Genomic DNA, 57,010 nt, shown 5'->3' with positions numbered 1-57,010 from the left:
GTTGTGCCTGTTCAAATATGCCTTTAAGCCAGTAAGAATTTTCAATGAACTTGTAGGGCATCTCCAGAATATCCAGCCATTCGTCAATCTCGGTATAAGGACTCTGCTCGGGAAAGTTCAGAAAGCTCGGCTGAATATTCCCTACATGATCAATCGTCTCCTGAATAAAGGGACGCTCATCAGCTACCCTTTTGCCCAGATTAAAACCGGTAAAGCTGTCTACAGGATAATAACTGAAGGTATGCAATGGTTTCCCGCGGCGACGGAGCTCTTCAGCAGCGAAGCTGACTACCGAGCCGGAATCAAGCCCCCCGCTCAGGTTGGCACCGGCGGCAAGATGGGTCCGAAGCCTGTCTTTGACCGCTTGTCCGAATACTTCGCGGAAGGCTTCCTCGTATTCCCCGTTGGAGCCAAGACGCAGTTTAGGCGGTGCCTGCAATATAAAGTAACGGGAGAATGTAATTTTCTCCCCGGTTATGGTCATGGAATGCGAAGGCGGCAGCTGTTCAATAGCTTGATAAACCGTTGAAAAGCAGTCCGTAGCATCGACTCTATTCTGAATAGCCAGAAACTCTGAGACCCATTCTTCATTCAGCTTGTGGCTTACACCCGGCATAGACAGCAGCGGATGAATAACTGTGCAAAAAGCGAAACTTTCAGTGGATCTATGAAAATAGAGCGTCCGGTTGCCGGAGAAATCTCTGGCTCCGAAAAGAGATCGCTTGCGCTCGTCCCAAATCATGAAGGCAAAGTCTCCTATCAGGTGAACAGGTGTCTGATCTCCCCACTTCTCGTAGGCGAGCAGGATGAGCAAGCTGTCGGGTATGGTGTCCCGGTCTTCATAGGGCACCTGAAGCTGCCCAAACAGCTCGCTGCGGTTGTCGATAATGGCATCCGCTGTAATTGCCAGCCTCCGCTCGGGATCATAAAACGGCAGCTTTTCGTTCAAGGATTGTGGAGTAATCCACTGCGCACGGCAACCGAGGAAAATCCCCTGACCCTGCCAGCCCCTCGCATCATCCGCAGGATAACGGCTCAGCTGCTGCATAAGACCCGGTCCCTGATCAGGATTAAGATTATGGTGCTGCAATTGGCAGATACCGGCGATTGCGCTCATTTTGTGGCCTCCACCTGTATAAAAAATCTCCACTCGGCTCTTAAAACCCGGCAGGAGTTTTCCAGCGTTTATATTTTAATAGTTCTTAATAAAGAACACTTCTTAATATATAAGATAACGGTATTGCCATTCATTGTGAATAGCACCTGAGACTACTTTTAGGTATCCTTTAGCGTATTGACCTCAGTAGACTTTTGTGGTATGACAAAATAACTCTTTTGACCGTAACGGGTTCTAGATTGCATGTAAGAGGTACAACAGGATATTATTTCCACATAGAAAAAACCGTCCAGGAGAGATCCTGGGACGGTGAGAGTACATGTCTCCGTTGGTAGTAAGTTCGATATTACTGCTTCCGGGAATAGTTAGTGCCGTCGGTTGATTGTTGTTCGGCCATTGCTTACTATAATTAATAGTATCGGCAACCTGATCAGTCAGCCACCAGACAAGCAACATCCTAAATATAAGGATTAAGGAGTGGCTATTGTGTCAATTGAATCTCCACCATTTAGCTGACGCTTGAAGGGGTGGATTCTTGCGAACAGAGGAGCAACCTCCTCTTATGGGCAAGCGATCCCTGCGTTCCCGCAGTTCTACGTTTTATTTTTATAGGTAATGCTATACCGCTACCTGTTTGATATTATGAGCCGCATTTTCATCCCGATCATGGTGTGTTCCACAAGCTACACATATCCATTCTCGAATCGAGAGGTTCTTCACTTCGGGATGGATCGTTCCGCATACGTGGCACTGCTGACTGGTCGGCTCAAAGGTGCCGGCAACCCGGAGGGTTCGTCCATACCAGGATGCTTTATACGTCAGTTGACGCACCCATTCGCCACAGGACGCATCAGCGATGGACTTGGAGAGTTTGGGATTTTGAATCATATTCCCCACACGCAGATGTTCGATGCTGATCGTTTGGCACTCACGGATCAGCTTCGTTGTCAGCTTGTGGAGAAAATCGTTCCGGGAATTTGCAATGTGTTCGTGAATACGGGCAATGTGTTGCTTGGCTTTCTTCCAGTTGGAGCCCTGGTGTACGTCTTGCCAAACGCCGCTGCCACAGCGCAAGCTTTTTCTCGTATTGACGGTAAAGCCTGGGGTTGGCAAAATGCTCGCCGCTTGAGCTCACAGCGTATTCCTTAAGCCCCAAGTCAATGCCGATATGTACATCTGCTTGTGGAAGCGGGGTCTTTTCGACCTCGCAAACCAGGAGACAAAATACTTATCGCTGGCGTTTTGCCGTACCGTAGCGGACAGTATACGACCCTCCAGCTTCCGAGAGTTGGCGAAACGCATCCAGCCGAGCTTGGGAAGCTTCAATCGGTTGCCTTCAATGGCGATATTTCCGTTCGTGAATTTCGTGGTGTAGCTTTGTACTGGATACTTCCGGCTTTTGAAGCGAGGCGCTTGATTTTGCTTTTTGAAAAAGCGGTCAAAGCTATCTGCCACATGCCGAACGGCGGACTGTAAAGCAATACTATCGACTTCTTTGAGCCAGTCATATTGGGTTTTTAGGACGGGAAGCTGTGTCGCACAGGTCTGATAGGACAAACCCTTTCCTGTCTCGGCATAAGTTTGGTTCCACTCTTCCAGGAAATGATTGAACACAAAGCGGCAGCAGCCAAACATTCGACGAATGAGTTGCTGTTGCCCGGTATTCGGGTAGATGCGGTATTTATAGGCTTGATGAACGATCATGTGCGACACCCCCTTTTGTAGTATTTTTTTACAGTATAGCACATATGTTCGCTGAATAGTTTAAAAACCGCTGATTCATCTCCGCCTATAGAGGTCAGAGTCTTTTCGGCTTTTGAAGATAAACTGATCGGCGCGGCAGCAGTCATCCTGAATCTGGAAAGGCATGTCCTTCTGGTTAAACACAGCTATGGTAAATACAATTGGGAACTGCCCGTAGGGTTGTCCGAGGCACAAGAGTCGGCAGAGGAAAGCGCGCGGCGCGAAGTGCTGGAGGAGACAGGTCTTACTATCACTCAAGAGTCTTTAACCGGGGTCTACTACGACCCTGGTAATGACATGCACCATTTTGTATTCACTTGCAAAGAAGACTCCGATCAAGCACCTAAGCCCTGCTCGCCGGAGATTGTGGAGTGCAAATATTGTGCTGTAGACGACCTGCCCCGGCCCATTAGCGATTTCACAGTGCAAAGAATCCTGCACGCGCTGAATCCCGCCAGCCAGCAACTTTTCCATGTGATCGGACCCAGACAATGGAACGAGTAAAGCCAAACAGGATTCATATTATTGGTCCTGTCGGCAGCGGTAAATCCACCTTAGCTAGAAATCTGTCCTCCTCATTAAATATCCCTTATTACGAGCTCGACAACATCGTATGGAGGCGGACGGAAGGCGGTGATGTCAGGAACAGTGTGGAAGACAGAGACCGGATACTGAATAATATCCTTGCCTCTGACAAGTGGATCATTGAAGGCGTGCATCATAAATGGGTAATGCAATCCTTCGAGCAGGCAGAGATGATTATGTATCTGGACACGCATATCTGGAAAAGGAATTACCGCATATTCAAACGCTTCGCCGTACAAAAACTGGGGTTTCAAAAAGGAAATTATAAACAATCCTTTGAAATGCTGAAAAAAATGTACATATGGAATTACGGACATCAGCAGAAAGAGCGGCCTGAAATTTTCGCAGCCTTGAAGCCGTATCAGGATAAGCTGCTTGTGTTACGGGACAACAGCAAGCTTCACAAGCACATCTAGCTATAAGTCCGCCTGAATTATTGCGGAAATTGTCCCGTAACTCTATAGTTCAGCATATCAAGCGATACATTAATGTTGAACGCAAAGTCGATTTTGTTGTCATGGAAGGCTATTGTATAGGTGACCACGTATGGCGTTTCGATATAGAACAGGATGAGTTGAAGCTTTCTGGCATTTTCCCAGAGCGCATACGTGACCACCTCTTGCCGCTCTTGGGATAAGTCTTTAGGGAACACATCTGCCCCATGAAGCGGCTTGGAAAAATGAAACAGAATGACGTTATCCCGCTCATCCCCATAGAACATATGAAGCTCCAGTTGTTCGTCTTTCCACTCGAAAATGATTTTTTGGAGACCGTGGGGATTTTCATTGATTAAATAACATCTGTTAACCAGATTCGGTATATTTTCCGGTATAGGCTTGAAGGCAGGAACAGGATAAGCCATAGCAGCCAACCGGCGCTGCAGCATGAGCGTATCCTCAGAGTGAATAGAAATCCGTTTGACCCCACCTTGATCTAATCGATCGATAATGTAATCATAAATCAAGTCTAAAAGACGCTGCAGCTTCGTCATATTCTCAAAGGCCGAGGTGGCGGCAATGACTATTTGCTGTTCAGGAGCCACAAAACAGAGCTGGCCAAAAGAGCCGTCCCCCCGATACGCCCTACGCCGGCACAGATGAAATTGGTATCCGTAGCCTTGTGCCGAGTCGACCCGGTCTGCTCTGGCGAGGCGGCGGTTGTCACTTTGTTCCATAGTGGCTAATTCGATATAGCGCTGAGACACAATTCTTTTTCCCGCATACAGTCCTTTATTCAGGAGCAACTGACCAAATTTCGCGATACTTTCAATCGATAAGCTTAATCCCATCCCGCCTGCTGTAATGCCCAGCGGACAAGTCTCCCATGATGGGCGGGGTATACCCAAAGGCTCAAACAATCTTGGCATCAAAAAATCAACCATGCCCTGTCCAGCAACCTGCTCCATAATGGCAGACAACATATAGGTGGAATGCGTGCTGTACACATAATAACTTCCCGGCTCATGCGGAACGTCCTGGGCCAGAAATGCCCGCACAAAGTCCTGCTCCCTGGCCACAGCAGCATAGATATTATCATGGTGGCCTGCGTTCATGGATAAAAGATGGTGCACCGTCATTTTCGCCAAGTTGGCAGAGATCCGCTGCGGCAGCTTGTCCGGAAAGAAGGAGATCACCGGGGCCTCCAGTTCCATGAGCCCCTCGTCACAGGCGATGCCTATAGCTGTGGAGGTGACGCTTTTGCTCAGCGAATACAGCAATTGCGGGCAATCCGGGCGATACGGTGTCCGTGAAAACTCAGCCGTTACTACACCGTTCCGCAGCAGCATAAACTGGTTCACCTCAAGCTCCCGTTGTTCGATCTCAGTGAAGAAATCTAAGAGGTTTCTGGAAGATATCCCGTGATGATCGGGGATACCTCTGGATAACTTCATGGTTTATACCTCCTAATCTAAAATTTTATATAGAATGAACTTAAAAACTTGAGATAAGGAAAAGGAGCAACGGAGGGGGATTTTGGAACTGGAGGAGCGGTAGTGTCCGCCTTTGTCTTCGGATTTCTACCGCTAATAGCGGTTAAAATCAAGAAATTCTTACGACAACAGCGGCCGGAAGTCCAAATATTCACCGTAGTTGCGACTGATCCTGTACTCTAAAACCTTAAGTTCAATCTATATAGTTATTTTATCGTTACTATTTGTTTTCCGAGTGCATTAATTCATAGTATAGAACAATTACGATAGAATATAGTCTAGTGAAATCTAATCAAGGAGTTGGACCTATGGGCACCGCAGATAGCAGCCTTATTATGTTATCCATACCTGAAGGCTTTGAAAGTGAACGCCTGCTGATCCGCGCCCCACATTGGGGAGATGGTCTTGCTGTAAACGAGGCCGTCAAAGAAAGCATTGAGGAATTGCGTCCGTGGATGCCTTGGGCAAACAAGGTGCCTACCGTTGAGGAATCGGAAGCAAGCATCCGCCGCTCGCGGCTGGAATTCCTGGAGCGTGCAGATCTGAGGCTGCTCTTATTTCTGAAGGAAACGGGGGAATTTATCGGCAGCAGCGGCCTGCACCGGATCGATTGGCAATCACGCAAGTTCGAGATTGGATACTGGGTTCATTCCGCTTTCGCTAGACAGGGGTACATCACAGAAGCCGTAGATGCCATTACGAAATACGCGATTCAGGAGCTGCAGGCGAACCGGATTGAAATCCGTTGTGATTCCCGCAATGTGCAGAGTGCAAGAATCGCTGAGCGCTCAGGCTTTACCTTGGAAGGAACGCTGCGCAACAACAAATGTGATGTAACGGGTACTTTAAGACATACTATGATATTTGCCAAGGTTCGGGGTGTAGAGTACGGAGGGGCGTGAATCCCCCATTATTCATAGCTATAATAACGAAAAAAGCAGACGCCGATTACATAACGGCGTCTGCTTTTTGGACTATCCTACTTACGGCGTCGGCATCCCGCCATTGGCATTCAGCGTTTCACCACTGATGTAGCTGGATTCCTGGCTGGCCAGGAAGACATAGGCCGGAGCCATTTCGGCGGGCTGGCCCGGACGGTTCAGCGGCGTCTTCGCCCCGAAGTCCTTCAGCACCTCTTCCGGCTGGCCGCCGCTGACCTGAAGCGGGGTCCACACCGGGCCGGGAGCCACAACGTTCACCCGGATGCCCTTGCCCGCCACCTGCTGGGCGAGCGATTTGCTGAATGTATTAATCGCAGCCTTGGTGGTTGCGTAGTCCAGCAGAATCGGCGCAGGCTGATACGCCTGAATCGAAGAAGTATTGATGATCGTGCTGCCCGGCTTCATGTGCTTGATCGCCGCCTTGCAGAGCCAGAACAGGGAATAAACATTCGTCTTAAAAGTCGCGTCGAACTGCTCCGTGGTGAGATCGGCGATATCGGTGACGAATTGCTGCTTGCCCGCAATATTGGCCAGAATATCGACTCCGCCCAGTTGTTCGACAGCGGCGGCAATGACCTGCTCGCAGTAGCCCTCATCCTTGAGATCGCCCGGCAGGGCGACTGCCTTGCGGCCGGCCTCCTCTACAAGCTTGACCACTTCCTTCGCATCAGCCTCCTCCTCCGGCATGTAGGACAAGACTATATCAGCACCTTCGCGGGCAAAAGCAATCGCTACCGCGCGGCCAATTCCGCTGTCCGCTCCGGTAACAATCGCCTTGCGGCCGGTAAGCCGTCCGGTGCCGCGGTAAGTTTCCGCACCGTCATCCGGCTTCGGATGCATCGCCTTCTCCAGTCCCGGAGCGGGCTGCTGCTGCTGGAACTCCGGCGTAGCTTTCTGATATTGTTTGACAGGGTCTTGAATCGTATATTGATCACTCATCGTAAATTCCTCCTCAGTCCAAAATGATTCGACTCTTTTCTCTTTATGTAACCAGAACTGGGCTCTCTAAACGGAAGATTATTTCCATTCCGCAGCAAAAAGGCCGCCCTTACGAATAAGGAAGCGGCCTGATGCTGTTAGGGTCGGGAGACAGTCCCGCTATAATTTGCTGCCTAGTTCACCGGAATTGTATAGAACAGCCGAGAGCCGTTGCTGTTGGTGTACCAGACAATATTGCCCCCGCTGACGACCGGATTGCATTCGGATAATACAAAATGCTTAATCGTCTGGATCGCACCTGCGGCTTGCCCCGAACCATCGATGAATACATATTTCAAATCACCCGGATGATTGTCCTTATCAAATTCCTGCCACAGCACCATGAATTTGTCATCCGCTATCTTCACCAGTTTCGGTATGGAGGCAATACGATCGGTGCCTACATACTTAGCCAGGGTGATATGGTTAACGGAAGCACTGGCAAGGCTGTTCTTGGGCAATACATTCAGCATAATATCCCGCTGATCCTTCTCCAGCCCAACCATCTCATAAGAGGTGTAGTCTTTAACCAAGGAATGGTCGATGCTGTTCATAGCGACAATATAATTGCCTGCGGACATTTCGAATCCGCCAACCGAAACCCCGGTGGCATTCGCCCCGGTTCTCCCCGGAATCTGGAACAGGTCCACCTCGCTGTAACTCTTGCCGTCGCCTTTATTCAGGACAATTGAACGGGGATAGGCATCGCCATGATCCACAAGCACATGGCTGCTTCCATCGAACAGCACATATTGATCGAAGGAGTGGCTGACATGATTTTTCTGAAATCTTCCCATATCATTGGTCACGGTCATGGTGCCGGTGTTCACGATAATTGTGAGCTGGGACTGATGATTTAATCCGTCTTCTGTCGTGTATCTTTCACGGCTGGTGTGGAAGACAAGCGTATCTCCCTGCTCGGCCATCCTTCCGGAGGCTGCATCAAAAGGTACTACCGTGTAGCTCTCCCCGCCTTTAACGGATACACTGTCGATACGGTTGAAGCTTTTATCATAACGGACAATGCGAATGACCTCTTTGCTGTTATCCTCTTCACGGTTCTCTTGTCCGAACGCAATATAGTTGTACTTCACACCACTGTAGAAGCCGCCGAACAGCGGAAGCTCATATGCTACTTTTTGAGTTGCTGTCAATTCATATTTGGCATTGTACGTTTCAATTGCAACCTCCTTGTCCGCCTCAATAACGCTTACTGTCCCGTCGCTATTGTTGACAAGGTAGGACTCTACTGTACTTTTCCATCTGGGGAAATTAGACGATTCGGCATTGCTCTCCACCGCAGCCCCCGTCTTCACTCGGTACGCATGGTCCGGAACCTTAGAGAACATCGCCAGCTGGTTCAGCTTATTGTCGTATTCGAGCTCAAAGGGGATCTTGGCGGCCAAATCTCTCAACTGAAAATAATTCCTGCCGTCAATCGTGTAGGCCTTAATAGACTGCAACTGCCCGTCAAGCACCACCTTGGAATTTGACAGCGTAGCGCTATAGCTGCTGCTCTGGCTGTAATATTTACTGCCTCTGCTCTCCTCAGGCGTATAGGCCTGTCCGGTTATGATCTCAATCGCGTTGTTTTTCTTATTCCAGGTAATATCAAACTGGCTGGAGGTTCCCGAGAAATGTTCGGCGATATCCCTCAGGCTGTAATAATTATTGCCGAGTATCGCGAATCCGTTAGAATGCTTCTCTTCTCCATTAAAAAACGTGCTGCTCTCTGCAACCTTAGCCTTCACCGTATTGTCCGCAAAGGTTGTGCTGCCAAAGGCTGGTGTAACCAATAACAATATAAGCAGCAGACTAAATAACTTTTTCATTCGTTGTTTCCCCCATCGACTATAATTTTGCTAAGAATACTCCTGCCTGCTCCAACATTGAACCTTACCGAACGCCCCCGTTTCTGCTTGGTCTAAGAACCGCTATACTATGTATGTTTTTGTTGCTTTGGTGCCTTATGGAATAGAATATTCACTTACTTACACAGTTTCTTCCTTTTTTCTTGGCCCGGTATAAGGCGGTGTCCGCAGACTTCATGACCGCATCCGGCGATTTGTATTTTTCATTTTTTTGGGCGACGCCGATGCTTATCGTTATGTATATGGGCCTGGCTGATCTTGAGCTTGCTGATTTCGATTTGCGCTTTGTTTTGCCTTTTCCTCTGCTCTTCCCCCGCAGTGTAAAAGCACGCTTAGCCACTTTCTCGCGCAGCTCTTCCAGATGCGGCAAAGCATCCTGAATGCTTTTACCCGGGAACAGGATCGTAAATTCCTCACCGCCATAGCGGAAGGGCCTTCCGCCTCCGGCAACCTCTCTTAAAGTAGAAGCGACCAGCCTTAGCACTTCATCCCCCGTATCATGGCCATAAGTATCATTGAATTTCTTAAAGTGATCGATGTCCAGCATGGCAATCGCATAATTCATTCCCAGCTTCATCATATCCTGCTTCAAGGCCCGCCTGGAAGGAAGTCCGGTCAGCTCATCGGAGAACGCCATCGAATACGAATCCTGAATGATCGAGGTGATCAGAATGATCCCCGACACGCCCCATAATATGGCATACCAGATAGGATCATACTCGCTGTGCAGCACATATAACATTCCCGCCAGTACCGCAATGAAAGAAATATCCTGCGATGACTTCTGGGAAACTTGCCTGATGATAAGTCTTATCCCCGCCAAGACAAAAGCAATCAGCGAGGCTTGCGACAGCGGGGTGAAATCACGCAGCGTTAAAGGCAGCAGATCCTTGCCGATCCGGTGCAGAATGGCGCTTTGGTCCGGGTTCAACAACCACACAGCGGCGGCTGCCTGAGCCAATATAAATCCAATGCGCAGAAGCCCCCACACACTGAATATCCCGCGCTCCTTAAAGAAAGAGAAGATTAGGACATTGACAGGAATCACCAGGCAGAGAACGGAGTGCAGCTCGGACACCGATACCTTGCCACCCGAGCCGGGCAGCTCCCGCAAATATTGCAGTGAGGCCAGGCTGAGCGTAAAAATAAGGAGCAGGAAAAACTCCCGGCTGCGGTTGAACTTCCAGGAGAGGACGCCTCCGATCAGAAAGATGGGATAGGGGGCAAGCCTCACAAGCTCCAGCTGCGGCTGGGACAAGGTATGTGCGTTATTGGCAAAGAAGTATGCCAGCACAAGCAGTGCAAACGGCAGTATGATCGTGGATGCGACTTTGAGTATATTTTTCAACGTTCAATAAATCCTCCGTGTCCTTTCAACTATATTTATTTATCGGTTAAATGCCCGCGCCCGCTTAATTATGAATCGAACCCTTTTGCCCGCCTGCACATAAAAAAAACCTATCCATTACTGCGGATAGGGTTGTCCGATCTATAGCATTGTGAATGCACATGCGTTAAGTACGTTTAGAATTCCTCATAGGTCGCCGGATCTTGATCCGCGATACGCCCGGATGCTGAGCTTAGTCCCGAAACCGTCTCCATTTCCGCTTCAGTCAGAGCGAAATCAAACACGTTCAGGTTATCCCGCTGATGCTCTACAGATCCTGCTTTGGGAATCGGAACCGCTCCAAGCTGGACATGCCAGCGCAGGATGACCTGGGAGATTGACTTGTTATATCTTCCGGCAATTTCAGCAAGCTTGTCATTCTCCAGAATACTGCTGCCGCGTCCGAGCGGACTCCAAGATTCGGTCACGATTCCGTGCTCTTTATGCCATCGGCGCTGCTTTTCCTGGTTAAACAGGGGATGCAGCTCGATTTGGTTCATGCTTGGCGCTACTCCGGTTTCCTTGATCAAACGCTCTATATGCTCCGGCAAAAAGTTGCAGACCCCTATGGAGCGGATCAGCCCTTGCTTCTTGGCCTCGATCATCGCCTGCCAGGCCTCAACGTACAAATTCACATTGGGGTTCGGCCAATGGATGAGATAGAAATCATAATAGTCCAATCCGGCCCGATATAAGGATTCCTGGATCGTTTCCACCGCTTTGTCATAAGCGTGATGGCGCCCCGGCAGCTTGGACGTAATAAACAGCTGCTCCCTCGGCACAGAGCTTTGGCGAACCGCTTCGCCAATCGTTCCTTCATTCTCATAATTAAAGGCGCTATCCAGCAAGCGATAGCCGGCATCAATCGCTGTTGTAAGACTCTTCACACCGCCCTCACCCTTCAAGCGATAAGTCCCAAATCCAATCGCAGGCACCTTTAGTCCATCGTTCAATTCAATTTCCGGGATTCTTTCAGTCATCGTTACTCTTCTCCTTTGTGTCGTGCAATCCCCAAGCGGGCTGCACTCTATTATGTTGAAGACGCAAACGCGCTTGCACCCAGTTCTATTTTACCTTATTTAGTCTGGAAGTGTCGCCTCTGTAACTCTCTGCGCTTTGAGCGGATCGGGATCTTTCAGCATTTAAATGGACACTCGATTCAGCCTGCTCATACATTCAGGTCTTCCTTAATTTTATAACGGACTACAATGAACGTGAATACTGCAATAGCTGCAACCGCAACAAAAGTCGTATGCATAACTTCGCCGGTATTATTGAAGTCCTTTATGCGGACCAGCGTATTGATAAGCAGGTATTTCGACAGGTGAATTCCCTCAACAAGCGATTCCAGTGCAGCCAGCGACATTCCCACAACATTTAGGGCCAGGATAAATCCAGCGGTCAAACTTACCAGCAGGTTTTTGGCGATCATTGCAATACAGAGAATCAGGATCGAAAATGCCCAATGCAGCAAAAACTGGCCGACCAGCAGTTTAACGAAAAAACCAAGATCACCAAGGCTGGCATTACCAAAGAATAGGCTTCTTCCAATCCAGTCAGACATCAGCAGCGTGATGAACAGAAGGATTATAAACACGGCCAGGATCAACATTTTCGACAAGACAGAATAGATTCTTGCGTTTCTCATCGAGATATAATTTTTGTGGAATCCGGAGTTATATTCACTCATATAGAAATAAATACTGAAGACCGCAATGTAAATCAGCATCCAGGAGGAGGGCTGTGAAATATTATATTGGATAAACTCGCTCTCATTCATTCTGCTGACCACAACGCCTCCCTCTTCAATCGACTGTGAGTATTGCTGCATCATAAAGATGCCGAAGATTTGAAAAGCACAGAACAGCAGCAGCAGCAAATACATGATTTTATTATTTCTGAAGCGGTGAAAATCCATCTTAAGGATATTAATCATAGTGATCACCCGCACTTTCCGTCCGTTCCAGGAAGTATTGCTCCAGGCTCTGCTTATGCTTATAAATTGAATCTACCGCTACCCCATGATCCACCAGCACCTTCGTTATTTGCCGGATTTCAATGTTCCGGTCATAGACATACAGCGTTTGACCGTAGGCAACCTTGTACTTTGAGATTTGCAGTTCCCGCTCCAAAACCGGAATGGCCGTTTTGGCTTCATCCACCCCGATCTCAATCCGTTCCTCACATTTCTGCAGCAGTTCTTCTCTGGAGATCACCTCAACAATCTCACCCTGATGAATAATTGCATACTTAGTCGCGATTTTGGATAACTCCTCAAGAAAATGACTCGAAATGATAATGGTTAAGCCGGCTTTGTTCAGCTCCAGGATCAACTGTCTAATCTCAACAATACCTTCCGGGTCAAGCCCGTTGATCGGCTCATCGAGTATCAGGACATCCGGACTTCCGAGTAAAGCAATCGCTATGCCGAGCCGTTGTTTCATCCCCATGGAATAGCTTTTGACTTTAGCTGTATTCTTATGATCTAGTCCAACCAGCTGCAGCAATTTCTCTATCTGCTTGTTCCTATCCTTGAGGCCATAAGCCATGGCCAATAGATTCAAGTTCTCATAGGCCGAATAATGGGGATAGAGTCCGGCATTTTCAATCAGCACGCCCATCCGCTCGAAGAAAGACTGATTCTCACCCGAAGCCCGGTTAAAAAAATGAAGTTCTCCCGACGTCGGATAAATTAATCCGCCGATCATTTTCAGCAGCGTCGATTTCCCCGCCCCGTTTTTCCCGATTAATCCTACAATCTCACCTTTGAATATTTTGAGATCGGCATTCAGCACAGCGGTTTTTGATTTGTACCTTTTCGTAAGTCCGCTCATTTCAATAATACAATCTGACATGGTAGCACCCTCCTTCACCATAAGTTAACAGGATGAAGGCTAAGACATCGCTAATAAAAGGTTAAGAAATGTCAAAGCGTTTCACTTACTCAGCCTGAAGCCGATTCCCCAGATCGTATCAATATAAGGGTCACTATCATAGCGCTTAATTTTATTGCGGATATTGCTGATATGCACCGTTATCGTTTTGTCTTCTCCCATATAGATTTCATCCCATGCCAGCTCGTACAAATCCTGCTTCGTGAATACCCGCGTTGGGTTCCTCACCAGCAGTTCAACAATTTTATACTCCTGTCTCGTCAGACTAAGTGTCTTATCCTTTACTTTGACACTGTATGCCGTGCTGTCCAGCAGCAGGTTTTTATGCTTGTACTCCTTGGAGGATTCATCTGCCGCGTTTCTTTTGATATGGACATGGATGCGGGCAATCAGCTCTTCTATTTCAAAAGGCTTGGTGATATAATCGTCTGCTCCCAAAGCGAACAGGTTCAACTTATGATCCAACTGGTCCTTAGCCGACAGAATGATCACCGGGACCCCAGACTTTAAATCCTTCCGCAAATAATGCATGAATTCTTCCCCCGATAAACCGGGCAGCATCAGATCCAGCACAATGAGTTGGTACTCGCGGTGAGCCAGATTCATCTTCCCTTCACTGCCGGAATATGCTTGTGTGCAATGAAACTTGTCTGCTGTAAGACCGTCATAAATAATCCCGTTAATATGTTCATCATCCTCAATAATCAGGACCCGCTGATTGTTCCCGTTCCCGCACATCTGCATTCTCCTTCGCTGTTTTCATAAATTCTGTTTTTAGGCAAAAGGTATCGCCGATGCATTCGGCCTCCGTATCTCCGTTCATCTTTTCCATAAGTGATTTCACAATTGATAGACCCAAACCGGAGGAATGAACGGTACGTGAAGGATCTTCTTTATAGAAACGGGTGAAAATCCGCTCCATATTGACCTGGGTCCCTGCCTTCAGCAGATTGGTGAAATGGATACACACGGTATCCTGCTTATCCTCATAACCAATAGATAACGAACCTCCCCCATGTATAAAATAGTTGCCGACGATATTCGCAAATACCCGCTCCACGGCATTTACATTCCCTACGATAGAAACGGGCAACTCCGGAAGATTGAGCATGGGTTCATCACCGGCCCGGGAAAAATCATCAATGAAATGAAATAAGTTCCGCTTCAGCACATCCATAACGTCAACGGATTCAAGTTCAAGGCTATATTCCGGATTCTGCAGCTTGGTGTATAAAAACAACTCGTCAACCAACTTGATGATCTGCTGAATTCTGGATTGGGCTAGTGTTACATATTGTGTCTTGTCTTGAAGTTGTTCTGAGCGCAGAGCTAATTGGAGATAACCATCTAATGAAGTAAGCGGGGTTCTGATATCATGCGACAGGCTGATGATCGTAGAATTCATCTCTTCATTTTTCCGGCTGAATTGCTGATCCAGGGCTCTTTGACGGCTTAACAAAGCATTGCAGCGGTGGATTAAGCTATCGATTTCCTTAGGCTTTAATTGTGTTCCTATAAACTTAAAAGAATTATGTTCCATAATAAAAGACAGCTGATTCCCGATATCCCTAATCTGGCTTTTATAATACAGCAGGTAAATAGTTTGGGCCATTAACAAAATAATAGCTATAACCAGGACAATAATCATGGTGTCACTTCCTTCCATATGAACTTCATTATATACGAATATAGATTTTGCTATGATCTTATTTTGGTTAAATATGACATACTGCCGTCACTGCTCTATGGTATAACTAGAATAAAAACGAGGTGCGCTGCTATGGCAAGCTATGAATATTCGTCCAAAGAGAAATTAATCGAGACCATTCATTCCAAATATGTGCTGCTGGATGCAGAATTTGACGGGATCGACGACAGCCAGAGGGATGCAAGAATACCTGAGGTGGATAAGACACCCGCCGAAATTATCGCCTACCAGCTTGGCTGGCTTCCGCTCATCATGGGCTGGGACAAGGATGAACGGGAAGGCCGTGAAGTCCATATGCCGTCACCCGGCTATAAATGGAACCAGCTTGGCGGACTTTACCAGTCCTTCTACGAGCAATATGCCGCATTATCCCTCGCCGAGCTGCGAGACCTATTCCGTCAGAGGGAGCAGGAGTGGCTGGAATGGATCGGTACTTTAACCGAAGAAGAGCTGTTCACCCAAGGCACTCGCAAATGGACCGGCAGCAAGGACAACTGGCCGATGGCCCGCTGGATTCACATCAATTCAGTCGCCCCGTTCACCAACTTCCGCGCCAAAATCAGAAAGTGGAAGAAATACAGACCATAGAGTCCCGTTTACTCCCCCCAATCGGGTAAGTGGCTAAATGGCATTTGCACCTGACAAGCCGCCCATTATCAGCGGACACTATCAAATAGCGGAGGATCGGATAACGGTGTGCAAATTTTTACAGTTGCACACAATCGACATTTTTCGTGATAAACTTACATACGCTGCCGTAATAAAGCAGGCGTCAGGGCTTAGTTATATTTCCATATTGAAACCGGGGGGAAGTAATGAAGACAGCATTGCTCAAGTGGAACCAAGTGAGCCTAGTACAACGAATACTTGTGGGGATTGTAATTGGTATAATTTTAGCTGTATTGATTCCTGATGCAACTGGAGTCAGCATTTTCGGCTCCTTGTTTGTACTGGCATTAAAGGCAGTCGCACCTGTATTGGTCTTGCTCTTAGTCATGTCGGCCATATCCAAACATAAAAAAGGCCAACAAACGAATATGAAAGCGATTCTTGTTCTGTATGGTTTAAGTACATTTTTGGCAGGACTGATTGCAGTTATCGTAAGTTTTATGTTTCCGGTACGCCTATCACTTGTAAAGGGTGTGAGCGACCTGACTCCACCTGATGGAATTGTAGAAGTACTCAAGGCTTTGCTGTTTAATGTGGTCGATAACCCGGTAAACGCCCTAATGAATGCCAACTATATCGGTATCCTAACATGGGCTATATTACTTGGCTTTGCTCTTAGAAATGCCAATGATAACACCAAAGACACGCTTACTAATTTTTCAGATGCTGTCTCGCAAATCGTCAAGTGGGTAATCAGCTTGGCACCATTAGGCATCATGGGTCTTGTCTTTGATTCTATTACAGCAAAGGGACTTTCATCCCTGCTTGATTATGGTAAACTCCTTCTTGTTCTCATTGGATGTATGTTATTCATGGCGCTTGTGATTAATCCGTTAATTGTATATCTGAATATTCGTAGAAATCCTTACCCTCTTGTGTTCCATTGCCTGAAGGAAAGCGGGATTACCGCATTCTTTACTCGCAGCTCAGCCGCAAACATTCCCATCAACATGAGATTATGTGAAAAGCTCGATCTGGATGCAGATACGTATTCTGTGTCCATTCCCTTAGGTGCTACGATTAATATGGCGGGTGCAGCTGTTACGATCTCTGTCTTGACCCTCGCTGCTGTTCACACGGTCGGCATTGAAGTGGATTTTGGTATGGCGCTTGTTCTTAGCGTGCTGTCTGCTATATCTGCTGCGGGTGCCTCAGGTGTTGCCGGAGGATCGCTCTTATTGATTCCTCTAGCATGCAGCGTCTTCGGCATTCCGAATGATATTGCGATTCAAGTCGTTGGTGTAGGTTTCATCATCGGTGTTCTGCAGGACTCTTTCGAGACTGCGCTTAACTCATCTTCCGACTTACTATTCACAGCAACCGCTGAATATGCAAAAAATCGCAAAGAAGGCGTGGAATTTGTGATTAATACCCAATAAATAGTGTCAAGTGGAAACGGCTTCGCCGTCCTCAAAAGGACGGTATCCGTTTCAGCGAGAAATAGAAGGATAATTTATAGCGTGAAACATATAAATTCTTATCTTTAGATAAAAACAAGCAGGAGACCTTGGGCTCCTGCTTGTTTATTGTTCCCGGTTGGATTGGGTTTCTGCTGCGCTTCGTCAACCCTGATGTCACTCTTTATAAAGTTATTTGCAGCAAGTGAAGGCTGCTATCTTGAGATGGCTATCGGGTGGTGAACAATTGGAGCCTTCCTATCTAATCTCCACTACAATTTGTTTGATTGCAGCTGCGCTTATAGTCAGGCTGGCAAGGGTGTCCAGCCAATGATCGCCTGCACTGACAAATTCAATTTCCAAATCCGCCGCTGGCTGGTTAAGCGCAAGAACAGCTCCGGCGCTGTTGCCACTGTCGAAAATGAGCATACTGCGCTGGATAGCGGATATGCTGTAATGATTTTGCCTCAGCATATAGATGATACGTAGCCTTGCAATTTCTTCATCTCCATAGACGCGGGATTGATCAGGCTGCCGCGGAACACAGATCAGCCCGTTGCGCTCCCAATTGCGCAGCACTTCCGGTGTGACTCCTAACAAAGAGGCGGCTTCCTTATGGCTATACACATTCCCTGTGCCGGGCAGCTGACCTTTCTCGGTCCAATTCTTAAGCAGCGACGCTGTTTCCAGTGCAGAGGCGTATTCCTTCTCCAATAGATGCTGATAGGCTTCAGCATTGGTTAACGCCAGCTCCACATCCCATGATTTAAGGGCAGCTGCAACCGAAAAGGCGGTGTTTCTTAGAGTGCGGTTGGTATAGGGGGTACCAAAGATCAAACGGCAAACCCGAAGCTGTGTAAGATGTCTGTATGTAAACTGCCGATAGCGGTTTTCCGTACGTTCTACCGGTGAGATCAGCCCTATTTTTTCATAAAACCTTATCGTATTGGGATGTACGCCCAGCTCCTGAGCGATTTGTCCTGTCCTATAAAATGCTTCACCGGATGTATTAAGAATCGGCTTGGGTTTCGCGGCTGATTCATCGGGGATAAACTTCATAATCTCTCCAATGTCACAAGCAAGCGCTGTGCAAATCCGGGCCAGAACGCCAAGATCGGGACGCTTGATTTCATTGGTGATATACAGATTCAGCTGGCTTCTCTGAACGTGCGCAAGCTGAGCCAGCTTCCCGCTGTCAATGCCTTTGCTGCTCATGACTGACCCAAGGATAATATCGAAGTGTCCCCACTGTTCCGGCATGCAACAACCCCCTCTGGAAAAAAGATACATCTGTTATACCACAGAGAACAACAGCTATCAAATAGAACCCTCCAGTTTTGCACCACCCCTCCCCCGGCATGATAAACTCCTGTCATCAAAGGAGGATGAATCTATGGCGTATCATATCGAAGCAAACGGATTATCAAAAATATACCGCATTCCGGTTAGGGAGGCCGGCCTTCGTTCGGCGTTTGGCAGCTTGTTCCGTCCGCATTTTAATGAAGTTAAAGCTGTAGACGAGGTGAGCTTTGCCATAGAACGCGGTGAAATGGTCGGGTTCATCGGGCCGAATGGCGCAGGCAAGACCACGACACTCAAAATGCTCTCCGGGCTGCTCTACCCGACTTCAGGCAGTGCAACGGCTGCGGGGTTTACCCCGTGGCAGCGCAAACCCCAATATCTCAAGAAGATCAGCATGCTCATGGGCAATCGCAGCCAAATGCAGTGGAATAACACCGTGTATGATACGATGCACATTTTCAAAGAGATCTACGGAGTGCCCACAGCGGATTTCAAAAGACATCTTGTAGAGCTTGGGGACATGTTCGATGTAGGTAAGCTTATGCAGAAACGCGCCCGCAACCTCTCGCTCGGTGAACGGTCCAAATGCGAATTTATAGTCACCCTTCTGCATAAGCCGGAAATCCTGTATCTGGATGAGCCGACGCTTGGGATGGACGTGACAATGCAATTAAGGCTGCGGCAATATATGAAGGAATATAACCAGAAATTTGGTACAACGGTTATGCTGACAAGCCATTATATGTCCGATATCACTTCGCTTTGCTCCAGGGTGATGCTGATCAACGGCGGACATTTGGTCTATGACGGTAAGCTGTCCAGCCTGACGGACAAGATCACACCGTACCGGATCATCAAGCTGACCCTTGAAGAAGAGAATCCTCCGCTGAGCCCGGAGAGCCTTCAAATAGATGGAATTCCGGCAGAATGGATTGAGAATAGCGGAAATGAGTACACCCTCCGGGTAAAGAAAGAGGATGTCGTGAGGGCCAGCGGAATGCTGATGAGCAGGTATATCCTCATTGATTTCGGAATCGCTGATCCCCCCATTGAATCAGTGATTGACACTATATACGCAGAGGGGATCACTGTATGAATATCCGCGGCGGAATAGCGATGATTCGGGGCCAGCTCTTCAATTTCATGTCGGAAAAAGGATTCTTCTGGACGCTTGCACTCGGCTGGATGATCGGACCTGTGATCTATATGATCGTCTGGTCGACGGCTGCGTCATCCGGCACGATCGGGGGATATGACAGGAATGCCTTTGTTCTATACTATCTGTCCCTCATTCTCATCAATCAAATGACGTATCCGACGACACACTGGTCAACGGCTCAAGCGATACATAATGGCTCGATATCCTCAGCGCTGCTGCGCCCGTTGCCGCTTATTTATGGAGCGGTCGGACAAGAAGCGGCTGTCAAAATGGTGTGCATCCCGTTTGTTGCGGTTGTAGTTATGCTACTCGGGTTATTGCTGGGCGTGCAGGCCAGTTTTACATTAGTGTCCGTAGCTGCCGGCCTTGCGGCCCTTATGCTCGCACTCATGATTCGCTTTCTGCTCGCCTACATCCTGTCCCTTCTCGCTTTTTGGACACAGCATTCCTCGGCACTGCTCAGTGTCAACGATACCTTCATCTTTCTGTTCGGCGGACAGGTGGCTCCGCTTGCCTTGTTCCCCGGCCAGCTTAACCAGCTTACGCATTTTCTGCCCTACCGGTACATGATCTCTTTCCCGGTGGAGGCGCTTATGGGCACATTACACCGTGAGAGCATGATCCGGGGCTTCACCATGCAGCTGCTTTGGACTGCTGTATTGATGCTTATGTGTTATGGTGTAAACCGGTACGGCCAGCGTAAATATTCGGCAGTGGGAGGATAATTCATGAGTTATTTCAGACTAATCTTTACCTTCATGAAGGCGGCGTTTCAGAATGAGTCAGCATATCGGCTGAACTTTGTTATGAATTTTTTAAGTGCGGTGTTAGGTCTGGCAGGCGGTATTGGGGGGATTTATATTCTGTACGTCAACAATGAGGTCCTTAACGGCTGGACGATGCCGGAGACTCTGGCTGTACTCGGCGTTTACATGCTGGTGCAAGCCGTGAAAAATGTTGTGATCGGCCCCAGCATGAATAAGCTTGGCGGCATGGACGGCGAGATTGAAAGCGGGACGTTTGATTATACCCTATTGAAACCCATATCGACTCAATATTATATCAGTGTGCGGGAATGGTCTCTCTGGTCGGTTTTGCATATCGCCGTTGCCGCAGGTGTAGTCCTTTTCGCGATAGACGGCATGAACAGCGAAATAACCCTCCTAGCTGCTGCTCAGTTTCTGCTTGCACTAGTTATTTCTCTCGGAATTCTGTATTCCGTGATGCTGATTCTGAGCTCTGTCGCTTTTTGGTATAGAGGGACATACATGTTGTGGATCATGGAAGATATCCTGCAAGCGGGGCGGTATCCGATCGGCATCTATCCGCGCCCGCTCCGGTTGGTCTTGACATGGGTGCTGCCTGTCGGGTTCATTGTATCGGTTCCGGCTGAAGCACTTGTCCAGAAAGCTGAGCCCCTTATGCTTGCGGCAGGAGCCGTGCTTATGGTCATCCTTTTTACAGTTGCGACACTCTTCTTCAACCGCAGCCTCCACAAGTATTCCAGCGCATCCAGCTGAACAACCAATTGTGATGATCCCGACGAAAAACTTGGCTCGAAGCACAACGCTGCCTGGTTAATTCCACTTTTACGATGGCAGCATCCTAGTTGTATAATTCGCTTTGAAGCGTATTTTAATCAATTGCATAGCCGATCGTCAGGATGAACCCGTACAGCTCATAGCCAATCTGAGTATATAGGCGAATGGCCTTCTGATTGTTTCCATGTGTGCCCAAGGTGGCGATTGATTTGCCCTGCTGCTTCAGATGCTCCAGAGCTGTGCATATCATGCTCCGGGCGACGCCTTGTTTCTGCCATTCCGGTATGACAAAAACACTTTCCGTTGCGCTCCGCTCATCCGTGATACGCCATGTGGACGTGTTGCCGATCAATTGATTGCCAGCAAACGCACAAAAATTGACCATTTCCGGCGATCCCTGCATCCAGCTTAAATGGTTCATACTCCAGGCGACACCGTCAAAGGAGGCGAGCTCAGCTTGATGATACTGTTCCAAAGCCTGAGTGTTATCTAGTGCAAATGGAAGCACCTGAACTCCCTCCGGTAAAGGATAGCGGGGAATGTCCTGACTGAGGTCGAATTTAAATACAACAATCGTGTCCCGGATGGTAAATCCGCGGGCCAGGTAGTAGCTCAAATCCTTGAGATTATCCGCATCTAAATATTCAGCCAGTACAATGCGCTTGTCCGGATGCCCGGCTTTAATTTCTCTGGACCGTCTAATTAACGCATCCGTCAGGGCATCTTTGATCTGTTCATCCTCAACATCGTCCGCAAATAGGATTTGAAACTTTAGATATCGGATGAAATCCTTATCTTCATCATGTCCGGCCGCATGAAAGGTCTCATGCTCCATCAGGTGGGCAACCGCTATAATTTTATCTTCCCCATTCACTGCGCAGAACATATTTCTCTTATCCAGATCGCCATGATACAGATAGGTCATATTAAGAACAAAATCCAGGCTCCCGATCTGCTCTGCGTCTTCTTCTTTCGGATTTCGGATTACAAACTCCTTCATTACTGGCATCGCCCTCCAATTTTCTCGGGTACCGCTTACTTTCCTAATTCAATATTGACGGAGTGCACTGCACCCTGCAAGGTAGACTTTAAATATAGTCATCTATAGCTTTTGTTTTTCTTCATTTTTGCATGGTATAGTAAAATATCTAATAGAGATAAAACACAGTTTAGTGAGAGGTGGTTGCTAATGAAGGAGCCGTATACAGCAAGGCTTGTGCTGTTCGCACAAAACGCACAGATAATCAAAAAGGAGTTCCCTTGGCAAAATGCGCTGGTCAGCCGGTTAGCGGCATTACTGTACACAACAGAGGATAAGGTTGCAGATGAAGGGGCGATCCGTGCCAGCTATGAGCTGATCAAGGAAAACACCGGCCTCTTCTCTTCATTCAGGGGGTCTTCTGCAATCAGCATTTCCGCCCTGCTCTCCCTTTCTGCCGACAGGGAAGGACAGCTTAGAAACACGCTGTCCGTATATGACATGTTGAAGGATATCAAATTCTATGGCTCCGATTATCTGGTCGTGGCGGCTTATCAAATCGCCGCACATCAAACGCCGGATCAATATCATCGCACAGTAGAGCGGGCAAAGCGGTTTTATGACAGCATGAAGGCGACGCACCGTTTCCTTACGGGGCAGGATGATTACATCTTCGCCGCCATGCTCGGCCTGTCCGATATCGATATCGAAAGCGGCGTGGAACGGATGGAGCAGCTCTTTACCACGCTTAAGCCCGAATTCCGGTCCGGCAACAGCGTGCAAGGTTTGACACAAGTGCTGGTTCTTGGCGATCAAGCCAAGGAGGCGGCGGACCGTGTACTGGCCTTACGCGATGCCTTCCTTGCACAGAATATCCGCATGGACAAACAATTCACCCTATCTTCGCTTGGCGTGCTGTCCCTGCTTCCCCTAAGCAGGGAAGACATTGTGAACGATGTCTCCGGAACCTTCGAATTTCTCCGCACGCAAAAGGGGTTCGGCAAATGGTCGATTACCGAGCAGGAGCTGCTGCTGCTGTCTGCTGCGCTGGCAGCGCTCAAGGCGGTGGATGAAGTGCAAAACGGTATCCTGAACACGGTGCTCTCCACCAGCATTACCAACATTATCATTGCCCAGCAGACTGCAATCACCGCAGCTGCGGCTGCTTCGGCTGCCGCGGCCTCGTCAAGCTGATGACATGGGAAGATCGGGAACGCATACGCCGGATCACAACCAGAACGGAAGCTCTGCTATCCGGTCTATTGGGCATTTGGGAAGCATCGGTACGCCTTACCCATCTTTTTCTCTCCGAACAGGCTATCGCTGCTCTTCGGCCTGTGGTTCTTGAAGGACTCCGGGAAATCGGCCATTTGCTTGTGTTCACTGATGAACAGGAGCAGCTGCTGGGCTTCATAGGGGTGCAGGATCATAAGATTGAGATGCTGTTCGTAGCCCCAGAGGCGATAGGGCAAGGCATCGGCAGAAAGCTGGTTGCCCGGGTTATTGAAGCACTGGATGTACACGAGGTGGACGTGAATGAGCAGAATCCCCAAGCTGCAGGGTTCTACGAGCATATGGGATTTCAAGTGGTTGACCGGTCTGCATTGGATGAGCAGGGAAATCCTTTCCCTATCCTGCATATGAAATTATCGTCCCTTACTTGACAAAAAGCCAGCCGATATCGGCTGGCTTTGCTCATATTGTTTCAAGCGCTATTCCACTGACTTGAGCGCCTCAATCATATGAATCCGTTTGAGCTTGATATGCATGAAAACCATAACAATCCCCGAGAACAACAAGGTTAACAGCGCGGCATACACATAGCTGGGCCACTTGATGACTGGAGCGAACATCGTCGCATCCAGCTCAGCCGTCCTCAGAACGAAGCTATGCAGCAATATGCCGAGGCCGGAACCGGCCGCAATGCCGAGTACACTCAGCAGAATATTCTCGCGGTAAATATACAACGTTACTTCCTTATCATAAAAGCCCAGAACCTTGATCGTCGACAGCTCGCGGATCCGCTCGGACACATTGATATTGGTTAAGTTGTAAAGCACGACAAAAGCCAGTGCCGCCGCTGACACAATGAGCACCAAGGTCACAACGTCCATGCTCTTCATGGTATCGTCGAAGGCGGAGCCTACACTGCTGGAGAAGCTTACCGCAGCAACACGCTCACTAGCCGTCAGCTTTTCACTGAGTCCGTCTTCCCAGGCTGCATCCTGCACGCCATAGTTCAGCAGTTCTGTGTTGAATACCGGCTCTTTCCCGAATACAGAAGAATAATACGCCGGTGTCATGTACACATAGTGCATCACATAGTTCTCCGTAATCCCCGCGACCTGAATCTTGAAGGTTTCGTTCTTGTTGTCCACGACGGTCAACTTGCCGCCCGGCTCCAGCCCGTACAGCTTAGCCAGCTTCTCCGAGACAATAGCCCCCTCGTCCGTAAGCTTTCGCCCTTCTCCACTTATCCGGTCCCGCAGCTCTACATATTCGGATAAAGAATCAACAGCTGCTGGTATGAACAGATTCACATCCTGGTCATTTACACCGCTGGCGCGTGCGGTCATCGTTTCCTGCGCCACATTCAGCGTCCCGGTAATGGCGGACTCCCCAGTGATCAACTGCTCATAGGCATCCCGTGAACCGGCAGGCACATCATTATGCAGCGCTACAAGCGCATCATATTTCATAATCGTGCCGAATTGCTCTCCGGCGATGCTGCCGATCGAGTCCTTGAGGCCAAACCCGGTCAGGATCAGCGCCGTACAGCCGGCTACACCGAACACAGTCATGAACATCCGCTGCTTGTAGCGGAACAGATTCCGTGCGGTAACCTTCTGGACAAAATTCAGCCGTTTCCAGACAAAGGATATCCGCTCCAATATAATCCGCTGCCCGCTCTTCGGCGCCTTCGGACGCATCAATACGGAAGCGTTGCTGCGCAGCTCTACCCGGGAAGCGATCCAAGCCGTAAGCGTAGTGCAAATCAGCGCCACAATAACGGAGAGGATGGAATACGAAGGATAGAAGCTCTTGACGATATCCGGCAGGTTATAGAGTGAACTGTACGCATTATAGATAATGGTAGGCAACAGGGTGAAGCCCACGGCAAGCCCAACTACCGAAGCCGCCAGACTGGCAAGCGTGCCATAGACCATGAATTTGGCCATAATGTCACGGTTGCCATAACCAAGTGCTTTAAGTGTTCCGATCTGCAGGCGGTGCTCCTCAACCATCCGTGTCATGGTCGTCAAGCTGACCAGCGCAGCAATCAGGAAAAAGAACACCGGAAACACGCTCGCAATCGCCGACAACCGGTCAGCGTTGTCTTTATATTCGGTATACCCCGGACTTACATTCCGGTCTGTGACATAGATCTTGGGCAGCTCCAGCTCTGCGAGCTGCTGCTTGGCAGCAGCCACCTCCAGGGGGCCGCCGGATAACGCCTTCCCGCCTTCCGCCCGCAGCTCCGCAAGCCGCGCTTCCGGCACGCCGGATAACGCCTGCTCTACCGCTTGGGTATGCTGTTCGATCAGCGCCTCATACTTCGGCGAATAAGCCTTCAGCCCGGCAGTATCTGTAAAGGACAGATAGGCTTCCGTATAAACCGGCAGCTTAAAGTCTGCCTCCGGGATGGCGGCGAACGCATCCGCCGTGCCTTTGCCAATCGTACTGGTCCCCCGGTTGTTCTTCTCAATAAACTGGGGACTCCGCACAAAGCCCACTACGGTATAATCCAGTGTCCCGAAGTCGTCTGACAGCTCCGTATCCTTACCGTTTCCGCTAAACGTTACCTTGTCGCCCAGCGCATATTCTCCGGCCAGCACGTCATCCAGCACGATTTCTCCGGAATGCTCCGGTAGATGTCCTTCGATCATGCGGTATTGGTTAAGCGTTGTATCTGTATTGTAGGAAAAGACCTTAAGGATCAAAGCATTGTCGCCGGCGAACACATCTGCGCTGTACCCCGGCTGAATCTCACCGATCCCCGGCACATCCTTCAGCAGCTTAAGGTTGTCTTCGGTCAAACCGTAGGTGCTCTGCACTTTCAGATCCATCAGCCCCGTCTCCCGGTAAAAGGTTCCGGCGGTATCCAGCATATCCGGCCCGGCTGCCTTGATTCCGGAGAAAAAGCTGACGCCCAGCATAATAATTGCAAATATTGAAATAAAGCGGGCCTTGGTGTGCCCGATTTCACGAAAAATATCTTTCCATAGCGCTCGTTTTTTCATGGATGCCTTCTCCTTACCATTCGATATCATCAACGGATACCGGCGAAGGATTGGTTACCATCTTCCGTACCTTAGCGTTGTTGATCTCAATGACCCGGTCTGCCATCGGGGCAATCGCCAGATTATGCGTGATTACGATGACCGTAGTTCCGGTATTGCGGCAGGTATCCTGCAGCAGCTTCAGCACCTGCTTGCCGGTGTTGTAGTCAAGCGCGCCTGTCGGCTCGTCGCAGAGCAGCAGCTTCGGCTGCTTAGCCAGCGCTCTGGCAATCGCAACGCGTTGCTGCTCGCCGCCGGACAGCTGAGCCGGAAAATTATCCAGCCGAGCCCCCAGTCCTACATCCTCCAGCACCTTACGAGCATCCAAAGCACGCGGGGAAATCTGCGAAGCAAGCTCGACATTCTCCAGCGTTGTCAGATTGGGCACCAGGTTGTAGAACTGAAACACAAAACCCACGTCATTGCGGCGGTAGCCTGTTAACTCCCTGGCACTGAACTTGGCAATGTCCGTACCGTCCACAATGACCTGGCCTTCGTCAGCGGAATCCATTCCGCCAAGAATATTAAGCACGGTCGATTTACCCGCCCCGCTGGGACCGACAATAACGGCAAATTCACCTTTATTAATCTCAAAATCAATCCCGTCGTTGGCGACAATCACATTCTCGCCCATCTTATAACGCTTGTACTCACCCTTTACGGCAACAAAGCTCATGCCCATCCTCCTGTCTCTATCCGGACCAAGCCCAGTCTTCACTCTATGTACATTCCAATACACTGTCCGGTGCGGCTGTATATGGTTTCAGTTTATCACAAATACAAAGTCGAGGCCCGCCGGGGCTCGGCAGGTTCCCCGATCCGGCATCGTGTGATTTGTTATAGGAGAGACCGTATGCTAAGTTAGCAATATCTGTTTATATCATTTTATTTTGCTAGGAGGCCATGAAATGGATTACGCCAAGTCAAAAGCTGCCCTTGCGGACGAAGCAGCTTCATACGTCGAGAACTATAAAAAGTACGCATGGTTTCATCAGCCCCGTTCCATTTATGAGCTGGACACACTGAAACTTCTCCAGGTCAAACAGATCACAACCTACGAGCCTTTAAAAGAATTCGCAAATCTCAAGAAGCTTGAATTCGGCACCACAAATTCCAGGCTGACCCTGCCTGATCTTGCCGGCCTGGACTCCGCCACGAGTCTGGAACATCTAAGCTTCATAAGTAAAACAACGATTAAAAAGAATATAGAGACCCTTTCCCGGCTTGAACATCTGGAATCTCTGCAAATGTTCTATGTCCAGCACACGCTGCCCGATCAATTACTGTCCCCTCTTAAATCCTTAAAGTCGGTCAGTTTCTCCAAGCATAATTATGACAGTCAAACCGTTCTCCCGGACAGCCTGGAGACTATCAGTATGAGCTTTGATGAGATTGAGGCTGTGCCAGGCTTTGCACCCGCCGCGGGTGTGAAGAAGGTTTCTTTGGGAGGGCAAACCTGCCAGCTGGAAAGCCTAGATTCTTTCAGGGTTTTTCCAAATGTAGAGGAAATCAGATTGCTCGCACCTAAAAAGCTTGTGGATCTTTCATATGTTTCACAGCTAAGGAAACTGAAGATTCTGGACGCTAATTTTGCTGCTGCCAGTGATCTAAGTCCCTTCTACCAGCATGACAGCATTGAGGAAATACGGCTTAGAGGCTCATCTGTGGAGAGTCTTCAAGAAATGGGGATTTGTCCAAACCTAAAAACATTGTATCTGGAAAAAACAAAACTGAATTCCATCGAAGGCATAGGGGAGCAATTCCCCCATTTGGAGCTACTCTGGATATGGGAAACCAAAGTAAAGAATCTGGAAGCACTGACCGGGATGTCGTCGTTAATCAATCTGGATCTGACTATGCTTAAGCCAAAATCATGGGAATTCATCTCCACCCTGACCGGGCTTGAAACACTGGATTTATGCAAAACCTCATTTTCGGATCCCGGCCTACTCCTGAACCTCCCTCATTTGAAGAAGCTCAGACTGTCAGGAAGCAATGTGGACCCCCAGTCTAGTGAATATAAGGAATTAGAAGAGGCAATAACCGGGCGAAACGGTAAGTTGAGTTAGCATTGAACCTGACCGCCAGTAGACTATGAAGAGTGCTCCCCCGGCTATTCGTCGGGGCACTCTCCCGCTCTCGCCGCGATAATAACGGACAGATAATCTTCTATCATGCTTCGGCTAATATTCATTTCGTTAAGATATAAATCGGCCAGTGTTTTTTTGAACCGCAACAGCATCTCCCGGTCTTCAGCAGCTTCGGGGACCGGAGTATACTGTACCAAAAACACTGTTCTCGCCACATCATATAGTAAATCTCCATGACACACGTTCATGAAGTCAATAACAACGGGCTGCCCGCTTACGAGCAATATATTACCGGGATGAAGATCGCCATGGCAAAGGGTGTCTCCATCCTTAAGTTTATCCAGAATCCCGCATATTTGTCCGTGATCCATTCTTTTAGACAACGGAACATTTAATAGATGATATTTTAGAAATTCTTTGTAATTCAATACATCACTGACTTTGTTCTGAAGGATTGTCTTATGCAGTCTTGCCATATATTCAGCGCAGCTCTGAAGGTCGCCTGTCCTCAAAACCCAATCCAACAGGGATTCGCCATCCACCTTCTCATATATAATGCCCATGCGCTCTTCGCAGCTAATCATTTCATAGGCCTTTGCTTTGGCAAAGCCCATATCATTGATCATTCTGGTGTTTTGAAACTCTGTTTCCACATCACTTTGGGGGTAACCCGCAGCGAAAAGCTTAAGCACTTTCCCTTCTTCCCATTCATATACGGTCGCCGTATTCCCCTCACCAATGATCTTCCCATATGTCATTTAGACCACACCGCCTTTTCATATTAATTTTTGCGGGGAATGAGCCGGCTGTATTGTCTGGAGAGAAACTTCATATAGATCAGCAAGTATTTGCGGCTGATGAAGGCAATCCCACCAACAAACAGGCTGAACAGAAGGGCAACAGGGATGCTCCACGCGTAGGGAACATCGTATCCGTTGCCCAGGTTCATATTGATCCAGGAAACGCCAAAGCTGCGGATCACCCCTGCCAGTAAGATCAATACTGCGCTAAGGCCAAAGCCATAAGCGACAGTAGCCAGGATCGGAATAATCATGATACTCAGCAATCCGGTAGTGCAATAAAAAGTCACCATCTGCCACAGGGTTTTCAGCGACAGCCCCCCGCCCCGGCCCATCATATATTCACTTTGGTAAGCCTTGGCCAGCTTGCGCGGATTGCCGAGTCGAGCCAATATGACCGCCTCCGGCTGGCCGCTCGCCATGCCGTCGGCTATGCTGCTTTCAATTTCCCGGACAGCATCTACCCGTTCCTCCTCAGGCAAAAAATCCAATGCCTCATAAAACCTGCGAAGATAATCATTCGAGTTTGTCTCCATTTGTGTTTCCCTCCAACTGAACATGTATTTACCGAACCTGATTACCTAATTAATACCGCTGAATTTGCCCGATAGCACCTACAACCTTGCTCCATTCCTCTGTCATGGAAGCAAGCAGCTCTCGTCCAGGCGGGGTGAGCGAATAATATTTGCGGCGCGGACCGGTCTCCGACTCCTTCCAAAAGGCTTCTAAATAATTCTCCTTAAGCAGCCGCCGCAAAAGAGGATAAAGCGTCCCTTCATTAACGGCCAGCACCTCCCATTGACCCAGCGCCATTACCAGCTCATAACCGTAACGGGGCTGGCTGCTGATCAGCTGCAGGATGCAATATTCCAGCAGCCCCCGGCGCACCTGAGAAATCCATTCCGACATATCCAAAGCCATCCCCCCTTACACTACTATAATACCACACAGTACTGTGCGGCGTACACTAGTCAACAAACTTTATTTTCCTGTTTTTTCTATGACTGTCCAAAGAGTTCAATCGATTGTAACAAGAAAATATTCCAGTAGCCGATACTTGGCCGTTTGATAATGTTATAATCACCTTGATTTATTCATTCTTTTTCCAGCAAGAGTGAAAGAACATTCAGAAACAGGTGATTAGATGTTCGAACTAAAATGGCTGTGGCAGAACCTGGAGGGAAACCGTACGCGGTACATTCTGGCGCTCTGCCTCTCGGTGGTAGGCTCAAGTCTTACGATCGTGAATCCGTACATCAGTCAGCGCATTGTCGACACGTTCATAGCCGGCGACAATGCGCAGCAGAATCTCACACAAGAGCGGGGGCTCTTGATCGCGCTCTGCCTGGGCATGATCGGCTTTTCCCTGCTCCGCACCGGTCTTGCTTATTTGACAACCATGCAGTACGAAAAGTCCTCGCAGAACATGATGTACAACATCCGTATTTATTTGTACAACAAGATCCAGGGACAAGACAGGGAATATTACGACCATAACCGCACCGGCGACCTCATGACCAAGATGACCGGCGATCTGGACATGGTCCGGCACTCTATGGCATGGATTTTTAAGACGATCATTGAATCGTTAACGATTTTCCTTGCTGCCGTTATCTATTTTTTCACAATAGATGCGGAGTTAACGCTGTGGATGCTTATCCTGTCGCCACCGATTTTTATCGTGGCCTTCATTTTCGCCAAACGCGTCCGTCCGATGTATATTGACCTGCGCGAGCGGCTGTCCCAGCTTAACACCACTACACAGGAGAATATTTCAGGCAACCGTGTAGTCAAGGCTTTTGCCCGCGAGGAGTTCGAGATCGAAAAATTCACAGAGAAGAATGTCAACTATTCAACAGCTAACAAAAAGGCTGCCCTGGTATGGCTTGATTACTTTCCTTATCTGGAATCCTTCGCACAGGGCTTCAACGTCATCCTGATGCTGGCCGGCGGGCTGTTCCTTATGGAAGGCCGGATCACTTTTGGTGAATTCGCTGCCTTCTCTTCGCTCATCTGGGCCATATCCAACCCGATGCGCAACATTGGGATTATTATCAACGACATTCAGCGCTTTTTTGCCAGCTTGACTAAAATCATCGACATCTATTATGCCCGGCCTAATATTGTAAACGAACATAAGTCCATACAGAAACGCCGTTACGAAGGCCGCATTGAGTTCGATCAGGTGCGTTTCAAATATGATAGCGCTACCGTGCTGGACGATGTCAGCTTTACAGTTGAACCCGGTGAAACGATAGCGATCATGGGCTCGACGGGATCGGGAAAAACGACAATCATCAACCTGATCCCCCGCTTCTACGACGTATCCGCAGGACGTGTGCTGGTAGACGGCGTGGATGTCCGCCAGCTTGAGCTCGATGAGCTCCGCGACAATATCGGCATGGCAACCCAGGATGTACTCTTGTTCTCCGATACCATCGACGGGAACATCGCCTATGGCGACCCCGATCTTCCGGAGGAAGAGGCCATGTCCTATGCCGGGCTCGCAGCTGCCCACGATTTCATCTCCAAAATGCCCGAAGGGTATGACACCGTTGTCGGGGAACGTGGGGTTGGACTGTCCGGAGGGCAAAAGCAGCGTATTGCGCTGGCGCGGGCCTTGGCGGTCCACCGTCCTATTCTGATTCTGGACGATACGACTTCTGCCGTTGACCTTGAGACGGAGGAACACATTCAGAAAAGTCTGCGCGAGCTGGATTATCCCTGCACGAAGATCATTATCGCGCAGCGGGTGTCTACTACCTCGCAGGCTGACCGCATTCTCATTCTGGATGGCGGACGCCTGATTGAAGAGGGTACCCACGCCGAACTGCTGGCGAAACGGGGCTACTACTACGATGTGTTTATGCTGCAGAACGAGGGTATTGGAAGGCTGGTGACCGCTAATGGCAAGGAATAAATTCGACGTCGATGAGAATCTGGAATCGCCGTTTAATATCAAACACTTCCGTCGTGCAATGGTGTATATCAAACGGAAGAAAAAGCCCATGATCTTTGCGTTTGTGCTCAGCGCGATTTCAGCGGCCATTTCACTGTCCGCTCCACTGATCATGCAGCATGTCGTCGACGTGACCATTCCCGCCAAAGCCAAACTTCCGCTGCTGGGCTGGTCCGCGCTGATGCTTGTGACTATCGTGGTCAGTGTTATTCTGGCTACCTATCGCTCACGCATCATGACAAGCGTCGGACAGGACATTATTTTTGACATCCGCACGGATTTGTTTAAGCATCTGCAGGATTTGCCTTTCAAATATTATGATGACCGGCCGCAGGGCAAAATCCTGATCCGGGTCGTGAATTACGTCAATTCGGTTTCGGATGTGCTGTCCAACGGTATTATCAACTTTGTTCTGGAAATCGTGAATCTGGTCTTTATCGCCGCATTCATGTTCGCCGTCGATGTACGGCTCTCGTTCGTTATTCTGGCAGGACTGCCCGTATTCTTCGGCATCATGCTGCTGATCAAAACCCGGCAGCGCCGGGCATGGCAGGCGGTGTCCAACAAAAGCTCCAATCTGAACGCCTACCTGCAGGAAAGCATCAGCGGCATCGGCGTCACACAAATGTTCAACCGGGAACAGCGCAATGAGGGGATTTTCACGCGTCTGGCCAGCAATTTCCGTAAGGAATGGATAACAGCGGTGCGTTTCAACATGCTGATCCCGTTTAGCGTTGACAACCTGAGCACCATCGTTACAACGATGATCTTCCTGGTGGGTCTCCTGACACTGGACCCTGTAAATGTCACCTTTGGTGTGATTCTTGCCATGAGTAGCTATGCAGCCCGCTTCTGGCAGCCGATTCTGAATCTTTCGAACCTGTACAATAACTTTATCAATGCCGTCGCCTACCTGGAGCGTATCTTCGAAACGCTGGATGAGCCGGTTACCGTCAGCGATATTCCGGATGCGAAGGCACTGCCGCCTGTACAGGGCCATGTCACCTTCGACAACGTAACCTTTGCCTATGATCCGGGGCTTAACATTCTGGAGAATATCTCCTTCGATGTACTGGCAGGACAAAGCATCGCCCTGGTGGGACCGACAGGCGCAGGCAAAACAACGGTCGTCAATCTGATCTCCCGCTTCTACAATCTTACTGGCGGCAGGATTCTTATGGACGGACAGGATATCTCGCAGGTTACGCTGAAATCCCTTCGCGGCCAGATGGGGATCATGCTGCAGGACAGCTTCATTTTCTCCGGGACCATCCTGGATAATATCCGTTACGGCAAACTCGATGCTACCGAGGAAGAAGTGATCGCTGCGGCCAAGACCGTTTGTGCCGACGAATTCATCCGTGAGTTTGATCAGGGTTACCTGACAGAGGTTAATGAACGTGGCTCCAAGCTCTCGCAAGGACAGCGGCAGCTCATTTCGTTCGCCAGAACGCTGCTGGCTGATCCGCGCATTCTGATCCTGGATGAAGCGACTTCTTCCATCGACGCGAAAACTGAACGTCTGCTCCAGAAGGGCCTCAATGAGCTGCTCAAGGGACGCACCTCGTTCATTATCGCGCATCGCCTGTCCACCGTAAAAAACTGCGACCGCATTATGTATGTCGCAAACAAAGGTATCGCGGAAAGCGGGTCGCATGACGAGCTTATAGCACGCAAGGGCCACTATTACCGGCTTTATACGGCACAGAAGATGGAAGCATAGCCACTAAATCAAACTTAGACATTATTCTATAGCTGTCAAATCCCTTTCAGGAATCTGGAAGGGATTTTTTTATGGATATAGAATGTTCCTCTCACCTAAACGCGGAGTTTGACACAGCTGAATTCTAAAACTGATTTCGCATCTTAACACTGTAAAGATTATATGCTACAATCTTTACAGCGCTAAGATTAAAGGAAGGATGCATCCAGCACATGAAAGACAAACCCTATCACCACGGCAATCTGCGAAATCAGCTTATAGAAGCCGGCATCACACTTATTAATGAAGATGGTTTGAAGAGCTTTTCCTTGCGCAAGGTCGCAGCGAAATGCAGTGTCAGCCATACCGCACCGTACAGCCATTTTAAGAATATTGACGAATTGATCTACGCTATGGGCGAGCATGTCACTGCGCAATTCACGGACACACTGCGTACATCCATTCACGGAAAGGAGGGCACTCAGGAGGCGATTTCCTTGCTGGGGCAGGCCTACATTGACTTTTTCGTTGACCATCCGCAGTATTTTCAATTTCTTTTCTACCATTCGGACATCACCATTGACCTGGACCATTATAATTCGGATAATTATCCGCCGTTTGCTCTATTCCGCACAACAGCCTATCAGTTGTTTGAGAGCTTTGGCCTGCCGGAAGAAGAATATGCGAAGCAGCTGGTTGCCCTATGGTCAATGGTGCACGGAATGGCCTCACTGCTCACCAATAACGGGGTCCGGTATTCCGGAGATTGGCGGGATATCTTTACGCTCAAACCTGTATTTTAGGAGGATAACCCATGAAAATGATTATTCACGACTTGAATCCGCAACAATTTGCGGCATTGGTTGAAGACAACACCCCCGACGTAACTGTAATCTCCGACAATGGTACTATCCGTCATTGTATCGGCTGCTTCGGGTGCTGGGTCCGGACGCCTGGAGTCTGTGTTCTGAAGGACGGCTATAACAACATGGGGGAGCTTCTCTCGAAATGCGATGAACTGATGATTATCAGTAAATGTGAATATGGAAGCTACAGCCCTTTCATCCTCAATGTGTTGAACCGGAGCATTTCCTACGTGCTTCCTTATTTTGTAACCAAGAATGGTGAAACCCATCACCGCAACCGTTATGACCATGAATTTGCCCTGACCGTACATTTTTACGGTGAAGACATCACGGAAGCCGAGAAAGGAACAGCACAAAAGCTGGTCGCAGCAAATAGCTTAAATTTGTATTCCTCAGGGAATTTAGTCTATTTTCATAACGGCCTGCAAGCCGTCAAGGAGGTACTGGCATGAACATTGCAATGATCAACGGAAGCCCCAAGCTGCGAAAAAGCAATTCAGACCTCCTGCTGAAGACACTGGAACCGCTCATAAGCACCGGGCATGAAATCACCCATTATAACATTAACAAAAAACCGCTGACCCCCGGGCAATACAGCGAACTATGCGGCATGGATATATTGATTATTGCCTTCCCGCTTTATGTGGATGGAGTCCCGTCCCATCTATTCAGAATGCTTGTTACCCTTGAGGAATACATGAAAACGCGGCGTGAGAAGGATATTTACGTTTATACCCTGATGAACAATGGTTTTTTTGAAGGGAAGCAGAATCACATTGCCCTTGAGATCATTCAGAACTGGTGCATCCGTTCCGGTCTAATTTTCGGGCAGGGTCTCGGTCAAGGCGCCGGTGAAATGATGGACTTTATCGAGAAGGTTCCCCTTGGAACGGGCCCGCTTAAGAATCTGGGCAAAGCAATGGAAAGCCTGGCTCATAATGTACAATCGCAAAGTATAGATGAATCTATGCTCTTCAGTCCAAATTTCCCGCGCTTCGCCTGGAAATTTGCCGCGACCCACTCTTTCTGGAACGCCACCGCCAAGAAGAACGGCCTGAAGAAGAAGGACATCCGAAGAACCCTATAGCTTGCCTTGGGATTACGCATGAGACTTCAGCGGCCTCCCGCAGCGGACAGTACAAGGCAGGGAGTGCTCACCGTCTCCCGCCTTGCCCGCCGTCCGTCCCTTGACTGCCGCTTCTTCCCGGACCCCCACCATTTATCCCCTGGCCGCCCCCACCCCGGTCCGTGCCGCCGTTCACTCCCGGGAACCCGTTCATTCTTGAGCCGGAGTCCGTTTTTGTGATTTTTTGAGCGGTTATGGCCTCGCATGAGGTGAGCACCAGTGAACAACCCAGCTAGCTCTCTGAGGCCAGTCTGGGTGAACTCGCCGAAATGTATTATAGAAAGCTGGTGTGGACCTGGACAGAAGGGACGTACCAGATGGAGAGATACGGCATTGGAAATGACGGATCGTCCAGAAGCGGAGGGAGAGCGGGATTTGTGATGGACCGCTATAGTTATACTACCTTTGCCACGGATTTGTTTAAAGGAGATTCGAAGTATAGAAGCGGTCTGCTCTGGGTGCTGTATGTCCAGAATTTCCTGATGTATGGCTTTATTCTCATTCGATTGTTTGGCGGCATAAGGGCTAAAAGGTTTGAGGAAACCTCTTTAATTCTGGTGGTTCTGGGTTTTATCGCATTCTATCTGCTGTGGGAAATAAAGTCCCGTTATATCTATCCGGTGTATCCGCTATTGATCGTGCTGTCGTACATGGGATTCAAAGACGTATATGATTATATGTTGAACAGAAAGAGGTGATTGAAGTTGCGAACCAAGAGATACTCAATCTTCTTACTTGCAGCAGGAAATAAGAACAGTAATGTTTTCAGGTACAGGACCATGGAGAAATTAAACGGAAACATATACAGATATCCCCCCGTTTGAAAAGAGGAATAATCCTGCTCATACAGCATATCCATCGCCAGCGACAGCACCGTTTGCGAATCATCCGTCGGCATCCGGGGGAACAGGAAAATGATCACGAGCTGGATCGCAAACGAAAACAGCAGCACAGCCGGAATTACGATTTTCCTGCTGTACCGGTTAAGCTTTAAGCACATTCTGTACAGCACAAAGCTTACAGCCAGAACGGCCGCAGCCGCCAGGATAAACAGAACCCATTGTTGTTTCTCCAGAACCGTGGTATCACCGTACACAGAGTAGGTATACTTTGCCCGGATAAAAAAGGAGGATGCGATAAAAAGTCCTATACAGAAAGCAAGCAGGATATACAGTATTCTTTGAGTTCCCCTTACCATGGAAAACCTCCTATGCGTAATAGTTCAACGCTTTATATTCTCTTGCCCCGATTCATAGACGTATTATAAACACCCAACCTGAATATTCAATGAAAATCGGAAGGGTCGAAGTCCCCCGCCTAACAGAGCCCTATTGTGCCTTGTATCCAAAAAAAAGACGCTGCGGGGAGCAATTCCCCGAGCGCCTTCCAGCGTTCATGTAGTTCAGCTGTTGCACGGCGAACGCTCCAGTTCAATAATCATCCCTAGGCGTTCACCCTCGATCCGCGCGTCCAGCTTGCCCCCATGCAGCCTTATGATCTCGGCAGCAATGGACAGGCCCAACCCCGCACCTTCGCCGGCCCGCGACGAATCCCGCTTGTAGAATCGTTCAAACAACCGCTGCAGCTCCCCGCTGTCCATCGCTTGAGCCGGTGTGCTCCACAATTCCAGCCGTAACGGAATTGGACGGCGGCTCTCTGCCACCGGTTCCCGGAGGCGGATGACAAGCTCCGTATCTGCGCGGCTGTATTTGAAGGCGTTGGACAACAGATTTTCCAGCACCCGGACGAAAAGGTCAGCATCCACCTCCACATAAACCGACTGATCCGGCAGCAGCAGAACCGTCTCAATATGCGTGTCCCTGCTTTGGGGATGGTACCCCTCCACAACCTGGCGCAGCAGCTCCTGCATATTCACCCTGCTCTTATTTATTACCGGCAGTTTCCATTTCAGCTTCGAAATTTCAAAAAACTCATCAATCAGCTTCTTTAAGTACCCGGTCCGCTCCTCCAGAACCTCGACATACCGCTCCCTTTCCTGCTCACTGCCATACGATTTCTCTTTAAGCAAACTGAGAAACCCCATGATGGAAGTTAACGGCGTGCGCAGGTCATGGGAAATATTGAGCAAAAAATCCTTCTCCTTGCTCCGGCTTGCGACGATTTGCTCGGCCATATCATTCAGTGCTGCAGCCATCGTGGTAAGCTCATTGTTGTATTTTAACGGGATACGAGCCTGAAAATCAGTCGCATACAGCGTATGCGTGCCCCGTTCGAGAGTGCGCATATACCGGATTCTCCCCCGGACACCCAGATAAAAAAGCAGCAAAAACACAATAACACCCAGCAAAGATACAGGACTCTCGGTATAAGTAATCGTGCTTGCAGCCACCAGATAGAGCCCGTTTCCGAGCTTCCGCGTTTCCTGTAATTTCGTGCCGGAGCCGTTGTTATAGCTGATGCTGATGCCTTCCTTTGGTGAAAAGAAAACGATATTGTAGACCTGCTCCTCCTCGGGATTGCCGATCACGAAACCTCCAGCCTCCGGCGCAGGGGAATAATCTGCGGTAGACAGCAACGCCTTTCCCCCCGGCAATGTCTCCCCGGAGCGGACAATGACAACATGCGAATTGGCTTGAAGCAGCTCCCCCTGCCCGTTCACCACAGACACGACTACTTCCTCTGCAGCCCTAAAGCTTTTATTGTAGTCCAAGGGAAACTTGACCCGCAGCTCCTGCTCCAGCCGATGGGGAATAGCCGCCTCGCCTGCCCGGGCCTCCAGCCAAGCCGCCAGCGGATTGCCAACCTTCTCCCTGTAGCTCATCATCCGCTCCGCATCGGTCTGAGCCGGATAAAATAATGCCGAGCCTTTCAGAAAATGGGCTGTCAACGAAACTGCGACCAGCGTGGCTGCCAGTGACAGAATAAAAATCAGGACCAGTTCTCCGACTAGCCCTGTTTTAAGCTTCTTTGTCCACTTTATAACCAACACCCCAGACCGTTCTGATGTACTTGGAATTTTTGACGGTATCCCCCAGCTTGTCCCGCAGATTGCGGATATGGGTAAGCACGGTGTTGTCGCTCTCCAGATAGGTATCCTCCCAGACCAGCTCATAAATATCGCGTGAGGTAAACACCCGGCCCTTGTTCCTGGCCAGCAGCAGCAATATCCCATATTCTTTTGGCGTCATGTTGATTTCCACGCCATTTTTGGACACCGCATGCTCCTCCGGCAACAGAGTGAGATCCTTAATCTGCAGTTCCCCCGGGGCTACAGCCGTCTCTTCCGCAGCCGCCGGCCTGCGCTTTAAAATCGCCGAGATTCGCAAGGAAAGCTCCGTCAAATCAAAAGGTTTCGTCACATAATCATCGCAGCCGGCAATGAATCCCCTGATCTTATCCTCCTGCTGATCCTTGGCGGTCAGGAAAATTACCGGAACCTCCGAGATTTCCCTAATCCGGCCAATCAGGTCAAAACCATTCATGACCGGCATCATAATATCTAGTAAAATGAGCTGAAAGACCTCGTTCCGAATGTATTCCAGCGCCTTTTCCCCATCATAACAGGACAAAATGCAGTACCCTTCCCGTTCCAAAAATATTGATAAAAATTCCACAATCGTCCGGTCATCATCCACAATTAAAATCCGGGCGCCCATTTCGGCCAGCCGCCTTTCGTTCCCTGTCTCCTCTAAGCAATAAGCAGCAGCTTCATCAGATACATGTAAAAGATTCCGCTCGTTCCGGCCAGTCCCATTCCCAGTATGACCGTTGCGTCAAGGAGATGCAGTTTTTTGCTTCGCCCATATTTTACCGCAAATCCAGCCGAACACGCTATGCCTGCTGCGATCCCCGCTGCAAGGAGGTTGGCTGCCAGCAGCCAGTGGCCCTGTACCGCACGGCTTTCAGAGAAAACGCCCAGCATCGTAACTACCGCCGCACCAAGAATAAGCGGAGCTATAAGATAGGCAGGAAGCCTGTGCCGCAGGCACATCCGCTGGGGTCCCGATTTTTCGCGTCTGCAAATGGCAATCATTCCCGCTATAAGACCCAGCAATGCGCCAGCCAGCGCTACTTTCCAAGCCAATCCTCCCGCCCCTGCTTCCCAGGGATTCAGCTTAACAAACGCCTGGAAGGGCACTGTCGTATCCAGCACGACATATTTGCTCCCGCCTTCCCCTTCTTTAAGCACAAGATATTTATTGGCCTTTTTATTGTAAAAAATCTGCTTGCCAATCTGCGTGTATTGCCCGTTCAGCTCCTCACCCGCCGATTTCAGGGTAACCTCCCCTTGCTCACTGACGGCCACTTTTGGTGTAACCATCTGGTAACGCAGCTTGGAAACCCCCGGGCCCAGTCCCTCACTAATCACCATGGCGTATGTGCCCGCGTAGGCTTGAATACTTGCAGCGGGCTCTGTCGCCTCCCCGGTCGATTCGGCCAGCGGCTGATCCAGACTTACTCCGAAGAAGGAGTAGAACTGTTCCTCAAAGGCATCCCGGAAGGTCCCGTCGTCTCCTTCGTATTGGGAGTTACAGCCAACGAAAAACCCGAGTCCCTTGGACGGCATGATCGATATCAGACTGGAAAAAGCCTCAGTATCTCCGGGGTGAACCAGAATGGCAGGATTTTTGTAGTTTTGAAAAAAGCCATAGGCATAACCGGGCATTAGGGGATGCGTGGAATATTGCTGCGAGTACATCTGCTTGGCGGTATCTTGTTGTAAAATCGAGCTTTCCCCTTGGCCCCGACCCTGCAGATGGGCCAATACAAACTTGCTCATGTCGTCAGCGGTTGACCAGATGGAGCCGGCGGGGTAGGTCAAAACCTCCCCCTGCTTCATTTTGACAAACCCCTTATCGTAAGAATATCCCTGGGCCAATTGCTGGTTCAAACGCTCCGGCGTAAGATAGGTCAAGCTGTTGTCCATATGCAGAGGAGCAAAAATATGCTGGCGGATATAATCATCGTAGGACAGGCCGCTTGCTCTTTCCACAATATATCCGGCGAGGGTGAAGCCTTCATTGCTATACTGCACCGCATCTCCCGGTGCCCTCACCAGCGGCGGCAGCAGCTTTTGCAGAGTCTGCTCCAGCGGAACCCGCTGCTCCGGCACCGTGTTCGACCAAGCCCCTTCGCGCTGTTCGGCATTGGCGAATCCCCCGGTATTGGTCAGCAAATGTTTCATGGTTAGCGGAGTTTTGTACGAGTTGGCCACTTGCAGGGAATCCGGCAAATACTGGTTCACATCCGCCGCCAAGTCCAGCTTCCCCTGCTCCGCCAGCTGCATGGCTGCTGTAGCCGTAAAAACCTTGGAGACCGAAGCGATACTGAAGCGGGTCTTGAGCGGATCTACCGGCACCTTGGCCTCCACATCCGCATAGCCGTAGCCCTTCTCCAGCCAGACTGCGCCATCCTTGACCACCGCCAAAGTTACGCCCGGCACATGGTACTTGTCCATTGCTGTCTTCATAAATTCATCGGTCTGCTGTTCATACCGCTCCCGTTCCCCGGAAGCGGCTGCTTCCTCATGCTGCTCCGGCGCGGTGGCCGCTGCAGACGATAGCGACTGCGCCTCCTTCGGCTGCACCTTCACCGCTTGTGCCTGCGCAGACTCCGGCTGCATCGCCACTGGTTGCGCCAAAATCGCCGCCACCAGCCCTATTTTCATCCATAACCCTGTTCTCATGCTCCCACTCCTGTCTCTATTAACACCCTATAGGACCATGATACAGCGGCAACACGGAGAAAAAAGCGGTATAAATCTAAAGAAAAAATAAAGCCGCGCACAATGCGCAATCCGGCGGATAACTACGATATCCAAATAGGCCATGAACTCTACTGACGTAGAAATTCATGGCCTTATCCGTTTACTAATATCAGAATTAATCAATTGCTGTCCAAATGTCTAACGCAAGGGAGCGAATCGCAAGGTTCGTGTGATTTCTATATAATCTTAAAAGCCGGGCACACTCCGGACTCCATAATAAAACATTTCCTGCAACCTCAAGCAAAGAAAGTCCAATAAACTGAGATTCATAACTATCTTCCGACCCTATAACATCTACAATTTCTAATAGGGTTTCTGGATTCCAGTAGCCTTTGCTGTCTTTTAAATTTTGCGCAACCTGCTTATAGGCATCGCCTAAACGATGTGGCTGATTTGAAATGCAATGAACTATTTTAGTTAGGTAAGCAACGGATTCCTGAACATTATTCCAGTCTATTGAGGCTACATACAATTTCATTACAACCTGCTTTAAGGTCTCATCCGCTGCCAGACAGTCAATAATACCCATATACAGAGGCACAAGGTTTACGCGAGTGTTCTTTGGCAAAGAGGTCAGTTGGTCAGCAAATTTCAACAGACGTTGCCTGTGAGGCAAATCTCTTTTGGCATTAGCATTCCAATCATCTCTTATTTCTACACTGGCCAAATCCTTAAACACACCAATTACCCTCTCATTGACCTTGCCATCACGGCTTGTTTCTGTCAGCGTGTTCATTGCAATATTCCATCTGGCGTTATCTTCTAAATCCAGAATAACCTTTGCAGCGGCAGCCGCAATGATTTCTTCATGTCCATTTGTCCAACGGACCATACTATTCAAGGCATATCTTCCAACATCCGGATCTGCATGACCGGCTATTCTAATGATTAATTCTAAATACCGGGATCTATAATTTACCGGAAGTTCATTGGGCTGTTGCAATAGTACACTTTTCGCAATATCACTTTGTGATGAAATGGCCATTTTGCTTAAAATCTTCCATCCGCATTCATCATCTAAAAGCTGTCTCGCAGCATGCCCTATGGCAATGATTACGTCCTTATGCGCATTAGGCTTTTCAAACTCGTTCATCAATAGCGGAATGCTGTCACTGCTTCTATAAGCACCCAGTAACCGGATGGCCTCTTTTCTGACAGTGATTTTAAGCTTGTCCCGGTTTAACAGTTCTTTAAGTATTGAAGTCAATACAGCCGGATTCACTCTACGAATGCATCTGGGTATCGAGTACATGGCTACACGGGCTCTGTCTCCATCTAAATTCTCGAGCAGAACGGGAAGTGCCTTTTCGGGTTCTTCCAACAATGAAAGTGCATAAACTGCAGCTTCTACTACAGCTACTTCCTTATCTTTTAAATACCCTACCAGCTTATCCGGACTGACATCAGGCATTCTTGCCATTAGCTTTATAGCTGTTGAACGTTCATAAAAACTGCGTTTGGCATCTGACGCAATGCTTTCTATTGAGGTTCTAAAAGATTGTTGCTGACGCGGCAACCACCTATGGAACCCATCCGCAGCCGGCACAACATAAATGGTTTTCCCCGTTAAGAACCTGCCTTTAATAACCTCACCCGATATAAATGGATCCAGCCATTCTTGACGTTTCCGATGCAGATGCAGGAACACTTCGTTTACGGTAATAAACGATTTATCCAACGTTAATAATTCTCTGACTCTCTCATCCCGTGTTTTAGGAGGGGCAAGCCAATGTCTTGCCGCCCGTACTGCGATAGAAGCTGTTTTCTCCTGTACCGCATCGCTTAGTAAATTTTGAAGCTTAGAGATGCCAAAGCCTCTTTTGCCAAAGGAGTCCGCCAGGCTGATCACCAAATTGTAGTCTTCTCTTCGATTTGCCGCCACAGCTAACGGATAAACCACTTCAAATATTCGCTCTTCTATACCCCGAGGTATATTTTCCTGGAAGGATGGAAGTGTAAGCTGTCCGCTCTGCTTGGCTAACTTTACGATCGTGCTTAAAGCGAACTTAAAGATCTCACTTCCGGGATTTACTGCATTAAACCGCATAATCACAAATGCTAATTCCTGAGTGGCAAACCTTGTAGCATAGGAAGTATCTCTAGCCTCAATAACACTATCAACGAGTAAAGTAAGCTCCTTTACATTCTCATCCGTAAACATAGATGCCGGACTGTTTGCAAGCTCTCTAATCACTGCAGATCGTACAGGATCCTGATCATTTTTGATGCGGCCTAAATACACCAAAGTCTCATTCATACCTTGTCTTGATAGCGCAGTACTTTTAATCAGCTGCACAAGTGCCATTGCGCGTTCATCTGCATTAGAGGCATATGCCGCTTTTTCAAGCAGCTCTCTTGAATGATGAATAGAACGGCAAGCTGAAATCCTAATCGTTTTGTCCCGGCTATCATAGATTTCACGCAGACCAAGCATTCGGGTTGCTTCCTTGTCGCGTAATGTATGCGGTAACTGATACAGTAATGTCTCTGGAAAAATGCGCTCTTTACGTTTGTCCTCTTCATAGACCGACTCAAAAATCGCTTTACGCTTTGAAGGAGCCATACACTCAAGCAATTTCGCTATATGTATGGGGGTATCTGCAAGCAGCTTGGCTAATTCAATCCATTGATCTATGGAAAAATATTTCCCCCTTCTTAAAACGCCATCCGGCACACCATGAGAGAGCAGGTCACTTCGCGACTCCTTCCGGGTTAGCAGCTTATACACTGCTTCAGGATAGATTCGGACTAATGTACCCAGATGTTTTTTAAGTACAGGATGGATGATACCCAGGGGTCCATGATTCATGGCACATTCGAGAATGAAATCCGGCTTTACCTTGCATAAAGCTTCGATAGCTGATGAAAATCTCCACCACACATATCCCTTTTCCCTAAGGGGGGTGCCTTCTAACGTTGTTTTAAAATACTCCGCAACGGCATCAAGATGACGGCTAGCGAATTTCTTCCAGTTGATAATGATATATCCAAGCTCTTCAAGCCATTTACTGACCGTTTCCTTAGAACATGCTGGCAGCAGAATAGAGGCCTCCTCCGCCCCCCATCGGGCATACACAACAGGCAGTAACCTCTCCGCTAATTCTTGACGATGGATAAATGAAATACTGCGCAGTACTTTGCGGCGGCAATCATGGGACAGCTCCGGGAGTTCACGTTCAATATCAATATCTGAAGCCACTTTGGCCAAAAGACCGGCTGCCTGATTTCTAATAGTAGCCATAGGATGCTTTAACGCAGACACAATAATCTTTGCATCCTGTGTGGCAATAGCCCCCATTAAAGCTAGCTGTGTCTCATAGACACCGCCTTTCAGTAATGAAGCGAGCAATTTTGAATATTGGGTGGATCCATGATTTTCACGGCCTAGTGTGACAATTTTATGGATCCTGTCTGAATAACCTAGTGAGTCTAATTCTTTAAGCAAACCTTTTTTATCCATTGGATCTTTTCTGAAAATCATAAGTCCCCTCCTTCACCTGTTCTTGTTCCATCCAAACTTTATTCTATATATATCAATCCATACCCTTTAAAAAAATCTCATACCATGCTTTCTTTTACATCGGCAAAAATCCATTAGATTATTATCTATAACGTATCCTTTTATTGACAATATGTAACTAGGTGGTTACAATGACGATGTAACTGGTTGATTACATATAGGAAGGAGTCCATTACATTGGTTACTAATCGTATTAAAGTTTTGAGAGCTGAACGAGACTGGACACAGGCTGATTTGGCAGAACATGTCGGGATTTCACGACAAGCAGTTATATCCATTGAAAAATATAAATATACACCTTCGTTGGAGTTGGCTTTCAAAATTGCCAAAGCATTTAATGTATCTATCAATGAAGTATTTGTACTTGAGGAGGATGAAAAATTATGATTTATCAATTCGTAATGTTAGTGGTGTTGGTCGTATTAGGTATATGCACTATTGCCCTTCCATGCTTCCAAGCTGTAAAAATGAAAGAATATAGAAATGATGAACGTTGGCAATTGGTTCAGAATAAGGCGAACCACGTGGCAATGCACTACTATAGTGCACTTGGCTTTGCAATTTGCATTGGAGTTTTTATAACAACAATCTTCGATATTCAATTTAGTATTGGTCTTGATAGAGTGTTGCTATATTCGTTAATTGCAATTTTTATGCGAAATGCAATTGAATTATTTTCCTTACGCCACTTTGATAAAGTTTTATAAGCTTTACAAAGACAGTTAATACGAAACCTTATTCGCAGACAAACTCCTTTGTTCCTAATGGAACTCAGGAGTTTGTCTTGTTCAAAAAGCTAGGCCCTGCGCATAAGCGAACGGCGTCCCGCCCAGATGTAAACAGCAGAGGTTACAGCCACAACGAGAATGAAGGGGATCACATCCAGCCGGGGCGACAAAGCCGTCCCCCTTGGATACATCGCGTAGTAGGCCGTTGTAGAAGGAAACCAGGCACCGATCGAGGCATGAAGCCCGGTAAGCACAATGTTGGCTATCACGATCGAAGCCGATAAAATCAATGAGGAAACAAACGACTTCAAGCGCATGGACACCCATAACTGCAGCGCCGCAAACGGCAGTATGGCCAGCCATCCCCCAACCGTACCGATGATCAATTCGGTAAAATCCAAATCGTCCCCCAATTGAAGCAGTACTCCCGCGAGCAGATATGATCCGGCAAAAAGCAGTTGAATCAACCCCATCAGCAGCATCAGCGTTCCCAATTTGGCATAATAGACACGGTAACGGGGAATGGGCAGACAAAACAGTTGTTTCCAGCCCCCGTTTGTATGCTCATAACGGCAAATAAAAGAAGCTAATACCCCGGCATAAAGCGGATAAAAAAACAAACCGTGAAAGCTGGCCATATGCAGATAAAAGGTTTTCCATCCGCGCTCAAAAAAACCTACAAAATTCTCCGAATTTAAACTGTTCATTCCGAGCATCACAGTTCCCAGCGCACCGAGGAGGAACAGGATGAAGATGACGGGATACTGCAGCTTCATTCGTTCGGCTTTCATCAAATTTTCCATAATCACACCCCTGTTAATTAAAATTGTTTGTTTTTAAAATGCAAGGTCCCGGCGGCTAGCAGCACCGCTCCCAGGCCTGCACTGATGCCAATCCACCTCTCGGGATGTGCCATGAACGGACTGGACATCGTCGGATAGGCCCATGGCCACAGCCAGGTCCACAATGCTGCTCCGCTGTCCCGCGCTATGAATAGGCCAGAAACAGCGCCCAGGAAGCCGATGGACATCGGAATGGCCGGGTTCGAGAATTGGATAGACAGCCACATCTGCAGCCCCAGCACCGCAGTTGATGCGAGAAAGCTGTACATAATTTGCTTGATTAGAAGCTGGAACGGCAGCGGTTCGGAAGTGTAGCAAATCCAGAGCAGGATCAGGCCGGCAATAATCAGCAAGGCCGTACACAACAGCAGAAAAAGAACCCACAGCGCCTTGGCCCAATAAAGAACAGAGCGGGAAACAGGCAGGGTCAGCAGCTGCTTCCAACTATTGGATTCGTGTTCCAAACCGGCAATCATACCCGTGAGTAACGCGGTGTTTAGCAGCAATACGAAACCTAGAAACAAATACATCACATTAAATACGCTGTATACCCCTGCCGGGCCTTTGAAATAGAGATACCATTCCAGCGACATAAATGCGATGAACAGCCCGGCGCTGATAACCGGCAGCCAGCGGGCCGCAGGTTTGAGCCTCATGCCTTCGGCCCGCAAGGCTCGCCACATCATAAGCTTACTCCTTTTCCGGTCAACTCCATGAATAGCTCTTCCAGCGATTTGCTGCTTTCCCGTACATTCATAATCCCGTAAGGGCCCAGCAGTTTGAACAATTCTGCCTGCGACATACTGACATTCTCTGCCGAAACTGACAGCATATTGCCTTCCCGCTCCACGGCGAATCCTTGCAGCATTAGCGTGCGAAGCGCTTCCTCCGGCCGCTCCACTGCAAATCCCATGACTTTGCCCCTGCGCCGCTCCAGCATTTCTAGTGCTCCCTGATAGACGAGTTTGCCGCTGCTGATTATTCCGATCTCATCTGCAATCGTATCCACCTCGCTCAGCAGATGGCTGGACAGCATGATCGTCATTCCCTGATCATGGGCCAGTGACAGCATCAGATGCCGTATTTCTTGGATACCGGCCGGGTCCAGGCCGTTGGTCGGCTCATCCAGGATCAGCAGCTGCGGATCCCGCAGCAAGGCTGCTGCTATGCCGAGCCGCTGCTTCATACCAAGGGAATATCCGCTCACTTTACGGTTTGCACTGGACGTCAGCCGCACAATTTCCAGCACCTCACCGATGCGCCGGTCGGGCAGCTTCAGCAGTGTGCTTAGTATTTTCAAATTTTTGTACCCGGTCAAATGCCCGTAATAGGATGGGTTCTCTACTAATGAGCCTACCTTGCGCAAAATGTCCTGACTGTTGCCCGGCATCTCTTGTCCAAAAATACGGATCGTCCCGCTATCGGCCCGGAGCAAACCCAGCAGCATTTTGATCGTTGTAGTTTTCCCTGCACCGTTTGGCCCTAGAAAACCGTATATTTTCCCCTCGGGAACCTCCAGGTTTACCTCATTCACCGACACCTGCTCGCCGAAGCGGCGGGTCAGCCCTTTTGTCTCCACTATAAGTTGTGGCATCTCCTGTCACCTCATATCTTTGATATAGGGACAATAATAGGCGCTGGAAGTAGCAGCGGGGTAAAGAAAAGTAAAAATTAAGTAAAAAAACAGGCCAACACCACAAAAAGCGGATGTCCGGCCTGCATTCAATAAAGAAAAAAAAGTGTGATTTGCGTTCCTTGCTGCGGTTTGCTATGTACAGCCATTTTGCCGCCATGCCTTGTTACAAAAACCTTTGCCAGCGCCATGCCCAGGCCGGAGCCCGCCAATCTGGCCCGCGCCGACAACATATTGTCCTCTGTTGCGTTCAGCCGCTCTAGCACCGCCGCATCGATTCCCGTCCCATTGTCGCGAATTTCGACCGTCAGTCCGTACTGATCCCAGCGTAGCCCGGTTTCAATATGGCACCCTGCGGGATTGTGAACCACGGCATTCCACAGCAAATTGTGCAGCGCCCGCCGAATCATGCGTTGATCGATATCAAGGTATTTCTCCCCGTCCGTATTGAAGGCAAAGGTATGCTGTGCAGCAAGCGGATGATCAGCAACATCGGTAACGATCTGCCTGATAAATTCTGCCATCTCCGTAGATTCCCGCGAGAGCGGAACCTCGCTGCCGTCCAGTTGATAGAAAGCATTCATATCTTCAATAAGCTGCTCTACCTGGATCGTCTTTTGTTCCATTAAGGAGCCGAACTGGATTATTTCCGCAGTAGACCACGCATATTGATCAGCGGCTGCAATCATGGAGCTGTAACCGCGAATATAGGCCAAAGGGGTTTTCAGATCATGCCGCACGCCCGCAATCCAGCTTTTTCGTTTCTCATCCAATTCGTGTCTTTCTTTCTCTGTTTGCTGCAGTGCAAGGGTCAACGTGGACAACTGCCCGATGATTTCTTTAAAGAGAGCATAAGGCAGCTTGAGCTGATTTCCGGGAATGGGGCGGCCGCGCCAATTACTCCGCGAAGGTTCGTCATATTGACCTTGTGCCAGCCGCTTCAGCCAGGTCAGCATATAAAAAATCGATTTCGTCAGGCTCCACAGATAGAAGACAAGCGCAGCCAGGCACACGATCAGGAAACTCCAGATTTGAAACTGTATGTACTCAAGGCCCTTCAGCCATGGAACCATTTGCCGCATAAAAATAAAAAGGATAAACAGAACAAGCCATGCGGCGATAACACCTATAACCAGGGCAAGCAAAAAAAGCAGCAGCCGGAGGCCAACACGAACGACCCCTTTCATATTTGACCAGCCGGTACAGGGTTCGGTATAAATTTGTAGCCTAATCCACGGAAGTTGACAATGTAACGGGGCTGCTTCGGGTCCTGCTCTATTTTGTTTCTGATTTTGGAAATATAAATAACAACCGTTTTCTCATCGCCCAGCTGCATTTCACCCCAGACCTGTTCATAGAGCTGGGCCGTTGTAAACAGGCGGCTCGGATGCTCGGCAAAAAACAGCAGCAGCGCAAACTCCTTAGCCGTACAGTGAAGCTGCTGGCCGCGCACCGTCAACCCTCCGGTATCCTTGCTGATTTCAAAATCAGCAAAAGTATAACAGGCAGATGGAGCCTCCTGCTGATACAGTCTTCTTCTGGCAAGCTGGGCTTTGATCCGCGCCACCACCTCCAGGGAGTTGAACGGCTTTGTAATATAATCGTCCCCGCCCATCGCAAATCCGGTCAGCTTGTCATAATCGGCAGCCCGCGAAGTCAGGAATAAGATCGGGGCGTTTGTTTTTTTGCGCAGCTCCAGACACAGCTCGAAGCCGTTACAGTCCGGGAGCATCACATCCAGTAAAATTATATCCGGTTCCCGGCTGTCCAGCAGGCTCATCGCCTCCGCCCCGGTAGAAGCGGTAAGGACGGAAGAATACCCTTCCCTGGACAGCAGCAGTTCCAGCATGCAGGCAATTCCTGCCTCATCTTCTATAATCAAAATCGCATCGTTCATCGCCATTCCCTCCATTTTCCATCCTATTATACTGCAAAATGGTAAGGGTATCTTCCGAGTGTGTCAAACCCGCCTGGGATTGGGCTCAGGCCTTCAAGTTCGGCAGGCCCTTGAAGCAAACGGAGGATTTCCGGACAATAAGCTTGGGCGGGATAATGATCTTGACTGGGGCGCTCTGCAAACCTCCGATCCTGTCCAGCATTTGCCGGGCCGCCTCAACACCCCATTGGTCATGAAAGACCGATACTGTGGTCAGCTTAGGCTCCACCGTTTCCGTCTCCAGAATATTGTCAAAGCCCACAATGGCCATATGCTCGCCTGGGATAAAACCTTGCAGCCGCAAGCCGATGGTGACGCCAAGGGCAATAATATCATTATGGCAGAAGCAGGCCGTCGGCGGGTTCTCCAGCTGTAGCACCTCCTGAATGGCGCGGATTCCTCCCTCACGGTTCAGCGGGGTAGGTATAATGAGCTTGGGGTCCACTTCCAGGCCGTATTCCTGCAGGGCGCTGCAGTAGCCGTCTATCCGTTCCTGGTAGGCTGTATTGCCGGGAAGCATACCACCGATATAGGCGATCCGCCGGTGCCCCTGTTCTACCAGATGCCGGACAGCCAATTGGGAGCCTAATCTGTAATCCGTGCCCACGTAATCCGCGCCAGAGCCCGCTACCTCCCGCCCCATGAGAAGCGCCGGTATTTGCAGGGCACGCAGCTTGTTGAACAGAGTCGGCTGGGTGTCGACCACCGGAGTCAGAATAATGCCGCATACCCGGTGCTCCAGCATCGTTTCCAGCACCCGTTCCTGCTTCTCCCGGGATTCGGAGGACATGCCCAGCAGGAAAGTAAACTGCTGTTTATAGAGCATGTCCTCGACTTTCGTTAGCATCTGATGATAGAAGGGGTTTTCAAAATCGGTAATCACGATTCCCACCGTGGAAGAGCTTTGGGAGCGGAAGCTCGCCGCCACCCTGTCATACACATAGCCGAGCTTTTCGATGGATTCTATAACTTTCTTGTGGGTGCTGGGCTTAATAGACTTGCTTCCTCTGACGACCAGCGATGCTGTCGCCCGGGAAACCCCGGCATCATCGGCCACATCCTGAAGGGTAACCCGCTTGTCCCGCGAAGCCAAACCGCATTCCTCCTTTTTCCGTACGATTCATTTCCTTTATCCGGATAAATTTACAATAGTATAGCATACATTCCGAACAGATAATATTTAGTATTGACAGGCTTACAGGCACCTGCTACGATTATCCCCAGTAAACTTATATGCATTTAAGATTATTATTTCCGGACGGAACAAAAATTTTTTTCTCACAAAATTAGATCGATATAATTTTACGGGAAAAGGACGGTTTCGGCAAGATTTATTCCCCGGAAAGCTGCCGAAGGTTCCGTGTTGTCTGGTTATCCGGTTGTTACGGTGAAAGGGGTTTTGCCATGATCGAAATCAAAAAGTTATACAAATCCTTCGGGGACAAGCCTGTACTCTCGGGCATTAATGTAACCATCGGGGACGGAGATATTTATGGTCTTGTAGGTATAAGCGGCGCCGGGAAGTCCACCCTGCTGCGCTGCATCAACGGGCTGGAAACCTTCGAACAGGGGACCCTGCGGGTAAACGGTACAGACATCAGCAGGCTGCGTGGTGCCGAACTCCGCAAGTTCCGCAGCGGCATCGGCATGATCTTCCAGCAGTTTTCCCTGTTGGAGCGGAAGACTGTTTATGAAAATATCATGTTTCCGATGAAGTGTTACAACTACAAGAAAGCGGAGGCTGATGCGCGTATTCACGAGCTTCTGCGGCTGGTGGAGCTGTCGGACAAAATCCACTCCCGGCCCAGCCAGCTTTCAGGGGGCCAGAAGCAACGGGTGGCCATTGCCAGAGCCCTGGCCATGAATCCGAAGATTCTGCTGTGTGACGAAGCCACCAGCGCCCTGGATCCCAATATTACAAAATCCATCCTGGCGCTTTTGAAGAAAATCAATCAGGAGTTGGGCATTACCATCGTGATTGTGACCCACCAGATGGAGGTAGTGAAGGAGGTCTGCACCGATATGGCTCTCTTGAGCAAAGGGGAGCTAAAGATATCGGGTTCCGTGCAGGATATTTTCCTGGGCCGCTCTGAGGTGCTGGACGAGCTTCTCGGTTTGCCCGGTACGTGGCAGCCGGAAGACAAGGTGGTGTTCGAGATCGTACAGCGGCCAGGTCAGAATGATCTGCTGTCACGGTTCGCCACAGCTACGGGAATCCGTTTCGAGGTTGTATGGGGCGGGCTTGACCGGTATGCGGAGAGCATCGCGGGAGCCTTTACCCTTGCGGTGGACAAGGACGACTTCCCCAAGGCACAGACTTTTCTTGAGGATACGAGTACAGAATGGAGGAGAGTGTAATTTACCAGTACGATTTCCAGACCATTTTGGACCGCATCATTTTACCCGGCTTGCGCGAATCGCTTATCATGCTGGGCGGCACAGTCGTCACCTGCACCTTCTTCGGCTTTGTACTAGCGCTTATTCTTATTACCACCGATGTGAACGGGCTCAGACCCAACCGGTTAGTGTACGAAACCATAAGCGCCATTATCAACGTGCTTCGCTCCGTGCCCTTTATCATTCTTATTATTACCATCATTCCGCTGACACGGCTTGTGGTGGGCACGACCATCGGAACCACGGCGGCTATTTTTTCCATAACTATTGTGGGATCTCCGCTTATCGCCAGACTTCTGGAGGGCTGCTTCAAGGAAGTCAATCCCAGCCTCATTGAGGCAGCCAAATCCTTTGGTGCCTCTGATTGGCAAATTACATTCCATGTCATTGTGAGTGAATCCATTCCGTCCATCGTATCCCATCTAACCTTAGGGTATGTTTCCCTGCTGGGCTTTACGGCCATGGCCGGCACAGTGGGCGCTGGAGGACTGGGAGCGGTGGCGCTGACCTACGGCTACCAGAACTTCAACGATACCATCATGTACAGCACTGTGGTCATTCTCATTATTATCGTGCAATTCATTCAGTTCGGCGGCAATTTTCTTTATCGAAAGCTAAAATAAGCTTTTATTCCAAACCAATCCCAAGAAAAGAGGTATGCTTTTATGAAAAAAATGTCCTTCACCGCTCTGTCGCTGGTCATCGTCCTTGCCCTGTCGGTGCTGGCGGGCTGCAGCAAAAGCGCCTCAGGTGACCAGTCCAAACAAATCGTCATTGGGGTTATCGCCCGTGAGCAGCCGGATATCGATTACGTGGCCGAAAAGCTGAAGACCGAAGGCTATGACATTGAGGTGAAGGTGTTTAACGACAACATCGCGCTGAACAATGCCACAGCGGAAGGGGAAATTGACGCTAACTACTTTCAGAATGAGAAGTACCTGACCAGCTTCAACCAAAGCAATGGTACGAACCTGATTACCTATGGTCCCAATATCTATACGACTCCTGTGGTTTTTGTATCTAAAAAACACAAAAGCTTAGACAGCCTTCCGGAAGGTGCCAAAATCGGCATCGCCAACGACTCCGCCAACCGGGCCCGGGAACTGCAGCTGCTAGCCGACAACGGTCTAATCAAGCTCCGTGAGGGTGTAGATCTGCCAACCCTGCTGGATATTACGGAAAACAAGAAAAAGCTCAATTTCGTAGAAATTGACCCCCGGAGCCGGGTAGGCGCATTTGCTGATCTGGATGCCATGACCGCTCCCTCCATTACCGTATATCAAATGAAAGATCCCGAGGTCACCATCGATACGGCGCTGCTTCAGGAAACCCCAGAGGTTTACAAGCAGTACGGAGGTATCGTTCTCGCTATCAATAAAGACACGGAAGAACAAAACAAGGAATGGCTGGATAAGGCTGTGAACATTCTGTCCTCCAAGGAGTATGCGGAATGGCTGTTAGAAACCTATAGCGGTGTGAAAAAGCCTTACAACTCATAATCCGGCACTACTAAAATCTTATATCAAAAAGGAGAACTGATCCAAATGGCAACTGTAATCGTTTTGGCAAACACATCCCTGAATGACGCTCACAAAAAACGTTTTGTAGAGGAAATCGGCACTGCCGTAACGGAATCACTGCAGCTTCCGCCCCAGCTGAAATCCATCACCCTGCAGGAGTTTCCGCGCAGCAACAGCACGCCGAAGGATTACGAGGAGATTACCTTCTTCGTGTACACAGCCCCGGGCAAACCTGTGGAAGCCAAGCGTGCCCTTGTCCGCAACATCCAGCTTACAGCGGAGCGGGTACTGGCCGGAGTGAACGTGAAGACCATCGTCATTATTAAGGAACATGGAGATGAAAATGTGGGCGTGGGCGGCCAGCTGCGGCTGGACCAGGTCCAGGCTTAAGGAGCGGCGCTATGAAAACAATGCAAATCGGCAGTAGTGGAATCGAGGCTTCGGTCCTGACACTGGGCGCTTTCGGCATGGGAGGGGGTTTCCAGTTCCCGGACACGGACGATAGGGAATCCATCCGGGCCATCCATGCGGCACTGGATGCGGGCATCAACTGTATCGATACAGCGCCCGTGTACGGCTTCGGCCACAGTGAGGAAATCGTGGGACAAGCGATCAAGGGAAGACGCGACAAGGTGATCCTGTCTACCAAATGCGGGCTGTGGTGGGGTGATGAGGAAGGCAGCTACCGCTTCACCTGGGAGGGGCGCCGGGTCAAACGCAACCTTAGCCCCCGTGTCGTCCGCATTGAAGTAGAGGAGAGCCTGAAGCGGCTGGGGACAGATTACATCGATATTTACTATACTCATAACCCGGCCATGGAGCCGTTCCTGACGCCTATTGAGGAAACCATCGGTACCTTGATGGAGCTGAAGAAGGAAGGGAAAATACGGGCCATCGGTGCATCAAACTGCGAGTCCCATCATATTCAAAGCTATATCGGGCACGGGGAAATTTCCATTGTGCAGAAGAAATACAACATGTTGTCCAGAGAGGCGGAGGCGGATGTGCTGCCTCTGTGCAAGGACAATGGCATCAGCTTCCATGCCTATTCCCCGTTAGCCCAGGGCCTTCTTAGCGGGCACATCGGCAAGGATTATCAACTGCCTCAGGACGATCCCCGGCACAATGACCGCTGGTGGCAAGGAGAGGCTTTCCTGCTGGCCGTTGATTTCGCCCGGGAGCTTGAGGCATTGGCGCTGGAATTCGGCATCTCCACCAGTTCTCTGGCAGTGGCCTATTTGCGGGCCAAGCATGAGCATGTGAATGTAATTCTGGGCATCCGCAAGGAACGCCACCTGCACGAGAATCTGGCCGGAGCAGACTTCCGTTTCCCGGACGGTGCTGTAGAGGAAATCGACCGCCGGCTTAACCGGCTGCATCTTTCGGCTGCCGGGCAGGGCCGATGAAGGAAAGCTCTATGGAGATGAAGAGCAGCCAGGAACTGGACTGGCACATTTCTCAGTTTCTTGAAGCGAACCGGGAAGCCATGATCGAGGATGCCAAAGGGCTCATCCGCATCAACAGCGTAGGCCTGGCTTACAAACCCGGAAGCTCCCAGCCCTTCGGTGAAGGCTGCAGATCTGTCCTGGACGAAGCCATCCGGCTCATGCAGCGGGAGAAGCTGGATGTGACAGACTTTGACGGCTACGGTGTCAAAGGGGAATTGGCAGCTTCGGAGCGGGGAAGCATCGGATTTTTCGCCCATCTGGACGTGGTGCCGGAGGGCGGGGACTGGAGCTTCCCGCCTTACGAGCCCTTTGTACGGGATGGCTACCTATTTGGACGTGGGGCCATGGATAATAAAGCGGCGGCTGTGGCGGCGCTTTATGTACTGAAATTTTTTGCTGACAGCAAGCTGCCCCTCCGGCACGGGCTGTATCTGTTTCTCGGCTGCAATGAGGAAAACGGCATGCGCGATATCCGCCATTTCCTGTCCCGGCATGAGCCTCCTCTGTTCGGCATTGTGCCTGACGCCTATTTTCCCCTGTGCTTTGCCGAAAAGGGGATGCTGCGCGCGGACTTCGAAGGTGAAGCGGCAGACGGCAACCTGCTGGCCTTCAACGGAGGGACCGAATATAACGTGGTTCCCGCAGCCGCCTCGGCAATCTTGCGGGACGTGGACCCGGATCATGCAAGACAGGTGCTGCCCGGTTCCTTCACGGTTGAGGCTCTTCCGGAGGGTGTCCGCATTACGGCATCGGGAAAAGCGGGGCATGCCGCCTTTCCCGAGGGCACGGACAACGCCGCCGTGAAGCTGGCAGCCGCTCTTGCCGCCCATGGGCTGGTTCGGGGCAGCCGGACTCTGCGGGCGCTGGCTTTCGTGCAGGAATGCTTCGCCAGTCCTTACGGACATGGCTTGGGCATCGCCTTCCGCGACATGTCGGGAGAAGCCACAATCAATGCGGCCGTCCATATGGAAAACGGCAGGCTTCGCCTGTTATGCGATATCCGCTACGGGGTTACCCAGGAGAAAAGCGGTATACAGCAGCTGCTGGAAGAGGCGGCCGCCCGTTACGATATGCGGCTGACCCGCACGGAGGATAGTCCGCCGCATTATATCGCCCCGGATGATCCTATTGCGGCGGCTCTATGTGATCTGGCCAACCGGGAGCTGGGCACCAACCAGCCCCCTTATGCCATGGGCGGCATTACCCATGCCAGATGGCTGCCACGGGCAGCAGC

At 49.4% G+C, this 57,010-nt stretch carries 56 protein-coding genes (2 of these 56 running past the window's edge); 25 read left to right on the top strand and 31 right to left on the bottom strand.

The annotated features are described in order from the left end of the window. The 3 genes from NST99_RS03925 to NST99_RS33635 all read right to left on the bottom strand — a co-directional run. A protein-coding gene (locus NST99_RS03925) for an asparagine synthase-related protein (protein WP_341089844.1) crosses the window boundary here: on the bottom strand, window positions 1-1,117 show its 5' portion. 812 nt of this gene lie to the left of the window's left edge; 1,117 of the gene's 1,929 nt are visible here — the first part of the coding sequence; it begins with the start codon at window positions 1,115-1,117; the stop codon falls past the left edge of the window. 618 nt (window positions 1,118-1,735) lie between these two features. After that, on the bottom strand, window positions 1,736-2,191 hold the full coding sequence (locus NST99_RS33640; protein WP_445745015.1) for an RNA-guided endonuclease TnpB family protein: 456 nt from the start codon (window positions 2,189-2,191) through the stop codon (window positions 1,736-1,738). Window positions 2,192-2,248: 57 nt separating this feature from the next. Beyond that, window positions 2,249-2,821 carry an RNA-guided endonuclease TnpB family protein gene (locus NST99_RS33635; RefSeq protein ID WP_445744945.1) on the bottom strand — a complete coding sequence of 191 codons (573 nt, stop codon included), beginning with the start codon at window positions 2,819-2,821 and terminating at the stop codon, window positions 2,249-2,251. A gap of 42 nt (window positions 2,822-2,863) precedes the next feature. On the opposite strand from NST99_RS33635, the gene NST99_RS03915 reads away from it, so the two are divergent. After that, window positions 2,864-3,364, top strand: coding sequence for an NUDIX domain-containing protein (locus tag NST99_RS03915; protein WP_341097543.1), 501 nt, complete (start codon window positions 2,864-2,866; stop codon window positions 3,362-3,364). Then, entirely contained in the window at window positions 3,352-3,861 is a 510-nt protein-coding gene (locus NST99_RS03910) for an AAA family ATPase (RefSeq protein WP_341089843.1), read from the top strand. The genes NST99_RS03915 and NST99_RS03910 overlap by 13 nt, the downstream gene beginning before the upstream one ends. A 17-nt stretch (window positions 3,862-3,878) precedes the next feature. Here NST99_RS03910 and NST99_RS03905 read toward each other — a convergent pair whose 3' ends face one another. Further along, complete coding sequence (locus NST99_RS03905; RefSeq protein WP_341089842.1) at window positions 3,879-5,336, bottom strand: serine hydrolase domain-containing protein; 1,458 nt, start codon at window positions 5,334-5,336, stop codon at window positions 3,879-3,881. A 347-nt stretch (window positions 5,337-5,683) separates the two neighbouring features. On the opposite strand from NST99_RS03905, the gene NST99_RS03900 reads away from it, so the two are divergent. After that, window positions 5,684-6,277: a GNAT family N-acetyltransferase gene (locus tag NST99_RS03900; protein ID WP_341089840.1), complete on the top strand. Its 594-nt coding sequence runs from the start codon at window positions 5,684-5,686 to the stop codon at window positions 6,275-6,277. Between the two features lie 81 nt (window positions 6,278-6,358). Here NST99_RS03900 and NST99_RS03895 read toward each other — a convergent pair whose 3' ends face one another. The 8 genes from NST99_RS03895 to NST99_RS03860 form a co-directional block, all read right to left on the bottom strand. Further along, entirely contained in the window at window positions 6,359-7,255 is an 897-nt protein-coding gene (locus tag NST99_RS03895) for an SDR family oxidoreductase (protein WP_341089839.1), read from the bottom strand. A 173-nt stretch (window positions 7,256-7,428) separates the two neighbouring features. Further along, window positions 7,429-9,126 carry a hypothetical protein gene (locus NST99_RS03890; RefSeq protein WP_341089838.1) on the bottom strand — a complete coding sequence of 566 codons (1,698 nt, stop codon included), beginning with the start codon at window positions 9,124-9,126 and terminating at the stop codon, window positions 7,429-7,431. A 151-nt stretch (window positions 9,127-9,277) separates the two neighbouring features. Beyond that, a complete protein-coding gene (locus tag NST99_RS03885) occupies window positions 9,278-10,513 on the bottom strand; it encodes a GGDEF domain-containing protein (protein WP_341089836.1) in 1,236 nt (411 codons plus the stop codon). 176 nt (window positions 10,514-10,689) lie between these two features. Next, window positions 10,690-11,532 carry an aldo/keto reductase gene (locus tag NST99_RS03880; protein ID WP_341089835.1) on the bottom strand — a complete coding sequence of 281 codons (843 nt, stop codon included), beginning with the start codon at window positions 11,530-11,532 and terminating at the stop codon, window positions 10,690-10,692. Window positions 11,533-11,720: 188 nt separating this feature from the next. After that, on the bottom strand, window positions 11,721-12,488 hold the full coding sequence (locus NST99_RS03875) for an ABC transporter permease (RefSeq protein ID WP_341089834.1): 768 nt from the start codon (window positions 12,486-12,488) through the stop codon (window positions 11,721-11,723). Beyond that, window positions 12,481-13,407, bottom strand: a complete 927-nt coding sequence (locus NST99_RS03870) for an ABC transporter ATP-binding protein (protein WP_341089833.1) — start codon at window positions 13,405-13,407, stop codon at window positions 12,481-12,483. Before NST99_RS03870 ends, NST99_RS03875 begins: the two co-directional genes overlap by 8 nt. A gap of 81 nt (window positions 13,408-13,488) precedes the next feature. After that, on the bottom strand, window positions 13,489-14,184 hold the full coding sequence (locus NST99_RS03865) for a response regulator transcription factor (protein ID WP_341089832.1): 696 nt from the start codon (window positions 14,182-14,184) through the stop codon (window positions 13,489-13,491). Then, window positions 14,144-15,094: a sensor histidine kinase gene (locus NST99_RS03860; protein ID WP_341089830.1), complete on the bottom strand. Its 951-nt coding sequence runs from the start codon at window positions 15,092-15,094 to the stop codon at window positions 14,144-14,146. Before NST99_RS03860 ends, NST99_RS03865 begins: the two co-directional genes overlap by 41 nt. 132 nt (window positions 15,095-15,226) lie before the next feature. Between NST99_RS03860 and NST99_RS03855 the strand changes: the two genes are divergently transcribed. Together NST99_RS03855 and sstT are read left to right on the top strand one after the other, a co-directional pair. Further along, window positions 15,227-15,742 carry a ClbS/DfsB family four-helix bundle protein gene (locus NST99_RS03855; RefSeq protein ID WP_341089829.1) on the top strand — a complete coding sequence of 172 codons (516 nt, stop codon included), beginning with the start codon at window positions 15,227-15,229 and terminating at the stop codon, window positions 15,740-15,742. Between the two features lie 227 nt (window positions 15,743-15,969). Beyond that, on the top strand, window positions 15,970-17,202 hold the full coding sequence (gene sstT, locus NST99_RS03850) for a serine/threonine transporter SstT (protein ID WP_341089828.1): 1,233 nt from the start codon (window positions 15,970-15,972) through the stop codon (window positions 17,200-17,202). 276 nt (window positions 17,203-17,478) lie between these two features. Here sstT and NST99_RS03845 read toward each other — a convergent pair whose 3' ends face one another. Continuing rightward, window positions 17,479-18,480, bottom strand: coding sequence for a MerR family transcriptional regulator (locus NST99_RS03845; RefSeq protein WP_341089826.1), 1,002 nt, complete (start codon window positions 18,478-18,480; stop codon window positions 17,479-17,481). Window positions 18,481-18,613: 133 nt separating this feature from the next. Between NST99_RS03845 and NST99_RS03840 the strand changes: the two genes are divergently transcribed. Genes NST99_RS03840 through NST99_RS03830 form a run of 3 tightly spaced genes read left to right on the top strand, consistent with a single transcriptional unit; the run spans window position 18,614 to window position 21,201 of the window. After that, window positions 18,614-19,618 (top strand): ABC transporter ATP-binding protein, encoded by a 1,005-nt coding sequence (locus NST99_RS03840; protein WP_341089824.1) that lies wholly within the window; start codon window positions 18,614-18,616, stop codon window positions 19,616-19,618. Continuing rightward, window positions 19,615-20,406 (top strand): ABC transporter permease, encoded by a 792-nt coding sequence (locus tag NST99_RS03835; protein WP_341089822.1) that lies wholly within the window; start codon window positions 19,615-19,617, stop codon window positions 20,404-20,406. The genes NST99_RS03840 and NST99_RS03835 overlap by 4 nt, the downstream gene beginning before the upstream one ends. Before the next feature lie 3 nt (window positions 20,407-20,409). Further along, the gene (locus NST99_RS03830; protein ID WP_341089820.1) at window positions 20,410-21,201 is read left to right on the top strand and encodes an ABC transporter permease; all 792 of its coding nucleotides are present in this window, start codon (window positions 20,410-20,412) and stop codon (window positions 21,199-21,201) included. A gap of 115 nt (window positions 21,202-21,316) precedes the next feature. Here the strand turns inward: NST99_RS03830 and NST99_RS03825 are convergent, their stop codons facing one another. Continuing rightward, on the bottom strand, window positions 21,317-22,222 hold the full coding sequence (locus tag NST99_RS03825; protein ID WP_341089819.1) for a GNAT family N-acetyltransferase: 906 nt from the start codon (window positions 22,220-22,222) through the stop codon (window positions 21,317-21,319). Window positions 22,223-22,411: 189 nt separating this feature from the next. Between NST99_RS03825 and NST99_RS03820 the strand changes: the two genes are divergently transcribed. Further along, window positions 22,412-23,395, top strand: coding sequence for a DUF4003 family protein (locus tag NST99_RS03820; RefSeq protein WP_341089818.1), 984 nt, complete (start codon window positions 22,412-22,414; stop codon window positions 23,393-23,395). After that, the gene (locus tag NST99_RS03815) at window positions 23,395-23,865 is read left to right on the top strand and encodes a GNAT family N-acetyltransferase (protein ID WP_341089816.1); all 471 of its coding nucleotides are present in this window, start codon (window positions 23,395-23,397) and stop codon (window positions 23,863-23,865) included. The genes NST99_RS03820 and NST99_RS03815 overlap by 1 nt, the downstream gene beginning before the upstream one ends. Window positions 23,866-23,913: 48 nt before the next feature. Here the strand turns inward: NST99_RS03815 and NST99_RS03810 are convergent, their stop codons facing one another. Next, complete coding sequence (locus NST99_RS03810) at window positions 23,914-26,442, bottom strand: ABC transporter permease (protein WP_341089814.1); 2,529 nt, start codon at window positions 26,440-26,442, stop codon at window positions 23,914-23,916. 13 nt (window positions 26,443-26,455) lie between these two features. Beyond that, a complete protein-coding gene (locus NST99_RS03805) occupies window positions 26,456-27,157 on the bottom strand; it encodes an ABC transporter ATP-binding protein (protein ID WP_341089812.1) in 702 nt (233 codons plus the stop codon). Between the two features lie 232 nt (window positions 27,158-27,389). Between NST99_RS03805 and NST99_RS03800 the strand changes: the two genes are divergently transcribed. Continuing rightward, window positions 27,390-28,550 (top strand): hypothetical protein, encoded by a 1,161-nt coding sequence (locus tag NST99_RS03800; protein ID WP_341089810.1) that lies wholly within the window; start codon window positions 27,390-27,392, stop codon window positions 28,548-28,550. Between the two features lie 44 nt (window positions 28,551-28,594). Here the strand turns inward: NST99_RS03800 and NST99_RS03795 are convergent, their stop codons facing one another. The 3 genes from NST99_RS03795 to NST99_RS03785 are packed head-to-tail and all read right to left on the bottom strand — an operon-like array spanning window position 28,595 to window position 30,280. After that, window positions 28,595-29,329, bottom strand: coding sequence for an aminoglycoside phosphotransferase family protein (locus NST99_RS03795; protein ID WP_341089808.1), 735 nt, complete (start codon window positions 29,327-29,329; stop codon window positions 28,595-28,597). Window positions 29,330-29,352: 23 nt separating this feature from the next. Further along, complete coding sequence (locus NST99_RS03790; RefSeq protein WP_341089807.1) at window positions 29,353-29,907, bottom strand: DUF1700 domain-containing protein; 555 nt, start codon at window positions 29,905-29,907, stop codon at window positions 29,353-29,355. Between the two features lie 49 nt (window positions 29,908-29,956). Further along, window positions 29,957-30,280, bottom strand: a complete 324-nt coding sequence (locus tag NST99_RS03785; protein WP_341097542.1) for a PadR family transcriptional regulator — start codon at window positions 30,278-30,280, stop codon at window positions 29,957-29,959. A 235-nt stretch (window positions 30,281-30,515) separates the two neighbouring features. Here NST99_RS03785 and NST99_RS03780 point away from each other — a divergent pair, with 235 nt between their 5' ends. From NST99_RS03780 to NST99_RS03760, 5 genes are all read left to right on the top strand, one after another. Then, window positions 30,516-32,291 carry an ABC transporter ATP-binding protein gene (locus NST99_RS03780; RefSeq protein ID WP_341089806.1) on the top strand — a complete coding sequence of 592 codons (1,776 nt, stop codon included), beginning with the start codon at window positions 30,516-30,518 and terminating at the stop codon, window positions 32,289-32,291. Further along, window positions 32,278-34,053 carry an ABC transporter ATP-binding protein gene (locus tag NST99_RS03775; protein WP_341089805.1) on the top strand — a complete coding sequence of 592 codons (1,776 nt, stop codon included), beginning with the start codon at window positions 32,278-32,280 and terminating at the stop codon, window positions 34,051-34,053. The genes NST99_RS03780 and NST99_RS03775 overlap by 14 nt, the downstream gene beginning before the upstream one ends. Before the next feature lie 212 nt (window positions 34,054-34,265). Beyond that, window positions 34,266-34,835, top strand: coding sequence for a TetR/AcrR family transcriptional regulator (locus NST99_RS03770; RefSeq protein WP_038585932.1), 570 nt, complete (start codon window positions 34,266-34,268; stop codon window positions 34,833-34,835). An 11-nt stretch (window positions 34,836-34,846) separates the two neighbouring features. Next, window positions 34,847-35,350: a flavodoxin family protein gene (locus NST99_RS03765; protein ID WP_341089804.1), complete on the top strand. Its 504-nt coding sequence runs from the start codon at window positions 34,847-34,849 to the stop codon at window positions 35,348-35,350. Then, the gene (locus NST99_RS03760) at window positions 35,347-35,985 is read left to right on the top strand and encodes a hypothetical protein (protein ID WP_341089803.1); all 639 of its coding nucleotides are present in this window, start codon (window positions 35,347-35,349) and stop codon (window positions 35,983-35,985) included. The genes NST99_RS03765 and NST99_RS03760 overlap by 4 nt, the downstream gene beginning before the upstream one ends. A gap of 67 nt (window positions 35,986-36,052) precedes the next feature. On the opposite strand, the gene NST99_RS03755 is transcribed toward NST99_RS03760, so the two are convergent. Further along, window positions 36,053-36,178 carry a hypothetical protein gene (locus NST99_RS03755; protein ID WP_341089802.1) on the bottom strand — a complete coding sequence of 42 codons (126 nt, stop codon included), beginning with the start codon at window positions 36,176-36,178 and terminating at the stop codon, window positions 36,053-36,055. Window positions 36,179-36,293: 115 nt separating this feature from the next. Here NST99_RS03755 and NST99_RS03750 point away from each other — a divergent pair, with 115 nt between their 5' ends. Beyond that, window positions 36,294-36,722 carry a hypothetical protein gene (locus NST99_RS03750; RefSeq protein ID WP_341089801.1) on the top strand — a complete coding sequence of 143 codons (429 nt, stop codon included), beginning with the start codon at window positions 36,294-36,296 and terminating at the stop codon, window positions 36,720-36,722. Here NST99_RS03750 and NST99_RS03745 read toward each other — a convergent pair. From NST99_RS03745 to NST99_RS03725, 5 genes are all read right to left on the bottom strand, one after another. Beyond that, window positions 36,698-37,222 carry a hypothetical protein gene (locus NST99_RS03745; RefSeq protein ID WP_341089800.1) on the bottom strand — a complete coding sequence of 175 codons (525 nt, stop codon included), beginning with the start codon at window positions 37,220-37,222 and terminating at the stop codon, window positions 36,698-36,700. The two genes, NST99_RS03750 and NST99_RS03745, sit on opposite strands and share 25 nt — an antisense overlap. Window positions 37,223-37,426: 204 nt before the next feature. Further along, window positions 37,427-38,974: a HAMP domain-containing sensor histidine kinase gene (locus tag NST99_RS03740; RefSeq protein ID WP_341089799.1), complete on the bottom strand. Its 1,548-nt coding sequence runs from the start codon at window positions 38,972-38,974 to the stop codon at window positions 37,427-37,429. Next, window positions 38,943-39,641 (bottom strand): response regulator transcription factor, encoded by a 699-nt coding sequence (locus tag NST99_RS03735; RefSeq protein WP_341089798.1) that lies wholly within the window; start codon window positions 39,639-39,641, stop codon window positions 38,943-38,945. The genes NST99_RS03740 and NST99_RS03735 overlap by 32 nt, the downstream gene beginning before the upstream one ends. Window positions 39,642-39,673: 32 nt before the next feature. After that, window positions 39,674-41,671 (bottom strand): serine hydrolase domain-containing protein, encoded by a 1,998-nt coding sequence (locus NST99_RS03730; protein ID WP_341089797.1) that lies wholly within the window; start codon window positions 41,669-41,671, stop codon window positions 39,674-39,676. 196 nt (window positions 41,672-41,867) lie between these two features. Then, complete coding sequence (locus NST99_RS03725; protein WP_341089796.1) at window positions 41,868-45,233, bottom strand: HEAT repeat domain-containing protein; 3,366 nt, start codon at window positions 45,231-45,233, stop codon at window positions 41,868-41,870. Between the two features lie 216 nt (window positions 45,234-45,449). Between NST99_RS03725 and NST99_RS03720 the strand changes: the two genes are divergently transcribed. Together NST99_RS03720 and NST99_RS03715 are read left to right on the top strand one after the other, a co-directional pair. Next, window positions 45,450-45,659, top strand: coding sequence for a helix-turn-helix transcriptional regulator (locus tag NST99_RS03720; protein WP_341089795.1), 210 nt, complete (start codon window positions 45,450-45,452; stop codon window positions 45,657-45,659). Further along, window positions 45,656-45,979, top strand: a complete 324-nt coding sequence (locus NST99_RS03715; RefSeq protein ID WP_341089793.1) for a DUF2178 domain-containing protein — start codon at window positions 45,656-45,658, stop codon at window positions 45,977-45,979. Before NST99_RS03720 ends, NST99_RS03715 begins: the two co-directional genes overlap by 4 nt. Window positions 45,980-46,068: 89 nt before the next feature. Here NST99_RS03715 and NST99_RS03710 read toward each other — a convergent pair whose 3' ends face one another. The 6 genes from NST99_RS03710 to NST99_RS03685 all read right to left on the bottom strand — a co-directional run bounded on the left by NST99_RS03710 (window position 46,069) and on the right by NST99_RS03685 (window position 51,504). After that, window positions 46,069-46,803 carry an ABC transporter permease gene (locus NST99_RS03710; protein WP_341089792.1) on the bottom strand — a complete coding sequence of 245 codons (735 nt, stop codon included), beginning with the start codon at window positions 46,801-46,803 and terminating at the stop codon, window positions 46,069-46,071. 17 nt (window positions 46,804-46,820) lie between these two features. Then, window positions 46,821-47,528, bottom strand: a complete 708-nt coding sequence (locus NST99_RS03705) for an ABC transporter permease (protein WP_341089791.1) — start codon at window positions 47,526-47,528, stop codon at window positions 46,821-46,823. Beyond that, window positions 47,525-48,436, bottom strand: a complete 912-nt coding sequence (locus NST99_RS03700; protein ID WP_341089790.1) for an ABC transporter ATP-binding protein — start codon at window positions 48,434-48,436, stop codon at window positions 47,525-47,527. Before NST99_RS03700 ends, NST99_RS03705 begins: the two co-directional genes overlap by 4 nt. Before the next feature lie 128 nt (window positions 48,437-48,564). Then, complete coding sequence (locus NST99_RS03695; RefSeq protein ID WP_341089789.1) at window positions 48,565-49,662, bottom strand: sensor histidine kinase; 1,098 nt, start codon at window positions 49,660-49,662, stop codon at window positions 48,565-48,567. After that, window positions 49,659-50,372 (bottom strand): response regulator transcription factor, encoded by a 714-nt coding sequence (locus tag NST99_RS03690; RefSeq protein ID WP_341089788.1) that lies wholly within the window; start codon window positions 50,370-50,372, stop codon window positions 49,659-49,661. Before NST99_RS03690 ends, NST99_RS03695 begins: the two co-directional genes overlap by 4 nt. A gap of 85 nt (window positions 50,373-50,457) precedes the next feature. Next, window positions 50,458-51,504 (bottom strand): LacI family DNA-binding transcriptional regulator, encoded by a 1,047-nt coding sequence (locus NST99_RS03685; RefSeq protein WP_341089787.1) that lies wholly within the window; start codon window positions 51,502-51,504, stop codon window positions 50,458-50,460. A gap of 311 nt (window positions 51,505-51,815) precedes the next feature. On the opposite strand from NST99_RS03685, the gene NST99_RS03680 reads away from it, so the two are divergent. The 6 genes in view from NST99_RS03680 to NST99_RS03655 are tightly spaced (at most 45 nt apart) and all read left to right on the top strand, a layout consistent with a single transcriptional unit that may run on beyond the window. Beyond that, entirely contained in the window at window positions 51,816-52,769 is a 954-nt protein-coding gene (locus NST99_RS03680) for a methionine ABC transporter ATP-binding protein (protein ID WP_341089786.1), read from the top strand. Further along, entirely contained in the window at window positions 52,754-53,431 is a 678-nt protein-coding gene (locus tag NST99_RS03675; protein WP_341089785.1) for a methionine ABC transporter permease, read from the top strand. The genes NST99_RS03680 and NST99_RS03675 overlap by 16 nt, the downstream gene beginning before the upstream one ends. 42 nt (window positions 53,432-53,473) lie before the next feature. Then, a complete protein-coding gene (locus tag NST99_RS03670; RefSeq protein ID WP_341089784.1) occupies window positions 53,474-54,307 on the top strand; it encodes a MetQ/NlpA family ABC transporter substrate-binding protein in 834 nt (277 codons plus the stop codon). A 45-nt stretch (window positions 54,308-54,352) separates the two neighbouring features. After that, window positions 54,353-54,718: a tautomerase family protein gene (locus NST99_RS03665; RefSeq protein ID WP_341089783.1), complete on the top strand. Its 366-nt coding sequence runs from the start codon at window positions 54,353-54,355 to the stop codon at window positions 54,716-54,718. Between the two features lie 11 nt (window positions 54,719-54,729). After that, complete coding sequence (locus NST99_RS03660) at window positions 54,730-55,734, top strand: aldo/keto reductase (RefSeq protein WP_341089782.1); 1,005 nt, start codon at window positions 54,730-54,732, stop codon at window positions 55,732-55,734. Beyond that, on the top strand, window positions 55,731-57,010 hold the 5' portion of the coding sequence (locus tag NST99_RS03655; RefSeq protein WP_341089781.1) for a Sapep family Mn(2+)-dependent dipeptidase. 172 nt of this gene lie beyond the right edge of the window; the window shows 1,280 of its 1,452 coding nt (coding positions 1-1,280); its start codon is at window positions 55,731-55,733; its stop codon lies beyond the right edge, outside the window. The genes NST99_RS03660 and NST99_RS03655 overlap by 4 nt, the downstream gene beginning before the upstream one ends.

Origin of the sequence: Paenibacillus sp. FSL L8-0470 (assembly GCF_038008625.1) — a bacterium.
Taxonomy (GTDB): domain Bacteria; phylum Bacillota; class Bacilli; order Paenibacillales; family Paenibacillaceae; genus Paenibacillus_AQ.
Note: the sequence above shows the minus strand (reverse complement) of the source record. Positions and strands in the feature narration are given on the sequence as shown.

What these genes read in the sequence shown, in the direction of transcription:
- NST99_RS03670 (WP_341089784.1), top strand. Translation starts at nt 53,474, where the DNA reads ATGAAAAAAATGTCCTTCACCGCTCTGTCGCTGGTCATCGTCCTTGCC.
- NST99_RS03735 (WP_341089798.1), bottom strand. Translation starts at nt 39,641, where the DNA reads ATGGGCGCCCGGATTTTAATTGTGGATGATGACCGGACGATTGTGGAA.
- NST99_RS03660 (WP_341089782.1), top strand. Translation starts at nt 54,730, where the DNA reads ATGAAAACAATGCAAATCGGCAGTAGTGGAATCGAGGCTTCGGTCCTG.
- NST99_RS03900 (WP_341089840.1), top strand. Translation starts at nt 5,684, where the DNA reads ATGGGCACCGCAGATAGCAGCCTTATTATGTTATCCATACCTGAAGGC.
- NST99_RS03790 (WP_341089807.1), bottom strand. Translation starts at nt 29,907, where the DNA reads ATGGAGACAAACTCGAATGATTATCTTCGCAGGTTTTATGAGGCATTG.
- NST99_RS03695 (WP_341089789.1), bottom strand. Translation starts at nt 49,662, where the DNA reads ATGAAAGGGGTCGTTCGTGTTGGCCTCCGGCTGCTGCTTTTTTTGCTT.
- NST99_RS03890 (WP_341089838.1), bottom strand. Translation starts at nt 9,126, where the DNA reads ATGAAAAAGTTATTTAGTCTGCTGCTTATATTGTTATTGGTTACACCA.
- NST99_RS03880 (WP_341089835.1), bottom strand. Translation starts at nt 11,532, where the DNA reads ATGACTGAAAGAATCCCGGAAATTGAATTGAACGATGGACTAAAGGTG.
- NST99_RS03730 (WP_341089797.1), bottom strand. Translation starts at nt 41,671, where the DNA reads ATGAGAACAGGGTTATGGATGAAAATAGGGCTGGTGGCGGCGATTTTG.
- NST99_RS03830 (WP_341089820.1), top strand. Translation starts at nt 20,410, where the DNA reads ATGAGTTATTTCAGACTAATCTTTACCTTCATGAAGGCGGCGTTTCAG.
- NST99_RS03710 (WP_341089792.1), bottom strand. Translation starts at nt 46,803, where the DNA reads ATGGAAAATTTGATGAAAGCCGAACGAATGAAGCTGCAGTATCCCGTC.
- NST99_RS03805 (WP_341089812.1), bottom strand. Translation starts at nt 27,157, where the DNA reads ATGAGCTTTGTTGCCGTAAAGGGTGAGTACAAGCGTTATAAGATGGGC.
- NST99_RS03700 (WP_341089790.1), bottom strand. Translation starts at nt 48,436, where the DNA reads ATGCCACAACTTATAGTGGAGACAAAAGGGCTGACCCGCCGCTTCGGC.
- NST99_RS03775 (WP_341089805.1), top strand. Translation starts at nt 32,278, where the DNA reads ATGGCAAGGAATAAATTCGACGTCGATGAGAATCTGGAATCGCCGTTT.
- NST99_RS03845 (WP_341089826.1), bottom strand. Translation starts at nt 18,480, where the DNA reads ATGCCGGAACAGTGGGGACACTTCGATATTATCCTTGGGTCAGTCATG.
- NST99_RS03840 (WP_341089824.1), top strand. Translation starts at nt 18,614, where the DNA reads ATGGCGTATCATATCGAAGCAAACGGATTATCAAAAATATACCGCATT.
- NST99_RS03745 (WP_341089800.1), bottom strand. Translation starts at nt 37,222, where the DNA reads ATGGTAAGGGGAACTCAAAGAATACTGTATATCCTGCTTGCTTTCTGT.
- NST99_RS03765 (WP_341089804.1), top strand. Translation starts at nt 34,847, where the DNA reads ATGAAAATGATTATTCACGACTTGAATCCGCAACAATTTGCGGCATTG.
- NST99_RS03785 (WP_341097542.1), bottom strand. Translation starts at nt 30,280, where the DNA reads ATGTCGGAATGGATTTCTCAGGTGCGCCGGGGGCTGCTGGAATATTGC.
- NST99_RS03865 (WP_341089832.1), bottom strand. Translation starts at nt 14,184, where the DNA reads ATGTGCGGGAACGGGAACAATCAGCGGGTCCTGATTATTGAGGATGAT.
- NST99_RS03820 (WP_341089818.1), top strand. Translation starts at nt 22,412, where the DNA reads ATGAAGGAGCCGTATACAGCAAGGCTTGTGCTGTTCGCACAAAACGCA.
- NST99_RS03690 (WP_341089788.1), bottom strand. Translation starts at nt 50,372, where the DNA reads ATGAACGATGCGATTTTGATTATAGAAGATGAGGCAGGAATTGCCTGC.
- NST99_RS03800 (WP_341089810.1), top strand. Translation starts at nt 27,390, where the DNA reads ATGGATTACGCCAAGTCAAAAGCTGCCCTTGCGGACGAAGCAGCTTCA.
- NST99_RS03760 (WP_341089803.1), top strand. Translation starts at nt 35,347, where the DNA reads ATGAACATTGCAATGATCAACGGAAGCCCCAAGCTGCGAAAAAGCAAT.
- NST99_RS03910 (WP_341089843.1), top strand. Translation starts at nt 3,352, where the DNA reads ATGGAACGAGTAAAGCCAAACAGGATTCATATTATTGGTCCTGTCGGC.
- NST99_RS03725 (WP_341089796.1), bottom strand. Translation starts at nt 45,233, where the DNA reads ATGATTTTCAGAAAAGATCCAATGGATAAAAAAGGTTTGCTTAAAGAA.
- NST99_RS03665 (WP_341089783.1), top strand. Translation starts at nt 54,353, where the DNA reads ATGGCAACTGTAATCGTTTTGGCAAACACATCCCTGAATGACGCTCAC.
- NST99_RS03770 (WP_038585932.1), top strand. Translation starts at nt 34,266, where the DNA reads ATGAAAGACAAACCCTATCACCACGGCAATCTGCGAAATCAGCTTATA.
- sstT (WP_341089828.1), top strand. Translation starts at nt 15,970, where the DNA reads ATGAAGACAGCATTGCTCAAGTGGAACCAAGTGAGCCTAGTACAACGA.
- NST99_RS03750 (WP_341089801.1), top strand. Translation starts at nt 36,294, where the DNA reads ATGTATTATAGAAAGCTGGTGTGGACCTGGACAGAAGGGACGTACCAG.
- NST99_RS03855 (WP_341089829.1), top strand. Translation starts at nt 15,227, where the DNA reads ATGGCAAGCTATGAATATTCGTCCAAAGAGAAATTAATCGAGACCATT.
- NST99_RS03875 (WP_341089834.1), bottom strand. Translation starts at nt 12,488, where the DNA reads ATGATTAATATCCTTAAGATGGATTTTCACCGCTTCAGAAATAATAAA.
- NST99_RS03780 (WP_341089806.1), top strand. Translation starts at nt 30,516, where the DNA reads ATGTTCGAACTAAAATGGCTGTGGCAGAACCTGGAGGGAAACCGTACG.
- NST99_RS03680 (WP_341089786.1), top strand. Translation starts at nt 51,816, where the DNA reads ATGATCGAAATCAAAAAGTTATACAAATCCTTCGGGGACAAGCCTGTA.
- NST99_RS03860 (WP_341089830.1), bottom strand. Translation starts at nt 15,094, where the DNA reads ATGATTATTGTCCTGGTTATAGCTATTATTTTGTTAATGGCCCAAACT.
- NST99_RS03905 (WP_341089842.1), bottom strand. Translation starts at nt 5,336, where the DNA reads ATGAAGTTATCCAGAGGTATCCCCGATCATCACGGGATATCTTCCAGA.
- NST99_RS03895 (WP_341089839.1), bottom strand. Translation starts at nt 7,255, where the DNA reads ATGAGTGATCAATATACGATTCAAGACCCTGTCAAACAATATCAGAAA.
- NST99_RS03835 (WP_341089822.1), top strand. Translation starts at nt 19,615, where the DNA reads ATGAATATCCGCGGCGGAATAGCGATGATTCGGGGCCAGCTCTTCAAT.
- NST99_RS03815 (WP_341089816.1), top strand. Translation starts at nt 23,395, where the DNA reads ATGACATGGGAAGATCGGGAACGCATACGCCGGATCACAACCAGAACG.
- NST99_RS33635 (WP_445744945.1), bottom strand. Translation starts at nt 2,821, where the DNA reads ATGATCGTTCATCAAGCCTATAAATACCGCATCTACCCGAATACCGGG.
- NST99_RS03825 (WP_341089819.1), bottom strand. Translation starts at nt 22,222, where the DNA reads ATGAAGGAGTTTGTAATCCGAAATCCGAAAGAAGAAGACGCAGAGCAG.
- NST99_RS03705 (WP_341089791.1), bottom strand. Translation starts at nt 47,528, where the DNA reads ATGATGTGGCGAGCCTTGCGGGCCGAAGGCATGAGGCTCAAACCTGCG.
- NST99_RS03870 (WP_341089833.1), bottom strand. Translation starts at nt 13,407, where the DNA reads ATGTCAGATTGTATTATTGAAATGAGCGGACTTACGAAAAGGTACAAA.
- NST99_RS03810 (WP_341089814.1), bottom strand. Translation starts at nt 26,442, where the DNA reads ATGAAAAAACGAGCGCTATGGAAAGATATTTTTCGTGAAATCGGGCAC.
- NST99_RS03675 (WP_341089785.1), top strand. Translation starts at nt 52,754, where the DNA reads ATGGAGGAGAGTGTAATTTACCAGTACGATTTCCAGACCATTTTGGAC.
- NST99_RS03795 (WP_341089808.1), bottom strand. Translation starts at nt 29,329, where the DNA reads ATGACATATGGGAAGATCATTGGTGAGGGGAATACGGCGACCGTATAT.
- NST99_RS03715 (WP_341089793.1), top strand. Translation starts at nt 45,656, where the DNA reads ATGATTTATCAATTCGTAATGTTAGTGGTGTTGGTCGTATTAGGTATA.
- NST99_RS03755 (WP_341089802.1), bottom strand. Translation starts at nt 36,178, where the DNA reads ATGAACGGGTTCCCGGGAGTGAACGGCGGCACGGACCGGGGTGGGGGC.